This is a genomic window from Candidatus Polarisedimenticolaceae bacterium, from assembly GCA_036376135.1.
In the GTDB taxonomy this organism is placed as follows: Bacteria; Acidobacteriota; Polarisedimenticolia; order Polarisedimenticolales; family DASRJG01; genus DASVAW01.
This window is the reverse complement of sequence record DASVAW010000059.1, coordinates 1-55,868: the sequence shown is the minus strand read 5'-3', so window position 1 is coordinate 55,868 and position 55,868 is coordinate 1. Positions and strand designations below refer to the sequence as shown.

Below are 55,868 nucleotides of genomic sequence, written 5' to 3'. Positions count from 1 at the left end.
GTCCAGCCCGTATCCGGCCGTGAGGCTGTCGCCGAGAAACACGACGAGCGGCCCCTCGAGCGGAGTCTCCCGGCCCGAGGGCAGCGCGGCAGCCGGCGGCGGGGCGTCGGAGCACGCGACCAGCGCGCCCACGAGCGCGGCGGTGGCGGCCCCCCGGAGCGTGCGGTACACCAGACCCATGCATCCTCCCAGAATCGCGCTACGTGGTCTCACCCGGAGGCTCCCCTCGGGCGAGCGCACGCTCACCATCGTGGACCGGGTCGACCTGGAAATCGAGGCCGGGGAGTCGGTCGCCATCCTCGGTCCGTCGGGGAGCGGGAAGTCGACCCTCCTCGCGCTGATGGCGGGGCTCGATCGGCCGACCGAGGGGGAGGTGCGTGTCGACGGCGAGGCGATCCAAGCCCTCTCCGAAGATGCGCTCGCCCTCCTGCGGCGCCGCAAGATCGGCTTCGTGTTCCAATCGTTCCAGTTGCTCGGCAACCTGACCGCGAAGGAAAACGTCATGCTTCCCCTCGAGCTGCTCGACGCCCGGGACACCGAGACGAGGGCGGACGCCCTGCTCGCGGCGGTCGGCCTCGCGGAGCGCGGCCACCACTACGCCACCCAGTTGTCGGGTGGAGAGCAGCAGCGGGTGGCGATCGCAAGGGCGTTCGCGACGCGTCCGCCGATCCTGCTCGCCGACGAGCCGACGGGGAATCTCGATTCCGCCAACGGGGACCGCGTGCTCGCGCTGCTCGACGAGCTCCGGCGCGAGTCGGGGACGACGCTCGTCCTCGTCACCCACGACCCCTCCGTCGCGGCGCGTGCGGACCGGCTCGTGCACCTGCGCGACGGCCGCGTGGATCGCGTCGAGCGCCGCTCCGCCGCTCGCGCATGAACCTCCGCGCGTACCTCCGCCACGTGCGCCGCGAGTCCCGAGGTTCACGCGGACGGCTCGTCTTCTTCACGACCTGCCTTGCGGTCGGCGTCGCCGCCGTGGTCGCCGTCGCCGGCCTCGGCACGAGCCTCGACCGCACCATCCGATCGGAGGCGCGGCAGCTGCTGGCCGCCGACCTCGCGGTGAAGGGCTCCCGGCCGATCCCCGAGGAGGCGACGGCGATCGTCCGCGCGACGCCCGGGACGCGTCTGGCGGTCGTGAAGGAGCTCGCGACGGTGGTCGCGCTCCCGCGGGACGTCGCGGCCACCGGAAGCCGGAGCCAACTGGTCGAGCTCAAGGCGGTGGAGGCCGGATACCCGTTCTACGGGAAGCTCGCGCTCGAGCCCGATCGCCCGCTGGAGACGCTCCTCGACGCCGGAGGGATCGTGATCGCTCCCGAGGTCGCCGCGCGATTCTCGATCGGCGGCGGGGGCCGACTGCGCGTCGGCGAGGCCGATTTCGTCGTGCGAGGAATCGTGCGTTCGGAGCCCGACCGCGTCGGGGGCGGGTTCGCCCTCGGTCCGCGGGTCTTCCTTTCGGTCGCCGGGCTGGAGCGGGCGCGCCTGGAGCAGCTCGGCAGCCGCATCGAGCACCGCCTGCTGGTCAAGCTTCCCGACGGCGCCCTCGCGACGGATGCGGACGCCCTCGCGGCGAGGATCAAGGCGGCGCTCCCCGAGCGCGGGTGGCACCAGGTCGAGACCTTCGCGCAGGCGCAGCCGGCGCTCCGCAACGGGTTGAAGCGCGCCGAGAGGTTCCTCGGGCTCGTCGCGCTCCTCTCGCTCATCGTCGGCGGGATCGGCGTGGCGCAGACCGTGCGCGCGTGGATCGCGGGGAGGATGGAGGCGATCGCGATCCTGCGCTGCCTGGGGATGCGGCCTCGCGAGGTCCTGGCGCTCTACGCGGGGCAGACGACGCTGCTGGCGCTGCTCGGGAGCGCCGTCGGCGCCTCCGCAGGGATCCTGATCCTCGCGATCGTCCCGGCGTTCGTCGGCGACGTGCTTCCGTCGGGCGCGATCCGTCCCTGGCAGCCGTGGGCGATCGCGCGCGGCCTCGGCCTGGGCCTGGGGGTGGCGCTCCTGTTCAGCCTTCCGCCCCTGGTCGGGCTCGGGCGCGTCGCACCGCTGCGCGTCTTCCGTCGCGATGCGGAACCGCTTCCCGTGAGCCGCTGGGCCTCGGGCCTCGCCGGCGTCGCGGTCGCGGTGGGGATCTTCGCGATCGCGGCGGCGCAGTCGCGATCCTGGCGCCTGGGGGCCCTGTTCGCGCTCGGGATGGGGATCGCCACGGCGTCGCTCGCGGGAGCGGCGTGGGTGGCGACGCGAGGGCTGGGAACCGCGCCGCGCCGGTTCGCCCGCGTCTGGCTCCGTCACGGACTCTCCGCGCTGGCCCGGCCCGGCGCGGGAACGCTGGGCGGGATCGTCGCCTTGGGGATCGGCGTATTGGTCGTCCTCGGGATGTGGCTCGTGCAGACGCGTCTGGGCGAGGAGCTCCGGGCGGATCTCCCGGAGAACGCGCCGACGGCTTTCTTCGTCGACATCCAGACCGACCAGCTGCGCGACGTCGAGACGATCCTCGCGAAGGCGGGTGCCACGGGCGTGGCGAGCGTGCCGATCGTCACCGCGCGACTCGCGTCGATCGACGGCGTGCGCGTGGAGGAGCTCGCGCGCGGCGCGCGCGACGAGGGGCGCGGTCGCTGGGTGCTCACGCGGGAGCAGCGGCTGACCTACGGCCGGGAGCTTCCGAAGGACAACGTCGTCGTCGAAGGGGCGCTGTGGAGCGACCCGCGGCCGGAGATCAGCATCGAGCGCGACTTCGCGCGCGATCTCGGCGTGGGAGTCGGCGGCTCGATCGTGCTCGACGTCCAGGGAGTCCCGGTCGAGCTCCTGGTGTCCAGCCTGCGCACGGTCGACTGGAGGACGTTCGGGATCAACTTCTTCCTCGTCGTCGAGCCCGGCGTCCTCGACCGGGCTCCGCAGGCCCGCGTGGCCGTCGCGCGCATTCCCGCGGGGATGGAGGGCGGGGTGCGCGATGCGCTCGCCGAGACCCATCCCAACGTCACCATGCTCCCGATCCGGGACATCCTCGAGAAGGTGGTGGCGGTGCTCGACCGCGTGGGGCTCGCGGTCCGGATCCTCGGCGGCTTCACCGTCGTCGCGGGGATCGTCATCCTCGGCGGCGCGGTGAGCGCGGGGTCCTCGCGCCGCGGGCGGGAGGTCGCCTTGCTCAAGACCCTCGGGATGACGCGACGGGACGTCGTCGCCGTGTTCGCCGTGGAGTACGCGCTGGTCGGGCTCGTCGCCGGAATCATCGGGGCCGCGGGGGCCGGCGGCCTCGCCTGGGGAGTTCTCGAGCGGGGCATGGAGATGCGCGCCGGGCTCTCCGCCGCGCCGTTCCTCGTCGCGGTCGCCGCCGCGGCGGCGCTGGCGGTTCTGGCGGGGATCGCGGCGAGCGCCGGGGCGCTGCGGCGCCGTCCGGTCGAAGTGTTGCGCGCGGAGGCCTCCTGACCGTTACTCCCGCTCGACCGGCGGGAGCGCGCGCGCCGCATCCAGCCAGGCCCGGACCGCCGGATGCTCGAGGACGGCGTGAAGGTACGCCCCGGCGCGCGGCGTCGCGTGGGTGGAGACCTCGAACGCGACGAGGCGCCAGGCCGCCGTCGCGTACATGACGTCGACGGCGCCGAATTCCCCGAACAGGTAAGGGCCGGGTTGCCGGTTCGCGGTCAGCGCGCCCTCGAGCAGGCCGAGCATCTCCGCCGCGTCCCGGAGCGCGGCGGAGGTGGGCTCCGGACGTTTCGGCAGGAAACACAGGTTGAAGGACATCGACTCGCGCAGCGCGGCGAAGCCGGAGTGCATCGTCGCCGCGAGCCAACGCGCGTGGGCGCGCGCCGCCCGGTCCGCGGGCCACATCGGCGGGTGGTCCGGGGGCGGGAACACCTCGTCGAGGTACTCGATGATGGCGAGGGAGTCCGGGACGACGACCGCCCCGTGATGGAGGACCGGAACCCGGCCGGTAGGGGAGACCCGACGCCGCTCGACGCGGTCGGGATCGTGCACGAGCGAGATCGTGCGCTCCTCGAACGGGACGCCCTTGTGCTTGAGCGCGACCCAGCCGCGCATGGACCACGAGGAGATGTTCTTCTCGCCGATGTAGATCACGAGGGGCTCGGACATGGGACACCTCCGCGAAGGTCCCTAGGTTAACCTCTCCCGATGATCGACACGCACTGTCACCTCACCCACGCGAGATTCCGCGACGACGTCGACGCGGTGATCGCCCGCGCCCGCGACGCGGGACTCGAAGGCTGCGTGACCATCGGGACCGGGGTGGACGATGCGGCGCGGGTGGTGGAGCTTTCGCGTCGCCACCCGGGGTTCGTCGTCTGCACGGCGGGGCTCGATCCGTTCTCCTCCCACGCCGCGGGGGACGCATTCGACGACCACCTCGCGCGCCTGGCGGAAGGGCTTCGCTCGGGTGCGTACGTCGCGGTGGGCGAGGTGGGCCTGGACTACCACTACGCCCTCGATCCTCGCCCGATCCAAGCCGAGCGATTCCGTCGGCAGCTCGAGATCGCGCGGGATCTCGACCTGCCGGTCGTGATCCACGTACGCGACGCGCACGAGGACCTCGCCGCCATCCTGAAGGAGCACGCCGGATGCCGGGGGGTGATCCACAGCTTCACGGCCGGAATCCGCGAGGCGGAGCGTTACCTCGAGCTCGGCTGGTCGCTCGCGTTCAACGGAGTCGTGACCTTCCGGAACGCGGAGGAAGTCCGCGAGGCCGCGCGAGCCTGCCCTTCCGAACGCCTGCTCTTCGAGACCGACGCGCCGTACCTCGCCCCCGCACCGCATCGCGGCGAGCGGTGCGAGCCCGCGCACCTCACGGCGACCGTGCACCGGGTGGCGCAGCTCCGGGGCGAGGAGCCGGAGACGCTCGCGCGAACCGCGAGCGCGAACGCGCGCGCGTTGTTCCGCCTGCGCTGAGTCAGGACCTCGAGGCGGTCGCCGGCGGCACCGGATTCGGCTTGGCGCGCCAGGGGAAGCCGCCCGGGACGTTCATCCGCTCGACGGCGGCCAGCGTCGTTCCCTCGAGGGCCGTCAGGAACATCCCGCGCGTGGCCTTCCACGCGTGGTGGAGCGGGCAGGCCGTCTCCTCCGAGCAGGTCTTCTGGCCGAGCACGCAGATCTTCCGATCGGCGAGGTGGTCGAACGGCTCCACGACCTCGAACAGGGAGAGCTTCTCGGGGTCGCGCGCGAGGCGGAAGCCTCCGCCGCGCCCGCGCTGGCTCTCGAGGATTCCCGCTCCGGCCAGCGTCTGCAGCACCTTGGCGAGGAACGGCGGCGGCATGCCGAGCTCTTCCGCGATCTCCCGGCTCAGCATGAACGCCCGTTCCTTCCGCGCCCCCATGTAGGAAAGAGCGCGAATGGCGTATTCGGAGCTCCGCGACAGCATTTCAGACCGCCTCCCCGGGTCGCTTGCCCGGCGGCATCGGTCGGCGCGAGGGCGGAGGCACTCGAAGCGTCGAAAAAGCGCGGCGCCGCCACCCGGCACGGCCGGTTCGCTTCCCTGAACAGGAGCGTACGAGCCGGATTATACATTTGATAAACCGAGTTCTCTATCTTTTTATCTTGATTCAGGCTACATTCGTCGACCACGTCGGCGACCTTCGGCTCCAGGCCGCCCATGCACCGCCCTCCCGGTCGGCAGGCCCGGGAAAGGGATCGAAAGGGACGCCATGCGACGACTGCTCGTGCTTGCCGTCGGGTTGGCCGGAGTCCTCGCTCCGGCGCGAACCGCTGCCGAAACGGCGGCGGGGTCGCAGCTCGACGGCTGCCTCTCGTGCCACGCGGACGCGGCCATGACCGCGACGCTGCCGAGCGGCGAATCGGTTCCGGTCCACGTGGACCGGGAGAAGTTCACCTCCTCGGTGCACGCCTCCCTCGAATGCACCGATTGCCACGCGGGGTACGACGCCTACCCCCATCCGGCGCGGTCGGCGAAGAACGCGGCGGAATTCAAGGCGGGCTTCCTCGACGGCTGCAAGTCCTGCCACCTCGACAAGTACGAGCAGGCCGGGGACGGCGTGCACGAGAAGCTCCGGGCCGGCGGCAACTCCTCCGCGCCGTCGTGCATCGACTGCCACGGCGCGCACGACGTGAAGAAGGCCTCCGAGCCGCGCACGCGGATCTCGGAGACCTGCGCGGGCTGCCACTTCGACGTCAACGGGAAGTGGGCGGAGAGCGTGCACGGCAAGGCCCTGCTGGAGAAGGGGAACCAGGACGCTCCCGTCTGCACCGACTGCCACCGGTCGCACGACATCCCGGATCCGACGCAGCAGGCCTGGCTCGTACGGGTGCACGAGTTGTGCGGCAAGTGCCACTCGGACCCCGAGAAGATGAAGAAGTACGGCCTGTCCGCCAACGTGGTGGAGACCTACCTCTGGGACTTCCACGGAACGACGACGCAGCTCTCCGCGGCGAAGGACTCCACCGAAACGGGCGCGCCGCGTCCGACGGCGCTGTGCATCGACTGCCACGGCGTTCACGACATCGCCAGGGCGGACGACCCCGACTCGCCGGTCCTCCGCGCGAACCTCGCGAAGACCTGTCAGAAATGTCATGAAGGCGCGACCGAGAACTTCCCGGCCGCCTGGTTGTCCCACTACGAGCCGACCCTCGAAAAGGCACCCCTCGTGTGGCTCGTGAAGGTCGGCTACCTCGTCCTGATCCCGTTCATGATCGGGGGACTCTGCCTCCAGATCCTCCTGCACCTCTGGCGCGTGGTGGTGAACCGATGAGCGAGAAGATCGTCCGATTCAACGTCGCGCAGCGCCTCGAGCACTTCGCGATCATGTCGTTGTTCACGATCCTCACCGTCACGGGTTTCCCGCAGAAGTACTGGTCGGCGGGGTGGGCCCAGTCGTTCTCCTCCGCGGTCGGCGGCGTCGAGACGCTCCGGCTCGTCCACCGGGTGAGCGGGATCCTCTTCTCGGTCCTGTGCGTCTACCACCTCCTCTACGTGGGCTTCTTCTCGCTCACCGGTCGCTTCAAGCTCACGATGGTGCCGACGCGCCAGGACTTCGCGGACGCGATCCGGACGCTGCGTTACTACCTCGGACTCGAGTCGCACGGCGCGAAGTTCGACCGTTACGACTATCGTCAGAAGTTCGAATACTGGGGCATGGTCGCGGGCGGCCTGCTCATGGTGTTCACGGGCCTGCTCCTCTACTATCCGGTCTTCTTCACCGCCTTCCTCCCCGGCCAGCTCGTCCCGGCCGCGAAAGTGGCCCACAGCAACGAGGGGCTGATGGCCTTCCTCGTCGTCATCACGTGGCACATCTACAACGCGCATCTCTCGCCGGACGTCTTCCCGTTCGACACGGCCATCTTCACGGGGAAGATCAGCCGCGAGCGCATGCATCACGAGCACCCGCTCGAGCTCGAGAGGATGGAGGCGGGGAATGATCCCGCCCGCCGAAAGGCCTGACGCCGGGCAACACCCGACCGATGCGCTGTCGTGGCGGCACGGTCTCCGTGCGCGCCTGGTTACGGCCGTGCTGGCGGCGGTGCTCGCCCCCACGGCGATCCTGGGCTGGGCCGGTTTCGCCGGCGTCGAGGCGCTCCGACAGCGCGTGATCGCCGAGCGGCTGTCCCTCGCCCGCGCGGTCGCCCACCAGAGCGAGCACCGCCTTCGCGAGACGCTCGAGAACCTCGCGTCGGTCCCCGCCCAGACCCCGTGGGTCGGCGAGACCGACGCGCAGCGCACCTCGATGCGCATCGTTCGGGCCCGCTCGCGGATGGTCACCACGGTCGCGCTCGTCTCCTCGGAGGGCCGGATCCTCGCGGAGGAGCCCGCCGGCGGCGCCTCGGCCTCCCAGGCGGACGCAGCCGTGCGGTTCGCCGCGGACGTCCTCTCCACCGGCCGCAGCGCCGTGCGTGTCCTGACGGTTCCCGACGGGAGCCCGGTGGTCGGTGCCGCCGTCGCGCTGCGCGATTCGAGCGGCCACCGGGTCCAGGCGGCGATCGCCATCTGGGAGGTCCAGTCGGCGTCCTGGGCGGCGACGCTCGCCGAGCTCGGTCCGGGAGGGCGCGCGGTCGTGGACCTCCTCGACGACCGCGGCGTCATCGCCGTCTCCACCGATCCGTCGCGGGCGGGTTCGATCGCGGACTCGGCGGTCGTCGCGACGCTCCGGGCGCGACGGACCGCGGGCTCCGCGGCGTCCTCGGACGAGGACCCGATCTACCACGCGTGGGCGCCGGTGGCCGTGGTGCCGTGGGGGGTGCTCGTCAGCGAGCCCGAGACCACGCTCTTCGCCGACGTTCGACGGGCGCGGCGCCCGTGGGACGCGCTCGCGACGATCGTGCCGCTGCTCGGCCTCGTGCTCGCGCTCGGAGTCGCGTGGAGCGTGCGCGAGCCGATCGCGCGGCTCGGCACGGCGGCGCAGCGGATCGCGGCGGGGGACCTCTCCCATCCGATCCCGCAATTGGGCTCGGACGAGATCGGATCGCTCAGCCGTGCGTTCGAGGCGATGCGGGCCGCGCTCCAGGAGTCGCACGACGCGCTCACGCGGACCAACCGCGACCTCGATCGTCGCGTCGACGAGCGCACCCGGGAGCTCCAGCGGCTGTACGCGGAGCTGCGGCTCAAAGACGAGCAGCGCGGCCTTCTGCTTCGAAAGCTGCTTCGGGCCGAGGAGGAGGAGCGCAAGCGCATCGCCCGGGAGCTCCACGACGACACCTGTCAGGCGATCGCGGCGCTCGGGATGAGCGTCGATCTCGCGGCCGATTCCGAGGACCTGGCCGTCGCGCGCGAGCGCCTCGCCGACGCCAAGGCACTGGTGGTCCGCTCGCTCGACGAGTTGCACCGGGTGATCTACGACCTTCGGCCGAGCGTGCTGGACGACCTGGGGCTGGAGGCGTCGGTGCGGTGGCTTGCGAAGCGTCACCTGGAGCCGTTCGGGATCCGGGCGCACGTCGATTTCGAGGCGACGGCACGCCCTCTTCCCATGGAGGTCGAGCTGGGGGTGTTCCGCGCGCTCCAGGAGGCGCTCAGCAACGTGGCGCGCCACTCCCGGGCGGAGCGGGTCTGGATCCAGGTCGCCTGCCTGGACGACGAGTTGCGGGCCGACATCGAGGATGACGGCGTGGGGTTCGTGCCCGCGGCGACGGCCACGCCGACTCCCGACGGTGCGGGGCTGGGGCTGCTGGGGATGCGCGAGCGGATGCAGGCGCTCGGCGGGGAGGCCCGAGTCGAGTCGACTCCGGGCGAGGGAACGCACGTCGCCCTGCGCGTGCCGCTTCGGAAGGAGGCCGTGCGTGGCTGACCCCATCCGGGTCCTGATCGTGGACGACCATGCGCTCGTCCGCGACGGCGTGCGTGCGCTGCTCGCGGCCGCGGGGGATGTCGAGGTGATCGGCGAGGCCGAGGACGGTCATGCGGCGATCCGGGAGGCCCGTCGCCTCGACCCCGACGTGATCCTCATGGACGTCGCCATGCCCGGACTCGGCGGGCTCGAGGCGACGCTCGCGATCCGCGCCGAGAACGACCGGGCCCGCATCCTCGTCCTCACGCAATACGACGATCGGGAGTACGTCGCGCGTTTCCTCAAAGCGGGAGTCTCCGGCTACGTGCTGAAAAAGGCGGCCGGCTCGGAACTCGTGGCGGCGATTCGCGCCGCGGCGCGGGGGGGGCTCGTGCTCGACCCCGAGATCGCGCGCGGTGCGTTCCAGGATGCCCGCCAGCCCGCTGCGGAGACGCTGCGCGACGACCCGTACGAGCGGCTGACGGACCGCGAGAAGCAGGTGCTCAAACTCGTCGCGGAAGGGAAGTCGAACAAGGAGGTCGCCGACCTCCTCGGGATCAGCGTGAAGACCGCCATGTCGCATCGCGAGCACCTGATGGAGAAACTCGACGTTCACGACCGAACCGCGTTGATCCGGTTCGCGCTCAAACGGGGCATCATCCAGATGTGAGCGCCGTCACGAGGGTGTCCAGGCGCTGTCGCGTTCCGAAAGGTCGTCGGGTTTGACAGTGGCTGAACGCGCCGCTAACGTCTCGCCGTGCGCGACGCGGACGCGACTTCCGAGCCCAGACATCCGATCCAGGTGGTTTCCCGCCGCACGGGGCTCAGCCCGGACGTGATCCGCGTCTGGGAACGTCGCTATCGCGCGGTCAGCCCCCGGCGGTCGACGACCAATCGACGTCTGTACTCCGACGACGATCTCGATCGGCTCCTGCTCCTGCGCAGGGCCACGCTGCTCGGCCGCGCGATCGGGCAGGTCGCCTCCCTCGACACGCCGAGACTGCGTCGCGTGGTCGAAGCGGACGAATCCGCCGTGCAGCAGGCTCCCCGTGCCGCGGAGCCCGTTCCGGGCGACCCCGTCGCCGCGGCGCGGTTCGGCGCCGCCCTGGAGGCCGTTCGCGCACTCGACGGGGAGCGCCTCCGAGCCGTGCTTCACGGCGCCGCGATCGATCTCGCGACGCCGGTCCTCCTGCAGCAGCTCCTCGTGCCCCTCATGAACGCGGTCGGAGACGAGTGGCTGCGTGGCTCGATGCGCATCCACCACGAGCACCTCGCGTCCGCCCTGGTGCGCGCCCTGCTCGACGCGTTGCGGGAAAGTCACGCCCGATCGTTCGCGGGACCGGAGATCGTGGTGACGACGCCTCCCGAGGAACAACACGAGCTCGGCGCCCTGATGGCGTCGGTCGTCGCCGCGGCGGAGGGATGGCGGGTGACCTACCTCGGGCCGAACGTGCCGGTGGAGGACCTCGCTCAGGTGGCGGTCGAACGCGGTGCACGCGCGGTCGCCCTCAGCGTGGTGTTCCGCGATCGCGACGGGGATCTCGCGGCGGAGCTGCTCCGGTTGCGTCGCGCGCTCCCCGACGGGACCGCGCTGCTTCTCGGCGGCGGATCCGCGCGTCGTTTCGAGGATGCCGCCCGTCTCGCGCAAGCGGTGGTCGTCGACGACGTCGCCCTTTTCCGCGCGGAGCTGTCGCGGCTCCGGGGCGCCGACCGTTGACGGGACCGGTTCCGGAGCACCTCGTCCCGTCCCGCGGCCGAGTCTCCGAGCGGGACCTGTGGAGCCGTCCCCAGTCGTGGGACGACTTCCCGCCTCTCGAGCTGGTCCGCGCGACCGACGGTTCGCCCGCGGCGCACCCGACCCAGGCCCGGCTCGTTTGGGATCCGGCGGCCCTGCACTTGCAGGTGCGCTGTCGGGACCGGGACATCTGGTCCACCCATCTTCTCCGCGATGCGCCGCTCTGGGAGGAGGAGGTCGTCGAGTGGTTCGTCGCCGCGGGCGCGGAGACCCCGTCGGCCTACGCCGAACTCGAGTGGAACCCGCTCGGAACGCTGTTCGATGCCTGGGTCGACAATCCCGACGGCGATCGGCGCACGATGCACGTCGATCGCGGGTGGTCGGCCGCGGGGCTTCGCTGGACGGTTCGCGTGGATCGCGCTGCCGCGTTGTGGACCGTCCAGGTGCGTCTGCCGTGGGCTGCCATCGGACTGAACGGCCCGGGGACCCTCCGGACGAACGTCTATCGGATCGAGCGGCCGGTGTCGGGCGCGGCGGAGTTCCAGGCGTGGTCGCCCACACTCGCGAGTCCCGCCGATTTCCACCTCCCGGCCCGTTTCGGAAAGGCGATCCCTTCCGGAACGTAGCGGCCCGGGCAGGGCTCTCCTACGATGATCGATCCATGAAGCCGGAGCTAACCGACGTCCTGGGCGTCGGTGCGGGCGTCGCCGGTCTCGCCTGCGCGCGCGCTCTCTCGCAGGCCGGGGCGAGGACGATCGTGCTCGAGCGCGCGGCGGGGGTCGGCGGCCGCTGCGCCACGCGGCGCGTGAACGGTCAGCCCGTCGATCACGGCGTCCTCTTCCTCCACGGGGCCGACCCGCGCTTCCTCGCCGCCCTCGGGGGAGTCGACGGTGCTCCAGCGGAGGGCTGGCCCACGCGATCGTCGGGGGCGGGTCCGCCGTGCCACCCGGCGGCGTTTCGGGACGGTCAGCGCAGCATCGCGTACGCCGACGGCGTGTCCGTCTTCCCGAAACACCTCGCGCGTGGCCTCGACGTGCGGCTGCGCTCGAACGTGCGATTCGTCGAGCCGACGGGCGACGGCTGGCGCGCCGTCGTCGCGGACGGCTCGACGATCCTCGCCAATCGGCTGTTCCTCACGCTGCCGGTGGAGAGCGTCTTGGCCCTGCTCTCGTCGGCGCCGGCGGCGCGGGAGACACTGGAGCGCGTGGAAGGGCCGCTGTCTCTCCTGGGGACGGTGCCGTGTCTGACCACGATCGCGGGGTATCCGCCCGACGCGCCCGAGCCTTCGTGGCACGTTGCCTACCCGGAGTCGTCGGCCGTGCTTCAGGTCGCGTCCCACGACTCGTCGAAGCGTCGCTCGCCCGCCTCGCGCGTGCTGGTGCTGCAGGCCCGACCCGCGTGGTCCCTGGCTCACCTCGAGGCCGAGCCGGCGTCGTGGGGCGCGGCCATCCTCGAGGAGGCGGCGCGCCTTTACGGGGACTGGGTGCGCCGACCGGCGTGGCTGCAGACGCACGTCTGGCGTCGTGCGCGGATCGCGCCGAGCGAGACGCTCGCCGGACCGCTCGTGGTACCGTGCCGAGGGGCCGGGGCGCTGGGCCTCGCGGGTGAGGCGTTCGACCCCGCCGCCGGTGTGGAAGGGGCCTTCCTTTCCGGGCTCGCCCTCGCGCGGGTCCTTTCCGCGGAGGCATGACGATGTCCGGAGCGGCCGCCACGCTCGAAGCGCTCGTCGAGCGGGATCGCGTCCACGAGTGCGAAGGGTACGGTCCGCAGAAACTGTGTGTTCGCGTGACCGGGGTCGCCGAACTCCCCACCCGGTTCGGCACGTTCCGGATCGTCGCGTTCTGGAACAACCGCGACGGCAAGGAGCACGTCGCGATCGTGCGGGGGGACATCGTCGGCGCGGCGGACGTGCCGACGCGGCTCCACTCCGAGTGCCTGACCGGCGATGCGCTCGGCTCCCTCCGGTGCGACTGCCGGGACCAGCTGGAGGCGGCCTTGGGGAGGCTCGGGGGCGAGGAACGGGGGCTGCTGCTCTACCTGCGTCAGGAGGGGCGCGGGATCGGGTTGATCAACAAGATCCGCGCGTACGCGCTTCAGGATCGCGGCATGGACACCGTCGAGGCGAACCTGGCGCTCGGCTTCCGTGACGACGAGCGGGACTACGCGATCGCGGCGCACATGATCGCCAGCCTCGACGTGCAGTCGGTCGCACTCCTCACGAACAACCCGTCGAAGATCCGGCAGTTGGAGCAGTACGGCATCCGGGTTTCGCGTCGCGTGCCCCACATCCTGCCGCCCAACCCGCACAATCGCTTCTACCTCGAAACCAAAGCGTCCCGGTCCGGGCACTGGATCGACTTCTCGGGAAAGCCCCATCTTCCGGAGCAAAGCGAACCGATTCTCGTGGAGGGAATGCCCGACGAATCGGCGGGTCCCACCGAGTCGGGTTGACCTCCGGGGATCTTGACAATGCTGCCGAATCGGTACATATTCTTGTCGGCAGCTTGCAATACTTGTATTTCTTTTAGGTAGGCGAATGAGAGAAAAGTCGGTATTCACGACGTTCGAAGCCGCGAAGCTCTGTCACGTGTCCCCGCTGTCGATCATCAACTGGGTCAATGCGGGACGTCTCCCGGCTTTCCGGACTCCCGGCGGCCACCGCCGCATCCGTCGTGAAGATCTCGTGCGTTTCATGCGCGAGAACGGCATTCCCATTCCCGAAGAGCTGCGAGACGGTTCGGGACGCGCCCGCGTGCTCGTGGTCGACGATGAGCCCGGCATTCGCGAGGTGATCGCCGAGCATCTCTCGTCCCGGGCGAACGCTTACGAGGTGATGACCGCGGCCGATGGGTTCGAGGCGGGGCGTCTGGTCGCCACCTTCCGGCCCGATGCCGTGATCCTCGACCTCCGGATGCCAGGACTCGACGGGTTCCAGGTCTGTCGGACGATCAAGGCGGACCCGGAAACGGCCTCGACGATCGTGCTCGCGATGACCGGTTACTACACTCCGGAGACCGAGTCGCGCATCCTCGAATGCGGCGCGCAACGTTGCATCGCCAAACCGGTGGAGCCCTCGACGCTTGCCTCGATCCTCGACGGGTTGTTCGAACACGGCACCGGGCGCCGTCGCCGGCGTCCCGCCAGGGCGTGATCCGACCCTAGGGCAGGTCGATGCGCGTGCAGTCCACCGCGTCCGACGCATCCTGATCGGCGCGACGAATCGTGATCGCGGTCGACTGACCGACGGCGGGAAGCGCCAAGTTGCACGTGCCCCCCACCAAGTCGCACGTCAGCGCCTGGGTGAAGTCCACGATGAACAGCGAAAGCCCGCTCTCGGCGACGGTGAACTCTCCCGGGCAGCGGATGGCGAAGCCGCCGGTGGGCAACGACGCCGGGAGCGTTCGCTCGCAGGCATCGCCGATCCCGTTGAGATTCGCGTCCGTCTGGTCGCTGCCGTTCGGGAACCAGAGACAGTTGTCCGAGCTGTCCGCGAGCTTGTCGCCGTCCTGGTCCGGCAGGGTCCGCTCCCCGTTGACGTCGAGGATGTAGCAGTCCTTGGGCTGCGCGAGGACGCCGTCGTCGCCGGCCACGGGCGGATTCGAAAGGAGCTTGCAGTTGTCCGATCCGTTCGGGACGCCGTCGCCGTCGTAGTCGCCGCCGTCCGGAAGGTCCGGACGCTGCGCCGCGATCCCGTCAAGCCGACCGATCTGCACCTGAAGCGTGAGGGTGCGGGGGGTGCCCGCCGTCAGAGTCAAGCCGCTTCCGCCGCTGCAACGGCGGACGTCGCCGTCCGTCACCGGGGAGGCCGCGACGATGCAGGGGGAGGAGGTCACGAACGGGTGCTCGATGGCGGGCTCCGAGATGGCGCCGACCAAGCGGTCCACCTCCCAGCGGACGTACTGGACGCGAGCGTCCGGAGTCGCCTGACTCCCGAGGCCGGTCGCGCGAAGCGTCACGAAGACGCCTCCCGTCGAGGGGAACGGGGATTCGGACGTGGAACAACCCGCCACGGCCAGAACGCCGGCGAGCAGGACGACCGCCCCCCGGAGCCGAGTTCCGCAGCGTGAAGGATCCACGTCAGGGTTGGAACGTGAGAAGCGGCAGCAAGCCGTTGCGGTAGCCGTTGCTGTCGAACGCGGTCAGGTCCGCGGTTCCGCTCGAGTCGTCGCAGGTGAACGAGTTCTCGATGAGTTGGACGAGCGCCGGCGCGTCGACCGAGAGAGCGATCTCGTGCGCACTCGACGAGACGTCGAGGATCCAGCCCGGGAAATCGCTCTCCACGTAGGCGACGGAAGGAACGGTCAACTCGCCGTCGCCTCCGAGGGGGACCCGGGCCAGCTTTTCGATGCACGTCGTCGGAGTCGGCAGTGGCGACGTGGTGTCCCGCAGGACCGGCTCCCCGATCAGAAGCAGCTCGAGCCGATACCTGCCCGCGGGGAGTGCGGCCGCCCGGACCGCCGCCGTGCCGCTGGCCAGATCGGCGACGAGGCTCGACGAGGTGAGCGAGATCCGATACCCGCCCGTCGCCGCCTCGGTGAGCGGGTCGAGAGGTCGAACCACGAGCTGGGACAGCGGGAACGTCACCGACTCGTATCGGCCGGTTCCTGTCGTCGAGGCCTGCACCTTCACCGCGATCGCCCCGCTGCTCGGGGGGATGGGATCCGCCTCGCTGCACGAAATCGACATTCCCATCGCCACGCCGGCGAGAGCCATCGCGGCGCGTTGCCAGGTCGAACCGAGCTTCATGAACGCACGCCTCCTCGGAGCCGGTGAACCACCCCCCGAATCACCCCGAAAGGTACCCGGCCTCGCGGCGAAAGGCGCATCGTAGCCGAGTTACTGCGGCGAAACAACCGCGCCGTTCAGGGGCAATCCGCCGTCGGCGTTCGGGCGGCGCCGGAGCTCGACGTGCCGTACCCGCCCGCGCCGCAGACGTTCTGGGCGCGCAGGAGGTAATACACCCCGTCCCCGGCCGCAGGGTCCGGGCGCGGATCCGTCCACGTCGTCGACGCGACGTCGTCGGACGCACAGGTCCCCGACGTCACCGCGCCGTCCGAGCGAAGGGCGCCGAGGCTGCCGCTGAGCACGTCGTACCGATCGGCGCTCGTCACGCCGGCCCACGACAGCGTCGTCCCCGGGTTCTTGTCCACCGCCGTCGCACCGACGGGCCCCGGAGGTCCGGACAAGGCGGCGTTCAACGGCGCGCAGTCGGTGGCGTCCGACACGCCGTCGTTGTCGTCGTCCGTGTCGCAGACGTTCCCGATCGAGTCGACGTCGAAATCCGCCTGGTCGGCGTTCGCCGCGGAGGCGCAGTTGTCGCAGACGTTCCCGACGCCGTCGAGGTCTCCGTCCTCCTGTCCGGCGTTGGCAAGGAACGCGCAGTTGTCGCAGGCGTCGCCACGGCCGTCGAGGTCGACGTCCACTTGGCCGGCGTTCGACAGCCGCGGACAGTTGTCGAGCCCGTCGGCCACCGCGTCGCCGTCGTCGTCGGGATCGCAGGGGTCGCCCAAACCGTCCAGGTCGAGGTCGACCTGGTCGGGATTCGCCACGACGCGGCAGTTGTCCGCGACGTCGCCGAGCCCGTCGTTGTCGTCGTCGACGTCGCACGCGTCGCCCAGGCGGTCCAGGTCGGTGTCGAGCTGGTCGGGGTTGATCGACGAGGCGCAATTGTCGCAAAGGTCGCCGGCGCCGTCGGAGTCGCCGTCGAGCTGATCGGCGTTGGCGATCGCGGGGCAGTTGTCGCAGAGGCTGCCGCGGGCGTCGAGGTCGGGGTCGGCCTGGTCGGGGTTCAACAGCGAGGGGCAGTTGTCGCAGGCGTCGCCGACGAAGTCGATGTCCACGTCGCCCTGCGCGGCGTTCGTGGCCGCCGGGCAGTTGTCCTGGTTGTCCTTCACTCCGTCGGTGTCGGTGTCGCGGTTCGCCGAGCCGCACGCGGGTGTCGAGAACCGACTCTGACCCGCGCTGTCCTTCCCGCTGGCCGACTCGCCGCAGGTGTTGCGCGCGCTGAGCAGATAGTAGAAGCCCGACCCGGGGGCGGGGTTCGCGTCGTTGTCGTTCGTCTGGGAGGCGGGATTTTCGTTGTCGATGCAGGTCTCGCCGTACACCCACGGGCGCAGCATCGTGCCGCGGTAGAGGTTGTAGGTGTGTCCCTGCTTCGAGCGATCCCATTTCCACCGGCCGTTGTTCCCCTGCTTTTCGTAACGCAGGGTCCGGTCGACGGGGTCGGGCTGCTTGCTGACCCCTTTGCCTCGCGGGGCGCAATCGCTCGGATCGAGCTCGGAGTCGTTGTCGTCGTCCGCGTCCTGCCAGTCGACGTTCCCGTCGCCGTCGAAGTCGGGCGAGAACTCGAACGCACCCATGTCCACGATGTTGGTGCCGTCGTATCCGGCGTCCTGCGGCCGCGGGGCCCCGTCGTAGTCCGCGGCAGGCGTCTGGGCCGCGTCGCCCACGTCGATCACCGCGCTCGCGGCGAGCAGTCGGTAGTCCCGCGAGCCGGCGGTTCGATTCAGGAACGAGGGGAGGACGCTGACGGTCCCGTTCTGCCCGATGTAGTCGGCGTCGACCTTCGAGCCTCCGACGTCGGTGGGCGTGTTGCCGAACAGGTCCTGGAAACGGACGGTGGGGTTCGCTCCGGTGTTCACGAACAGCCCGCCGCCGAGTCCGCCGCCGTTCGCTCCGGCGTTCGCCGCGTTGTAGGCGACGATGTTGTTCACCAGCGTGGGCTGCGGCGTCCCGGTGGTCGGGGGGTCGATGTGGAACCCGCCGCCGGTCCCTCCGAACAACCCGCGGACCGCCGCGATGTTGTCCGCGACGGTGTTGTTCCGGATGGTCGCCAACGTGGTGGCCGTGTAGAAACCGCCTCCGTCGAACGAGATGTTCTCCACCACGACGTTGTTCTCGATCGCGCCGCGGGACGGATCGGTGACCGCGTCGCCGTTGGGATTCGACTCGCCGAGGAGGATCCCCCCGCCGTAGTCCGCGGCGTCGTTCCCCTTCACGAAGTTCCGCTGCACGTTCGCGGAAGTGTTGTTCCATCCGCTGTAGACGGCGATTCCCGCGCCGGCGCCGATCTGGTCGGCCGAGCCGTCGCCCGCGCCGTTGCTCGTGACGGTGTTCTCCCGAATGGTGGGGGAGCTCAGGAACCCGGCGTAGATCCCGCCGCCGATGCCGCGCGAGGGGGCGTTGTTCCTCCCCGACGGAGGGTTGGCGTCGTTCCCCTCGACGAGATTCCGGGTGATGACGGGGCTGGCCACGGCCCCGCTGCTCCCGGAACCCTGCACGTAGATGCCGCCCCCGTAGAAGTAGACGGTGGTCGTTCCGGCCGCCCGGGTCAGGACGTTGCCGATGATCTCGTTGCGCGTGATCGTCGGAGAAGAGGCGAAGACGGTGATGCCGCCGCCGATGAGCGCGTCGCACGTCCCGCTGCAGGTCTGCCGGATCCCCTTGCCGCCGATGACGCGGAAGCCCTCGAGGCGGCCGCTGGCGTCGGTCGGAAAGTACACGGTCGAACACTGCAGGGCGGTGGTGCTCGGGATGCAGGCGGAGGTGAAGCAGGGCTGGCCGTTGCCGTCGATCGTCGTGGCCGAAGGCCCGTCCGTCGAGACGAGATCGACGTTGGGGAACAGGCGCACCGCTTCGTTGTACATGCCCGGCAACACGCGGACGGTGACGCCTCCTGCGTCGTTGCGGTGTTGGCAGATCGCCGTCTGGATCTTGCAGTACGGGTCGCCCTCGGTTCCGGTCCCCGGGCCGGGGCAGTTGCCGTCGTCCACCCAGACGACGGTTTGTGCCCGCGCCGCGAGGACGGACAGGACGCCTGCGATCCCGAGGCCAAGCAGGAAACGTATGCGCCGGGGAAGGCGCACCCCCCTGAATTCCGTCATGAACCACCCACCCCCGAGACCTCGATCGCGTCCAGATCGATGTCTCCGGTTCCTCGAGACCCCGCCAGCCTATACGTCGAGGACCGACGCGACGCAAGCGCGGAAAAGCTCCGGAATCAGTGAGTTTGGACGGATTGGCCTCGCAGCATTTCTGTGGCCTCCGAGCGAAACCGACCCTGGAGGGCCAGCCGGGCGCTCGCGATCCCCCAGATCGTCTCGCCTCGCCGAAACCGACGGTCGGCGATGGCGAGCCGTCGGCGGTCCGCGTCGTCGGCGGGGGGCTCCGGCCGGAGGTAACGGACGGGGTCGCTTCCGGCCGCGCACAGCCACTCGGCGTTGGCGTCGATCGTCTGGAGTTGCATCGCCTTGGGCGCGCGGAACTCGACGCGACCGTTGTCGTCACTGTTGGTGACGGCTCCCCCCAGCAGGGAGTCGACTTCGGCGTCCCCGACCCGGAAGAGCGGGAGCAGGTCGTCCGATCGGTGGATCCCGACGCGCCCGAGGCTCATGCGCACCCGGAGCTCGCTCATTGCGGCATCCAGCGAGGCCGTATCGAAGCGGAGTGGCGTCTCCGAACCCAGGAGGACAAGGTCGACGCCCCCCATCGTGCTGAACAACATCACGCTCGGGAAGCTCGACCGGAATGCGGCGACCACCGAGGCCACGTCCTCCGGTCGCAGGCCGTACAGCTGGATCCACTGGCCGAAGACGCCGCCGGGGCGCAGTCGGCTCCGACCGATCTCGAAGAACTCGCGGGTGAAGAGGTTCGCGGCGACGGTCATCCACGGATTCGAGGGCTGCGACACGATCACGTCGTAAGCGCCGCGATCCCGGCGCAGGAAATGCCGGGCGTCGTCCACGACGACCTCGACGCGACGGTCGTCGAGCACGTCCCCGTTCCAGCGGGCGAACTCCCGGGCGGCCCGCACCATCGCGCGCTCGACTTCGACGACCCGGATGGTCTCCGCGGGGTGCGCGGCGACCGCTCCCACGGAGATGCCGCTCGCGAGGCCCACGACGAGGACGTCCTTCGCGCCGGGACGGAACAACATCGGCAGGTGGCCCATCAGCAGCTGGGTCTCGAGGTCGGCACTGGACGACGCGTCCACCTTGCCGTTCACCGCGAGATAACGCCCGCGGGACGGAAGGTGATCCACGACCATCACCGACGCGGTGCGCCCCTCCTCGACGAAGACGATCCGGCTCGTCGCGCGCAGCTTGGCCAGGTGTTCGGGCCAGCTGGGCGCCCCAGGCCCCGTGTCGACGTTGTAGTAAACGCCGGAGTTCATGAGCAGGGCGTCCCATCCCGGTCGCGCGATCGCGAGCGCTCCGATCACGGCGACGGCGAGCCCGACCGCGACGGCTCGCATCGACGACCGGGCTTGCGCCGTGCCGAGCGCCGCCGTCAACGCGAGGGCGCCCTGGAGCGCGCAGACGCCGAGGAGGACCCCCCACACGCCGAACCGGGGGACGAGGACGAAGCCGGCCGCCAACGCACCGAGGATCGTCCCGGCGGTGTTCGACGCGTAGACGCGGCCGACGCTGCCGGCCACGCCGTCCCCCGCCACGGCACAGCGGTGGAGCACGGCCGGGAACACGCCCCCAAGGGCGAACGTCGACGGGAACATCACGAGCAGCGCCAGCCCCAACTGGAGGGCGAACCAGCCGATCGGGGCCTCCGAGCCCCGGATGAGGTAGGACGCGGCGATGCCCGGGAGGGCCTGGAGTCCCCATGCCGTTGCGAACGAGGCCGCGGCCGAGGCGGCGAGAAGGAGCGCGAGCAAAGCGCCGCCGTCGGCGTCGGGACGACGGCGCAGCCAGGCGGAGACCCCCGCCCCCCCCGAGGCGAGGCCGATGAGAAAGGCGAGCAGCATGAGCGCGAACGCGTAGACGGAACTGCCGAAGACCAGGCCGAGCGCCCGCGTCCAGGCGACCTCGAGAACCATCGCCCCGAATCCCGACGCGGCGAACACCAGGAGCGGAAGCGCCTGCGCGACGTTGGCCGGTCGGGGATCGCGCGGCGGGGTGACGACGGTCGAAGCCTCGCCCGTCCGTCGCGAAGCGACGATCGCAACCGTGCCCAGCAGGACGTTCGCCCCGATGGTGAGCGCGCTCGTGGCGCGAAGCCCGACGGACGGGAGGGCCACGAACGCCGCCAGGAACGTCCCGACCACCGCTCCGAACGTGTTCACCGCGTACAGGCGCCCGACCGAGCCGCCGACGAGGAGCGGGTCGCGCACCGCCCGCCGCGACAAGACGGGGAGCGTCGCGCCCATCAGCAGCGTCGGGGGGAGGAGCAGGGCGGCGATCGCGAGCAGCCGCGCCGCGGAGCGGGAAGGCTCGCCCAACTCCGCCGGAATCGAGACCCGCGGCAGCAGGAATGCGGCCGACAGCGCAGCCGCCGCGACGCCGATCTCGAGGATCCCGTAGACCCGAAGGGGAGACGCCCCCGGGCGACGGTCCATCCAGCGACCGCCCGCCCACGCGCCCGCAGCCAGACCGGCCATGAAGACGCCGAGCACGGCGCTGGTGGCTTCGAGGGTGGAACCGAAGACCAGGACCAGTTGGCGAAGCCAGACGACCTGGTAGATCAGCCCGGTCGCGCCGGACAGGAAGAAGAGGAGATACATCGGCGGATCGTCGCGCGAAAACAAAAACGCCGCCAGGAAACCTCCCGGCGGCGTTTTCGATCGAGTCGATGAAGCCAGGGACTAGACGGGCTCGGAGGGCGACTTGTTGAAGCCCTTCGACTTGCCCTTGCCGGGCTGCGGGTCTTCCTTGGTCGTCCCGTCCGTTCCGGCCGCGTCCGTCTGCGCCGTGGAGCCGGCGCTCATCGACGAACCGAAGGTCGTGATGAAGCTCTCCACCTGGCCCTGGTTGAAGGGCGCATCCGGGCGGCTCGTGCTCACCGGCACTCCCACCGCCGTGGCGATGGTCGCGACCGTCCCCTCGGTCAGGCTCTTGTTGAGGTCCAGCGCCGGAAGGCTCACGCCCGCCTGGCGAAGACCACGCTCTGCGCCCGCCGGATCGACGGCCACGATGTTCTTGGCCTTGGCGATCTCCACCAGGAACTGGCCGACCGTGTAATCGGCGGCCATCGCCGGCATCGCGCTGACAACCACCGCGGCGGCGATACCCAACCCCAACTTGTTCCAAATCTTCATGAACCTGACCTCCCCGCTCCGGGTCTTGATCGTTGACTTAACGTCGTCCCGAACCTGAATGTGTGTCCTATACGGCCAAACGCTGCGTCGTCAAGCGCCTTCCCCAACCGGAGGCGTCGCTTTCGCCTCGTTTTCCCGTCCCCCGCTCCGACCGCCGAGTCTATACGGCTAACGCCACGGACGGTCAAGGGAACTTCGGCTCCACGATGAAGAACTGCGTCACGGTCCGGTGACCGAAGGTTGCATCTCGACCGAGACCTTTCGAATCCGGACGTCCTGCAACGGCTTGAAGTAGGGGCGGGTGGCCTGCTGGGTCGTCGGGACCCGCGAGATCTTCCGGACGATCTCGAGTCCCTCGACAACCTGGCCGACGACGGTCAACTGACCGGTCATCGACGGCTCGGCCTGCAGGAGGATGAAGAACTGCGAGCTGTTCGAGGGGGGTGCGAACCCGGACGGCTTCATCAGGACGGAACCGGCGACGACGGGAATCGACGGGGTTTCCTGAGGATACGCGAACGGCGCACCTCCCGCCCCGGTTCCGGTGGGATCGCCGCCGGCGATCATCAGGTCCGGGCGCGCCTCATGGAAGACCTGTCCGTCGTAGAAGCCGCTGTGGGCGAGGTCCACGAACGCCTTGGAGGCCAGCGGCGCCGACTTCCCCAGGAATTCCACGACGAAGTTCCCTTCGTCGGTCTCGAACCGTGCGCGGTAGACCCGGGTCGGGTCGTAGCGGGGGATGATCGACACCCGGATCTCGTTCGAGTCGACCCCCGACGCCGACCAGCGGAGCTCGTATCTCCCCGGCTTCTTGAGCTCCGGGTACATCTCGGTCAGATCGAACACCGTTCCGTAGAATCCCTTAGCTCCGAGCTTCGCGGGCCGAGAGGGCTCGGAGGCCTTGGGCTTGCCGGTCGGCTTGATCTCCTCGCCCCCGACCGGCCGCACTTTCAAGCCTTCGAGAAGCCGCGACCGCACGGGGTTGTCGACCTCCACGTCTCCCCGATTGGTGATGTTGAGGCGAACCTCGAAGGGGTCCCCGGCATAGAAGAAATTGTCCCGCAGCTCGAGCACGGCCACGACCGGAGCGACGGCGGGCGGGGGCTCCGCCCCCGGCGCCGCGGCGAATGCAGCGGCCGCGAGCAGGGAGGCGGCACCGGTTCGAACTCCTGCGATCATCGAAGTCTCCTCGACCCTTTCTCCGGGCGTAACGGCGGATTATACGGACCGATCCCGAGCGCCACCACCCGACGCGCGAGGGGTACGCGCCCACACGGCGACGAACACCACGCTAGCGCCCGCCGCGAGGAGGGCCCGGGCGCAGGAGCGAGCGGTGACTCCCGTCGTCCAGACGTCGTCGACGAGGAGCACGCACCGCTCCGCCACGAGCTCCGGTCGGCGGCAGAAGAACGCACCCTCGGCGGCCTGACGGCGACCCGCGGCTCCCAGCCGTTTGAGCGAGCGGGGGGACCTCCAACGCCGGCCCAGAACGCGGGGGCCTGCCGTGGACCCGACGCTCCGGGCGACGGTCGAGGCGAACTCGGCGGCGGGATCGAACCCGCGCCTCCACCGGGTCCACGGGTGCGAGGGGACCGCCACGACCAGCGCGTTCGGCCCGGCCGCGTCCCAACCACCGACGGTCACCGCGAGCTGGGCGGCGAGCGGAGCGAGCAACTCGCGACGTCCTTCCATCTTCGCGCGGAGGAGCGCGCGTCGCGCGAACCCCCGGTAGCGAACCGCGGCACGGACGTCCTCGATCACGTCGTCGCGCGGGGCGAAACCTCCCGTGGGCTCCGGCCGGATCGAGCTCCAGCATCGGACGCAGGCTCCGAGGTGCTGCTCCACGCCGAGTGCGCCACCGCACCCGAAGCAGGGTGTCGGAAGCAGGTACCGCGCGACACCGCCCTCGACGGTGCGGCGCCAATCGCGCCAGGGGAGCGACACGAGCGACTCGGGGAGGCGGACGAGCGGGACCGGATCAGACGCGGGCGGTGTACACCGGGGCACGGGACAAGCCGAGGTCTTCGGGCGAGATCTCCTCGCGGAAGTTCACCTCGACGCAGTTCCATTCGCCGCACGACTCGCAGCGGTCGTTCCACTCGGACGCGGCGTGCGCGCAGTGACGGCAACGGTACTCGAGCTGGACCAGGTCCATCTCCTTGATGACCTTCCGGTACTCGCTCGAGGCCTCCCGCCACTGCTTCCGGCGCTCGTGGATCCTCCCCAGCAGGAAGTGCAGCGTCGGCGCGTAGCTCGCGCGGCCCTCGAGGCTCGAGAGGACCACCATCGCGTCGTCGAGCATCTCGAGGCGGAAGTAGAGCTTTCCGAGGTAGAACCGAGCGACCGTGTCCTTTCGCGCCCGGGCCACGCAACGCTTCAGGGCTTCGATCGCCTGAAGTGGACGTTCCGTTCCGAGGTAGTGATCTTCCAGGATGGTGAGAAAGACCGGCGATCCGGTCTCCTCGAAGCCGTGATGCCAGGCTTCCACGGCCTCCGACTCGGCACCCTGCTCGAGAAGCGCCTCACCGAGCCGCACGTGCGCGGGCACGAAGTGTCCCTCGTCCTTGAGGAGCTTGCGGAGCGCGCCGGTCGAGTCTTTCGCTTTCCCCGCGGCGAGCATCGAGGACGCGATCTCGTACCGGATGCCCACCCCGAAGCGGCGATCGGCGGCATCGCGAGCGTCGCCGGGGATCGCGTATTTCTCGACCCGTAGATGCGCCTCGAGGGCCCGCGGCCAGTCGCGCTCCTTCATGTGCAGGCTGCGGAGCTTGCGCCACGCGGACACCGAGTCCTTGCGCAAGGCGAGGATGCGGCCCAGGACGGCCCTCGCCCGATCGAGATCGTCCTTGGCCTCGTAATCCTCGACCAGGGCGTACAGCGGGCGCGGGTCGTCCTCCTTGAGGTGGTGCGCCTTGCGGTGGAGCTCGATCGCTTCGTCGAACCGCTCCTGGGCGCGCAGGACCTCGCCGAGCTTGAGCAGCGTGTTGAAGTGCCGGCTGTCCCACTCGAGCGCGGCACGGAATCGCCGCATCGCCTCGTCGTCCCGCCCCTCGAGGACCGCCGCGAGGCCCTTGGAGTACTCCTCCTCGATGCGTTCGGAGCGACGGTCCTCCTTCCGGCGCTTCCAGCCGTCCATCAGCTTGGACGCCTCGCGCGTGAGCCCGGCCCCCGTCGCGAAGAGCACGCCCGCGACCAGGAAGAGCAGCAGGGTCAGCCCGACCTTGAGGTCGTAGCCGCCGCCGAAGTGGAATTCGCGCTCGAGCAGCTCGCGATTGGCGACGAAGAGCGTGGCCATGACGTGGACGGCGCCCATCGCGAGGAGGATGAGGAGGAGGGTTCGGATCTTCACGAGATCGGGAGATTAACGCCCGCCCGGCGGCGCCGTCAACGGACGCCCCTCACTTGTGGTACGGGATCCCCCGCGTGATGCACAAGGCGCGGTAGACCTGTTCCGCGACGATCACCCGGACGAGCTCGTGGGGGAACGTCAGTCGGGACAGGGACCAGGTCGCCGTCGCGCGCCCGCGCCAGGCGGGGTCGAGCCCGAGCGGTCCACCCACGACGAAGACCGCCCGGGGAGCCGCCCAGCGGCCGAGCCGGACCGCGAGCTCCTCGCTCGTGAGCTCCTGGCCGAGCGCATCCAGGGCCACGACGGCCTCCGCCTCGTCGATCGCGTCGGCGAGGTGCCGGGCCTCCCGCTCGCGGACGTGTGCGTCCGAGAAGCGTCCGCCGGGCCGTTCCTCCGCGACGTGCCGCGAGTCCCACGTCACGCCGAACTTCCGGATGCGCGCGGCGTAATCATCGTGCAGCGCCGCGAGCCGGGCGTCGCGGGGCCGGCCGACGCACAGCAGCCGGAATCTCATCGAGGGGGGCCGCCGCGGCGCAGCCTCTCGTGAAGCGTCTTGCGATGGATGCCGAGGATCCGCGCGGCGGCGCTCTTGTTCCCGCGGACCCGCCGGAGCACCTCGTCGATATAGGCGGCCTCCACGTCGGCGAGCGATCGTCCCGCATGAGCCGCCGCCCGGATCGCGGCGCGCCCCCCCGCGGCGAGCGTCGAAGGCAGGTGCTCCACGTCGATCGCTTCGGTCTCGGCGTTGAGGGCCGCCGCCTCGAGCACGTGACGCAACTCGCGGACGTTGCCGGGCCAGTCGTGCGCGCGAAGGCGCGCCAGGGCGGCGACGCTCAGCCGCCGGACGCCGCCCGACGGCGAGATCTCCCCGAGCAGCTCGCCGACGAGCCCTTCCAGATCGGCGAGGCGCTCCCGCAGCGGGGGCAACTCGAGCCGCACCACGTCGAGGCGATAGAGGAGATCGCCCCGGAGGCGGCCGTCCTCGACGAGGCGTTCGGGGCTCTCCCGCGTCGACGCGACGATGCGCACGTCGACCTCGACGGTCGCCACCCCGCCGATCCGCTCGAACCGGCGTTCCTCGATCGCACGGAGGACCTTGGCCTGGGCTTCGAGCGCGAGCTCCTGGACCTCGTCGAGATAAAGCGTTCCGCCGCCGGCGGACTCGAAGCGTCCGATGCGCACGGCGGTCGCTCCGGTGAACGCCCCCGCCTCGTGTCCGAACAACTCGCTCTCGAGCAACTCGCCCGGGAGGCTCGCCGCATGGACTTCGACGAAAGGCCCGGACTTCCGTGGGCTTCGTGCATGGATCCAGCGCGCCAGGCGGGTCTTGCCCGTTCCCGATTCTCCGGTGATCAGCACGTTGGCCTGGGTGACCGCGGCGCGCGCCGCCGCGTCGAGAACACCCCGGAGGACCGGGTCGTGCGTCGTGAGCGCGGTCACGCCCGGCGCTTGCGGGCGGGGGCTCGGCGTCGCGCGGCCGCCTTGGCGGCGGGCGCGGGTTCCGCTTCCGGAAGGGTCTCGGCTCGCGGGGCGTCGCCCCAGAGGCGCTCCAGCCCGAAAAACCGCCGGCGCTCCTCGAGGAAGACGTGCACCACGAAGTCGTAGTAGTCGAGGAGCACCCACTCGCCCACGCGGCGCCCCTCGACGTGACGGGGCGAGCGTTTGCACTCGCCCTCGAGCCGTTCCTCGACCGCGTCGGCGATCGCGGCGACCTGTCGGTCGCTCGATCCGTGGGTGATGACGAACCAGTCGGTGAAATCGCACAGTCCGCGAAGGTCCAGGACGAGGATGTCCTCGCCCTTCTTGTCGCGGATGGCTTCGACGGTCTCTCGAAGTTCGCGGGTCAGCGCGCGGCCTCCAGACGGTAGAGCTTTCGCTCGCGAATATACCGGGCTACCGCGGGGGGAACAAGGTCGTCCAGCGGTTCGCCCGCGGCGCAACGGCGTCGGATCTCGCTGGCCGAGACGTCCCGCGGCGGGATTCCGAGATGGAACACGCGCCCCCCCCGACCCACGTCGGCCGAACCGTCCCAGGCGCGAACGCGCGTGGCGCCGAGCCCGGCGATCCTCGCGGCCGCTTCCTCGATGGTCCGTCCCGGCCGGTCGACCGCGACGAGGTCGAACTCCGCGAGCAGCCGGTCGGGCTCGCGCCACGACGCGAGGTCCGCCAGGGCGTCCATGCCGACGACGAACACCGGATCCCAGCCGTGCGCGCGACGCAGCGCGCGCAGCGTGTCGATCGTGTAGTGCCGTCCTCCTCGATCGACCTCCCACGTGCAAAGCTCGAGTCCGTGGCGATCGGCCACGGCGAGGCGGAGCATCGCCAGTCGGTCGTCGTCGCTCGCCACGAGACCCTCCGGCTTGTGGGGCGGTACGGCGCACGGGAGCAGCGCGACGCGGGGGAGCCCGAGGGCCGACCGCACGCACGTCGCGGCGTGCAGATGGCCTTCGTGCACCGGGTCGAAGGTTCCCCCGAGAAGGCCCACGGCGAGACTCACCCCGCGAGATCCTCCGATTCCGCCGACGCTCGAGGGAGCCGCTCGAGCGCATCCGCGGCGGCGTGGAGCAGGGCGGGAAGTCCCTCGCCGCTCACCGCGGAGACGACGAGGCACTCGAACCCCCTCGACCTCGCCCAGGCGTCGATCCGCCCGAGCGCGCTGCGGTCCTGAAGGGCATCGCTTTTCGTGACGACGACGATGCGCGGCTTCTCCGCGAGGGTCCCGGAGTACGCGGCCAGCTCCCGATCGATGATCTCGGCGTCGCGAACGGGATCGCGGTCGGGGGCCGCCGGGTCGACGAGGTGGAGCAGCAGCCGGCAGCGTTCGATGTGGCGCAGGAAGCGGTCTCCGAGTCCGGCCCCCCCGTGCGCGCCCTCGATCAGCCCCGGGATGTCGGCGACGACGAATCCGGGTCGGTCCCCGAGGTCGACGACCCCGAGGTGGGGCTCGAGCGTCGTGAACGGGTAATCCGCGATCTTCGGACGTGCGGCGGAGATGCGCGAGATCAGGGTCGACTTCCCGGCGTTGGGGAATCCGACGAGCCCCACGTCCGCGAGCAGGCGTAACTCGAGCCGCAGAACGCCCTGTTCGCCCGGCTCGCCGGGCTCGTGCCTGGTCGGTGCCTGGTTGGTGGAGGTGGCGAATCTCGAGTTGCCCCGGCCGCCCCGGCCGCCGCGGGCGGCTACCCATCTCGCGCCGGGCTCCGCGAGCCAGGCGAGCCGGCGGGTCCGGTCCTCCGACCAGACGAGGGTTCCCGGGGGCACGTGGACCTCGAGGTCCGCCCCGGACCGACCCGAGCGATTGGCGCCTTCGCCGTGCCGCCCGCGCTCGGCCTTGAAGATGGTCTTGTAGCGGAAGGGGAGGAGGGTCGACACCTCCGGGTCCGCGACCAGCACGACGGAGCCGCCGGCCCCGCCGTCGCCTCCGTCCGGCCCCCCCTTCGGGACGTACTTCTCGCGGCGGAACGAACAGCAGCCGTTCCCGCCGTCCCCTCCATGGACCTGGACGGTGGCTTCGTCGACGAACATCGGGCCGGTACCGGCCCCGGCCTTATTCGGCGGGGACGATGTTGACGAAACGTCCCATCTTCCCGCGGTCGCGGAACTTGACCTTTCCGGCGACCATCGCGAAGAGGGTGTCGTCCTTGCCGCGGCCCACGTTGAGGCCAGGCTTGATCGGGGTGCCGCGCTGCCGGACGATGATCGCGCCTCCGAGGACCGCCTCCCCGTCGAACGCCTTCACGCCCAGTCGCTGCGAGTTCGAATCGCGGCCGTTGCGGGAACTGCCGCCTGCTTTCTTGTGAGCCATCGGCGTCCTCCGCTCAGCCCTGAATGGCGTCGATCTTCACCGCCATGTAGTCCTGGCGGTGGCCGCGGCGCTTGCGGCTCGAATTCTGGCGACGCCGGTATTGATAGGTGAGCACCTTCTTGGCGCGGTCGAGCTCGAGGACCGTACCGCGGACCGTGGCCCCCTCGACCGACGGGCTCCCGACGCGAACGGCGGAACCGTCGCCCACCATGAGAACGCGGTCGAAAACGACCTTCGCGCCGAGCTCGGCGCCGGTCCGTTCGACCTGGACGACCTCGCCCACCTCGACACGGTGCTGCTTGCCACCGGTTTCGATCACAGCGTACATCGGAGCACTCCCGTACCGTCGAAATTCGGCATGTTAGAAGGGGGTCCGGAGGCTGTCAAGGCAGGTCAGCGGCTCTTCAGGTTGACCAGGACCTGCTTGACCACGGCCTTCAGCGTGTCGAAAACGCCGATCCCTTTGAAGGCTACGGCCTCGAACACCGGTTCGTCCCCCCTGCGGAGAGCCTTGGCCATGGCGTCCACCGGCACCGCCGTCGGGAGGTCGCGCTTGTTCAGCTGGAGGACGTAGGGGATCGATCCGACGTCGTAGCCGTGCTCGCGGAGGTTGTAGGCGAGGTTCCGGATCGACTCGACGTTGGCGTCCATCCGGGCCTCCTGCGAGTCCGCCACGAACACGACGCCGTCGACGCCCTTGAGGATCAGCTTGCGTGACGCGTCGTAGAAGACCTGGCCCGGAACCGTGTAGAGGTGGAACCGGGTCCGGAACCCGCGGATCGAGCCCAGCTCGATCGGCAGGAAGTCGAAGAAGAGGGTGCGATCCGTCTCCGTGGCGAGCGAGATCAGCTTGCCTTTCGCCTGGGGGTTGGTCTTGTCGTAGATGAACTGGATGTTCGTCGTCTTCCCGCACAGGCCGGGACCGTAGTACACGATCTTGCAGTTGATCTCTCGGGCCGCGTAGTTGATGAACGTCATCGTGACACCGGTCCGGCCACGGCCGAACGGTCAGTTGAACAGCGCGTCGATGTCCTCGTCGGTGATCTCGGTGAACGGGGAGTGCGACCCGCCTCCGGGGCGCTGCGACATCGACCGCGCCACGACCTCCTCGAGCACGGCGCCGATCTCGCCCGTGGCCTTCTTGACGCGCAGCCTGACCAGCCCCAGGGACGACCGCTCGTCGAACAGGACGACCAGGATGGCGCGGCCCCCAACGACGTTGATGTGGAGGTTGTCGTGCTCCCCCTCGTGGAACAGGATCGAGAACTCCCGTTCGCCGAGGAGCTTGGCCAAGCCGTCCGTCGCGGCGACGTTCCCCGCCGTGAGCGAGGCGAGCGAGGTGGGGTCGAGACCCGCGACGTCGCCGGCGCTGGCGATCTGCTGGCCGTTCTTGTCGATCAGGAACACGACTTTGGCATTCGCCTCCACTCGAAGCTTCTCGAGTACGGAGGTGAATCGCGCGTGGTCGGACTCGAGCAGGACGAGATCGGTTACGGGCAAGCCCACACCAGCCCCCGGGGTCGTCGGACGACGGCGCTAATCTAGGGACCGGGGGCGGGGTTGGCAAGAGCCCAGCGACCCCGAACCGCCTCAGTACTCCCTCCGGCCCTCCAGCGCGCGCCGCAACGTCAGGTCGTCGGTGAACTCCAGCGAAGCGCCCGCCGGCAACCCCTGCGCGAGACGGCTGACCCCGACGCCGAGCGGCTTGAGCAGACGCGCCAGGTAGACCGCGGTGGCCTCCCCCTCGACGCTCGGGCTCGTCGCGAGGATGACCTCACGGACGCCCTCCGAGCCGACTCGATCGAGCAACTCGCGAACGTGGAGGTCGTCCGGACCGACGTCGCGCAAGGGGGAGAGCGCGCCGCCGAGCACGTGATAACGGCCGCGGAAACCCGCGGCCCTCTCGAAGACGGCGACGTCGGTGGCGTGCTCGACGACACACAACGACGTGCCGTCGCGACGGGGGTCGGCGCAAACCGGGCAGAGCTCGGCGTCCCCGACGTTGAAGCAGCGCGCGCAGAAGCGGATGCGTTCGCGCAGCTCGGCGATCGCCTCGGCGAGCGCCCGGGCGTCGGAGGCCGGTGCGTCGAGCAGGTGGAACGCGAGCCGCTGCGCGGTCTTCCGTCCGATTCCGGGCAGCTTCGCCAGCTCGACGATGACCCGTTCGAGCGGGGCGGCGAACGTGCTCATGGCCGGCCTAACCCATGCCGGGGAGCTTGAAACCGCCGGCGAGCCCCTCGGTCATGCGCTGGATCTCCGCGTCCACCTTCCGGCTGGCCTCGTTGACCGCCGCGAGCACGAGATCCTGGACGAGACCGGGATCGTCGGGGGTGATCGCGTCGGGGGAGAGCCGGAGCGAGGTCAGGTACTTCTTGCCGTTCATCCGGGCGACGACGACGCCTCCGCCCGACGACGCTTCGACCTCGAGCGCGTCGATGTCCTGCTGCAGCCGGGCCTGCGCCTTCTGCAGGTCCTTCATCATCTTCGCGATGTTCATGCGTTCTCCTCGCCCGCGCCCGGGAGGTCCTCGCCGAGCGAAGGCTCGGCGCGAGGGAGCTCGAGGGGGCGGACGTCGACGATCTGGGCACCGAATTCCCGGAGCAGGCGCTGGATCGACGGATCGCGCCGGGCGCCGTCGAACAGCTGCTGGCGGGTGGGGGCGGGGTCCGACGAAGTCTCGTCCGGGCTGACCGTCGGACTCGCCGCCGGACCCGCCGTGGCACTCGCGGAGGCCGGAACGGCCGCCGCAACATCCCCGCTCTCGAAGCGCAGCCCGAGGCTCGAGCCGAACACCTCCACGGCGAGTTGCCGGACGAAGGCGACCGTGTCGTCGCGCTCGAACATCCGGCGGACCGCCTCCGCGCCGGGGGAGAAGGCGACCACGACGTCGTCGCCCTCGAGCCGGAGCGTCGCCGCCTCCTCCAACATCGCCTCGAGCATCGGACGCCGCGCGCGCAGCGCCTCGACGAGATCTTCCACACGCCTGGGGCCGCCGGGCTTGCTCGGCGGCGGGGCCGCGGGCCCGGCCGGGGGTTTCGGCGGAGGCTTGGGATCGGGCGGAGCGGGAGCCGGGCGGGGGACGAAGGGCGTCCCGGGGGTCGGGGACGGGGTCGGCCTTCCCCCAGACGGGGCGGCGCCGCCGGGAGGGTCGTCGCCGCGCAGCTCGGCCAGCAGATCCTCGACGCTCCGCAGGTCCCCCAGGGTCGCCAGGCGCAGCAGGCAGGCCTCGAACACGAACCGGGGCTGCGAAGCTCCCCGCAACGCAGGCTCGAGGTCCAGCAGGATCTGCAAGGCCCGGACGCGGTCGTCGGTCGACCAGCCGCCGGCGGCGTCGGCGATCGCCCGACTCTCGTCGGCGGGGCGTGCAAGAAGCTCCCCCCCGTCGGGGGTGACCGACAACACCGCGAGATCGCGCGCCACCGAGACGAACTCGGCCCAGAACTGGAGGAGGTCGTGACCGGCCCGGATCACCTCGTCGAAGGTCCGGAGCGCCCCCGCGGCGTCGCGGGCGACGAGCGCGGACACGAGCCCGGCGAGCACCTCGGTCTTGACCGAGCCGAGAAGCGAGAAGGCGTCCTCATCCGCGATCTCGCTGCCGCAGAACGCGAGCACGCGCTCGAGCACCGAGAGCGCGTCGCGGACGGAACCTTCGCCCGCCCGGGCGACGCGGTCGAGCGTCTTCTCCGAAACGACGATCTTCTCTGCGTCGCACACCTTCCGGAGGTGCGCGGCGACCTCGCGCGGCGGGACACGGCGGAACTCGAAAGTCTGGCAGCGCGAGAGGATCGTCGGCAGGACCTTGTGCAGCTCGGTCGTGGCGAGCACGAACACGACTCGCGGCGGCGGCTCCTCGAGGGTCTTCAGGAGCGCGTTGAACGCGCTCTTGGAGAGCATGTGCACCTCGTCGACGATGAGGACCTTGTATCGGTCCCGCGCCGGGGCGTAGACCACGACCTCCTGCAGCTCACGGATGTCGTCGACGCCGGTTCGGGACGCCGCGTCGATCTCGAGAACGTCGAGCGCGCGCCCCTCCGCGATCTCGAGGCAGGGGACGCACGTGCCGCACGGGTTCGCGGTCGGGCCCTTCTCGCAGTTCAGACTCTTCGCGAGAATCCGTGCGACGGTGGTCTTTCCGGTGCCGCGCACGCCGGCGAAGAGGTAGGCGTGAGCGATCCGGCCTGCGCCGAAGGCGTTGCGCAGCGTCCGCGCGACGTGGTCCTGGCCGATGAGCTCGTCCAGCCCCCGAGGCCGCCACTTTCGCGCGAGAACCTGATACACGGCGTCGCCCCCGGAAATGGGAAGGGGCCCAAGTGGACCTGCGGCACCTGCAGCGGTCCGCTTACCGTTGCTCCCTTCCGGGCCTGGCGGGGTTCGCGGCGTTGCAGTGCACAGGGCTCGGGCCCCGCAATCTCGATCGCATCATCGTCCCGCTGGCGGAGAGAGAGGGATTCGAACCCTCGGTACGGTTTCCCGTACACACGCTTTCCAAGCGTGCACCTTCAGCCACTCGGTCATCTCTCCGAAAGGCGGAACCCCGTCGTCCACGCGGCATCAACCGGAGTGCTGGTGGCGGAGAGGGTGGGATTCGAACCCACGTGCCTGGTCACCCAGACAAAGCGCTTTCGAGGCGCCCCCGTTACGGCCACTTCGGTACCTCTCCGCATCCGACTCCGGAACGAATTGCTTCCCCGCGACGCGACGCTCCCTGAAGAACTCCAGCAGCAAGTCGGCCGCCTTCTCCGCGAGCACCCCGCCGACGGCTTCGAACCGGTGATTGAAGTCGGCCCCGAGCTCCTCGAGCGCGGCCAGCCGGCCCACCGCGCCGACCTTCAGATCCGACGCACCGAACACCAGTCTCGCCACCCTTGCGTGCATGGCAGAACCGAGGCACATGAGGCACGGTTCGACGGTGCAGTAAAGCGTCGCTCCGACGAGCCGGTAGTTCCCGACGGAGCGGGCGGCGTCGCGCAGCGCGAGCACCTCCGCGTGCGCCGTCGGGTCCGTCAAGGCCAGCGATGCGTTGTGGCCGCGTCCGACGATCCGGCCGTCGAGGACGACGACCGCCCCGACGGGGACCTCACCGGCGGCTCGGGCCAGCACGGCTTCGTCCAAGGCGACGTGCATGAACCGTTCGTGCTCGTGCATGCGCCCCTCGACGAAACAACCGCGATCGGATCCACCCGGGAAGCCCGGAAGGTGGTCGGACCGGAGGGATTCGAACCCCCGACCTACTGGTTCGTAGCCAGTCGCTCTATCCAACTGAGCTACGGTCCGGCCTGTGGACCCGGAACGCGGTTTCCCGTGTGACCCGGCTGAAAAAAAGACGCCGAATCCTAGCCTTGCCGGCCGGGGGTTGTCAAACCCGGGACCCCCGTTCCCCCTCCGCGCCGCCGTGTAGTTGCATCCGAAGAGCCGGGACTTATATTCGGGGGCGGGCACGAAAGCGCCGACTACGGCGAAAGTCGAAGGATTTCGACGCGATAGGAGCGGGTCATGGCCGTGCAGAGCGATAGCGGACGCCGTTTCTTCACCACCTCGGAAGTCGCCCGGTACTGCGCCGTGACGAACGACGGCGTGCTCAAGTGGATCAAGTCGGGGAAACTCCAGGCGTTCTCGACTCCGGGCGGTCACTACCGCGTGAGCTCCGAGGACTTCCGGGAGTTCCTCGAGAAGTACGACATCCCGATCGACGAGAACTTCTTCTCCGGGCAGCAGCGACCCCGAACCGTGCTCGTCGTCGACGACGAACAGGACATCCGCGAGATCGTCCGACGGGTGCTTCGAGAGATGGAGCCGAGCCTCCGGATCGAGGAGGCCTCCGACGGCTACGAGGCGGGGATCAAGATCGGATCGCTCCAGCCCGACCTGGTCGTCTTGGACGTGATGATGCCTCGCGTGGACGGGATCTCCCTGTGCCGCTCCATTCGTGAGAATCCGGAGACGCGGGGGATCAAGGTGCTCGCCATCACGGCGTTCCCGGAGCATGACGCCTTCCGGAAGATGTACGACGCCGGTGCGGACTTGTGCCTGATGAAGCCGCTGCAGTTCGACCACTTCCGGCTGGAAGTGCTGCGGCTGCTCAACGAGGCGCAGCGCGGCCAGGCGGTCGCGGGCTGATTCCCCCGCAGAGACGTTCGATAAGCCGAAGCGTCTCCTCGAGCCGGCCCGGGACGAGGGCGTAGCAGCGGGCATCCCGGATCCTGGCCGCCAGGTCCACCGCCAGCTCCGCTTCGCGCCCGTCGTAGACGGCACCGAGTCGGCTTCCGGGCCCTCGATTGACCATTTCCTGGGCAAGCTCGATGGCCGCCTGGAACCGGCCGATGGACGCCACGCGAGGCTCGCGGTCAAAATCGGGGGATGTGTCCGCGACCTTGGCCCAACCTCGCAGGCCCTTCGGCCTCGTCTCGATCCAGGCTCCGACCGCCGCGGGATCGTTCGCCTCGATCCTCCATTGCCTTCCGTCGGGCGACCGTCGGAGGGTTCGCACCCCGGTGACGTTCGTCAGCGCGGACGGAAGGCGACGACGGCCTTCCGTGAACGCGAGCTCGACCGTACGGAGGCGGCGAACGCGATGCAAGTCCGCGTCGGGGCGCAGGAGCAGGACAATCCCGACCCCTCGGCAAGGGACCGCCGGCCCGAGCCAACGATCCGGGTCGATCGTCCATTCGTCGCGCCCGCGCAGCCGCGCGGCGCGGCGCGCCCGCTTCCTTGCGCTCGCGTCGAGGAGCTTGCGGGAGCCCGTCCGGAGATGGACGCCGCGACGCACCGGCTCCACTCTCCCGGTTCGACGGTCGACCAAGACCAGGTCGTCGGCGAGGAACTGGAATCCTCGCAGCGCCAGATGGATCGCCAACGTGGTCTTTCCGAACCCCGACGGTCCGGAGATGAGGACCGCCGTGCCGTTCCGCCCGACGCCGGCGGCGTGCAGTGCGAACGCGTCGTCGAGCCGGGAGAAGACATCCTCGAGCAGCCGCTGGTGAAAGAAGAGCGGATCCGTCGGGCGCGGCAGATCCATGGTTCGGTCAGGGCCGGTCAGCATGGAACCCGTCCCGCGACGCTCGAGCGTGTACTTCAGAAGTCCCCGAGGAGCCGGGGCACGTTTGCCCCAATGGGCGATCAGCAGCCGCCTCAGGCGGGGTGGGATGCCCGAGAGGCGAACCTCGAACCCCGCAATCGACGCCGTCGCCGGAGCGAAAGTGGGGCGACGAGATGGAGGAGCGTTGGTGGTCATTCTGGAAGCTCGCGCCTCCGGCCTAGAATTTCTCTAGGTGGTCGGGATTCGCGTTCTTGGGTGTCGAATCCATTTCGAACTCGTTCACGTGTGTTCGGACTTTATCCCTTGACACGCCTCTCGCCTAGCTGTATCCGTCCTTTCGGCTCGTCGGGAAGACCTTAGCGTAGAGGATCAGCGAACGTATGCAACTCGCGAAAGCGTGTGTCCCGTCGGGTAACTATATCGATCGGCTAGGCCATCGAATTGTTGCATTAGCTCTGGCGATCGTCGTGATACTCCCTGCGGCCTCGTCCGGGAGGGTTCTGGCGGCCGATCCGGAGAACAAGACCGACCCGGGTGCTCCCGATTACGTCCTCGGAGTGGAGGATCGCCTCTCCATCTCGGTCTGGCGTGAACTCGACATGGTCCAAACCGTGGTCGTCAGGCCGGACGGCAAGATCACCTTTCCACTGGTCGGTGACCTTCAGGCCGCCGGCAGGACCGCCAGGCAGCTCGACGAAGAACTGACGCAGAAGCTGGCCGTTTTCATACGCGAGCCCGTGGTGACGGTCATCGTTGCCGAGATCAACGCCTTCAAGGTGTTCGTCCTCGGCGAAGTCGTGACCCAGGGCGCGTTGACGCTTCGCCGGCCGACGCGCCTACTCGAGGCGATCGCGCAGCAGGGCGGGTTGACCCCGTACGCGGACAAGTCGAAGCTCGTGATCCTCCGCCAGGAGGATGGCCGCGAGGCTCGAATCGTGATCGACTACCGGAAGGTGCTGAGCGGCGACCGGCCCGACCAGAACATCTTCCTCAAGCCCGGAGACACCATCATTGCGAACTGACCGGTTCCTCGCCCAGGTCTGCATGGTCGCCGCCGCCTCGTGCGCGTCGGCGCCGTACGGCCTCGCGGCCGACGTCGAGTTCAACCCGACGGTGGACTTCAATGTGTTCTACGACGGGAACACCCGGGGGGTGGGCGAGGACGCGCCGCCGCCGCAAGAACCGCCTCCGGATCCTCCGACGGACCCGACGTCGACGGACGATCCTTCGGCGATCGTCGGCGGCATCGGCGTGACGCTGCCGTGGACCGTAAGGACGCCGTCGACCACGTTCGCCGTCTCCTACCGCCCGCGACGGGAGATCTACGGCGACGAGGAACGACCGGATTTCACGTCGCACGCGCTCGAAACGTCGGTCGGCCGTACCGTCAGTCCACGCGCCTCGTATTCGGTCGCGGCGCGTTACGATCGGACCGACCGGCAGGAGCTCGACCCGCGCCGCCCGCCGGACGAACTGGTCGACCCGCGGACCTACACGCTGCGTCGGACCTTCGAGTCGGGCGGCTTGAGCGGGTCGGGGAGCTTCTCCGCGGGGCGTAGCTCCAGTCTCGACTGGAGGGTCGGGGTCCGTTGGGAGCGAGGCGAGGACCTCCCCGAATCTCCGTATCAAGACTCGGAAGCCTACAATGCAGGGTTCGGCTGGGCGCACGACTATTCCCCGCAGGGGAGCGCCGGGATCGGCCTCCTGGTGCAGCACTTCACCTACGAGGCTTCCGAGACGTTCCCCGACGTCGACGTCGTCTCGCTCGGCCACACGGGAACGCGCCGCTTCAGCCGGGACGGGAGCCTGATCTACGCGGTCGGCGCTCTTCGCAGCGACAACGGCGGCGTGACCAACACCGCGGGGAGCGTCAACGTCACCGCGAACTGGGTGCTCGGGCCCCGGTCGTCCATCACCGCGGGCGTTCGGCAAGGAGCTTCGGCGGGGGACGGCACATCCGGCGCCACTCTGGACCGCGGCGGTTACGCGTCGTGGTCCTACACGGCCCCCCGCGGATTCAGCGCGAGCGTGGCGGCGACCTATTGGGACCGCCGGAACCTCAACGATCCGTCCGCGGCCTCGGCGCTGCCGGCCGCGTTCACCTTCTCGGATGCCCTCTCGTGGCGGGTCGGGCGGTTCTTCCGCATCGGCGTGTTCCACACGTTCCACAGCCAGAGCTCGGACGAGGCGGCGCTCGAGACCAACTACCACTCCGCCGGGCTCCACGGGAGCTGGATCGTGCGTGGGGAGAGGAGGGCCGGCGCTTGAGCGGGCTTCCGATCAAGACCTTGCTCGACGCCGCGTGGCGGCGGAAGTGGTGGATCCTGGTTCCGCCGATCGTCGGGCTGCTCGTGTCGACCGTGCTGCTCCAGCGGGCGCCCAAGGTCTACCGCGCCGCGACGACCGTGCTCGTCGTACCCCAGCGGGTCCCGGAGACGTTCGTGCGTACGACGGTCACCGCGGGCCTGGTCGAGCGTCTCTCGAGCATCCAGGTGCAGATTCTCGGCCCGAGTTACCTCGATCGTGTGCTGAAGGACCTCCGGATCGTCGGGGCGAATGCCACCGACGAGGAGGTCGAGCGGGCTCGGGCGCATTTGCGCGCAAACGTCCAGGTCACCCCCGACACGCGTCGCGGAACCTATTTCCAGATCGCGGTCAAGAACTCGGATCCGAAGATCGCGGCCGCCGCGGCCAACATGCTCGCGGACCTGTTCATCGCCCAGAACAGCCTCCTTCGGACGGAGCAGGCGTCCACGACCCGCGCGCAAACCGAGAAGTGGCTGGCCGAGAAGAAGAAACAGCTCGACGACATCGACGCTCGCCTCGCCACGTACCGGCGCGAGCATTACGGGGAGCTCCCCGACCAGCAGGCCACGAACCTCCAACTGATCGCCGTGGCGCAGCAGCGCCTGACCCAGATCGATGACGGGATCCGGAACCGAGAGGCGCGGATCGCCATGCTCCAGTCCCAGCTGCAGACGATGGAGTCGATCAACGCGGCCGCGGGGCTCCCCACCACCGGCGTCGATCCGAACCTGCAGCGCCTGGCACTGCTGGAGCAAGAGCTCACGCAACTCAAGCTCCGCTACGCGGACGTTCACCCGGATGTCCGTGCGAAAGCGGCCCAGCTCGAGGAGTTCAAGAAGACGCTCGCATCGTCGGGAGGGGCGGCGGCCGACGCCGAAGGCGGCGCGGGCGGCAACCTCGCTTCCGCGCCGATTCGCGCGGAGCTTCGTCAACTGAACACGGAGATCACGCGCCTGCACGGCGAGCGCGAGCAGGTCAACGCGCGCATCGATCAGATCACCGGGCGGGTCCGCAACACTCCGCTGCGCGAACAGGAGTTGTCGCAGCTGACGCGCGATTACAACAACCTGCAGCAGGAGTACCAGACCCTGCTGCGCAACCGGGACGAGGCCACGCGTGCGGAGCAGCTCGAGGCGGCCAACCAGTCGGAGCACTTCCGCGTGCAGGACCGCGCCGGCGTGCCCAGCGTTCCCTTCAGCCCCCAGCCGCTGCAGCTGATCCTGATGGGGCTTCTCGGCGGACTGGCCGTCGGCGTCGGGATCGCGTTCGGGCTGGAGCAGTTCGACCAGTCCATGCGTACCGAGGAGGCGTTCCGGAGCGCGTTCCCCGACGTGCCGCTGCTCGGGACCGTTCCCAACCTCCTGGCCGAGACCAAACCCACGCCGGGCCGGCGTACGAAGCTCCGGAAGAGCGCCGCCGTCCTGATCGCGATCGGCGTTGCGGGACTCGCCGCCGCCGGTTGGCTCTGAGGGGGCGACCGTGAAGCCGAACAACCCCGTCACCGAAGGCGTGCCGCTGGCCTCGATCATCCCGAGGAAACTGACGGAGGCCCCGGAGCTCGTCATGGCCCATCGGCCGAAGGAAGCGGTCGCAGAGCGCTACCGTCGTCTCCGGTCGAAGCTCGAGATCAGCCGGGAAGAGGCGGGGACCGCGGCGAAGGTCATCCTCGTGACGAGTTCGGTGCCCGACGAGGGCAAGACCACGACGGCGATCAACCTCGCGCTCGCGTTCGCCGAGGAACGCCAGCGCTCGACGTTGCTCGTCGACCTCGACCTTCGCCGTCCATCGGTCGGCCGGTACCTGACGCCGCCGCCGAGCCTGGGGCTGAGCGAGATGCTCGGCGACGGCGTGGGGCTCGACCACGCGATCATCCCGCTCAAGCCGGGCCGCCTGCACGTGTTGCCGGCCGGCCGGCCGGCCTCGAACCCGACCGAGCTGCTGCGTTCGGCGGCGCTCGGCGCGACGATCGAGGAGCTGAGGCGCCGGTTCGACTGGGTCATCATCGACACGCCCCCGTGCGTCCCGTTCTCCGACGCCACCGTCCTGCAGCCGCTCGTCGACGGCACGCTGCTCGTCGTGCGGGCGGGGGCCACCGCCAGGGCGACGGTCGAGCGTGCGCTGGAGTCCCTCGAGGCGGGCCCCTTGCTCGGCGTCGTGCTGAACGACGTCGTGGCGACGCCGGTCGATCGTTACTACTACCGCTACGACGACTACGACCCGTATCGCTACGCGGACGACGCGTCACGAGGCACCACGAAGTGAGAAGCACCCTGCGCGTCACCGTGGTCGGCGGTGGGAACGGCATTTCGGCCGTTCTCCGCGGCCTCGCCCGCGAGTCGCGCGAGGGGCGCGCCCTCGAGATCTCCGCCGTCGTCGCGACCGCGGACGACGGGGGATCGTCCGGGCGCATCCGGCGGGAGCGCGGGGGATTGCCGGTCGGAGACTTCCGGAACTGCCTTCTGGCGCTGGCGCCGGACCCCTCCCCGCTTGCGAAGCTCTTCGCCCACCGCTATCTCGGGACCGGAGAGCTCGCCGGACATGCGGTAGGAAACCTGATGCTCGCGGCGCTTGCGGAGCAGGAGGGCTGCCACCTGCGGGGCCTGGAGGTGGCGGGGCGGCTGCTCGGCTGCGCGGGGCGGGTTCTCCCGGCGACGACGGTCCCCCTCGCGCTGCATGCCGAGTTGGAGGACGGCAGCCTCCTGAACGGCGAGTCGAGCATCGGTCGTTCCGAGCGGTCCGTGCGGCGGGTCTGGCTCGAGCCGTCCGACGCCTCGGCGCCGGAGGAATCGGTGTCCGCCATCCGCGAGGCCGACCTGCTGGTGATCGGCCCCGGCAGCCTCTATACGAGCCTGCTCTCCGTGCTCTGTGTCGGCGACCTCGCCCGCGCGCTGCGTGAAACGGCGGCGATCCGCGTCCTGGTCTCCAACCTGATGACCCAGCCCGGCGAGACCTCGGGGATGCGGCTCAACGCCCACCTCGACGCCATCGACGCCCATCTCGGCGCCGGGATGGTCGACGCGGTGCTGGCCCACGGCCCTGCCGTCGAGCCGTGGCGGCTGGCGCCGTACGCCGCCGAGGGTTCCGAGCCCGTGCTCGAGCCTCTCCGATCCGGCCGGCGCGAGCGCCTGGTGGTCGCCGAACTCGCGACGGGCTCAGGGAAGATCCGTCACGACGCCGCCCGGACCGCGGCCGCCGTGTTGGCGCTCGCTCCGAGTCCGAAGACATCCCGAGCCGCGAAGCCGTCCGTCGTCGCGTCCACGATTCGTCAAGAGGTGACGTCCCGATGACCCCCGCTCCCCGCCTCCGGACCGTAGCGCCGGTGATCGCGAAGATGGCCGCCGATGCGGGCATCTTCGCGTTCGCGTACGTCCTGGCGTATCTGGCGCGGCTGGACGGATTTCCCGAGCCGTACCGCCGCACGTTGTTGCTTACGCTCCCGGCCGTGGTGGCGACGAAGCTCCTCGTCCACGCCTACTTCGGTTCGTACCGGACGATCTGGCGATACGCGAGCCTGCGGGACCTCCAGTTCCTCGGACACTCGGCGCTCGTGTCCTGCGCCGCGATCATCACGGTGGGGTTCTTCCTCCCCGACTCGATGCAGCTGCCGCGCTCCGTGCCGTTCATCGACCTCGCGATCGCCGTCCTGCTCGCGGGGGCCGCGCGGCTGTCCGTGCGCATCTTCCACGAGGCTTCCTACGCGGGCGGCCGGGCGACGGTCGCGGCCCAGTTCCTCGGCACGCGCCCGCGGCGCAAATCGCGCCGCGTGCTGGTCGTCGGGGCCGGGGACGGCGGCGAGATGATCGTCCGCGAGATGTTCCGCAACCAGCGCATGGACTACAACCCGGTCGCCTTCGTCGACGACAACCCCCTGAAGCAGGGGCAGCGGATCCACGGGGTGCCGGTGCTCGGCCGCACGCTCGACATCCCTCGGCTGGTCGCCGCGCACGACGTGAAGGAGATCCTGATCGCGATTCCCTCGGCCCGCGGCCGCGACGTGCGGACGATCGTCGAGGTCTGCCGGAACACGCCCGCGACGTTCAAGATCCTCCCCGACCTCAGCCGCATCCAGGACGGCAAGGTCGAGCTCGGCGACCTCCGCAGCGTGGAAGTCGAGGACCTGCTCGGGCGCGACGTCGCCACGCTCGACCACTCGATGATCGCCGCCTACGTCCGCGGCAAGCGGGTGCTCGTCACCGGCGCCGGGGGGTCGATCGGCTCCGAGCTCTGCCGTCAGATCCTGAAGTTCGGGCCCGCCGAGATCCAGCTGTTCGGCCGCGGCGAGAACAGCATCTACGAGATCCACAACGAGCTCAGTCGCCAGGCCGGATTTACCCGCCTCGTCCAGGTGATCGGCGACGTCATCAACAAGAAGAAGCTCGAGGGGATCTTCGCGATGTACCGGCCGCAGCTCGTCTTCCACGCCGGGGCGGACAAACACGTCCCGCTGATGGAGATGAACCCCGACGAGGCGGTGTTCAACAACGTCGTGGGGACCAAGAACGTGCTGGAGGTCTCCGACGCCTATCGCGTCGAGCGCGTCGTGTGCATCTCGACGGACAAGGCGGTGAATCCGACGAGCGTCATGGGTTGCTGCAAGCGGGTCGCGGAGCTTCTGATCCGTTCCAACATGTACCAGCACACCGTCGCCTGCGCCGTCCGATTCGGCAACGTGCTCGGCAGCCGTGGGTCGGTGATCCCCCATTTCAAGCGACAGATCGCCCAGGGCGGGCCGATCACCGTGACGCACCGGGACATTCGCCGGTACTTCATGACGATCCCCGAGGCGGCCGGTCTCGTCATCCAGGCCGGCGCCATGGGGCGCGGCGGCGAGATCTTCGTACTCGACATGGGCGAACCGGTGCGCATCTGGGATCTCGCCGAGAACATGATCCGGCTGGCCGGCCTCGAGCCCGGGCGCGACGTCGAGGTCCGGGAGGTCGGCCTCCGCCCCGGCGAGAAGCTCGACGAGGAACTGAACTACCACACCGAACCCCTCGAACCGACGACGCACCCCAAGATCACGTGCGTCCGCGGGGACGGCACCGACCCGCTCAAGCTCCTCTCGGAGATCAAGATCCTGACCGACAAGGCCCTGCGCATGGACTTCGCGGGGATCCGCGCGGGCCTGCGCCGCATCGTTCCGGAGTACGCACCGAACGAGGAGCCGGAACCGATGCCGGTGCCGATGATCTCGTTCCGGGGAGAGTCGTCGTGAGCCGCCGTCTAGCCGCGAGGACCGCTCCCGCCGTCGAGCAGACGCGCGCCGAAGACCAAGGCGACGCGTGCCGCGGAACCGGCGCGGCGGAGAGTCGCGAGCGTGGAACCGAGCGGATCGGCCTTGAAGCTCGGGGCGTCGCCCTCGTCGAAGACGTCCTCCGCGGTGGGGAACACGTACTGTGCCGCGGCGCGGATTCCCGCGCGGGCGTTCGGGGAGCACCACCACCGAACCCACTGCCGCTCGCCGGCTCGGCGTGGAGCCGTGGAAAGCAGCGCGTCCGGGAGGCGGGCCGCCGAAAGGCAACGAACCGTGAGCCGATTCGGTCGGACGCGGTCCAACAGATCGGACGGAAGGGTTGCACCCGCGAGATCGCCGGCGAGGGCGGCGAGCAACCACGTCGGCGTTCGGAGGCCCTGCAGCCGGGCTCGTTCGGCAAGCTCGGCCTCGTCGAAGGCGCCGCAACGGGCGAGCTTCGCCGCGTCCACGACGCGCCGCAGCTCGAGGAAACCGTCCTTGGCGGCCTGGCAGGCGGCGTGAAGGACCTGATCGCCGTCCGACGGGACGCGCAGGCGGGTACCTTCGGCGTCGATGGTGCGGCTCCGTTGGCGGAAACCGGCCAGGTCGAATCGGAATGCGCTGGTCGGCCGCGTCAGATCCCAATGCAGCTCGACGCGGACCCCCGCGGCGGAAACGAGCACCCGATGGAAATGATGCCGGTCGTATTGGGCGGCGCTGGCTCGCGCGTGGCGGGACGTCGTGTATCCGGCGGCCTCCACGACGCGCGCGGCGTCCGTGAGGCGCTCTTTCGGAACCAAGATGTCGAGGTCGCCGAAGTACCGGTCGCCCGGATCCGAATAGGCGGTATGGGCCAGGGCGGCGCCCTTCAGGACGATGGGCTCGCACCCTGCGGCCTCGAGGCCGATCACCAGTCGGGCGAGCTCGAGACGGAGCAGCGCGCTCCGAAGGCGGAGGCGGCGGGCGGACTCGATCAACGCCTCCCGGTGCGGATCGAGGGCCCCGCCCGCGTCTCTCAGCCCGCGCTCGGCGAGAGGCTGGAGCCGGTGGGCGGCCAGCAGCCTCGAAGCGTCATCCCAATCGACCCCGTGCGCGTGTCGGATCTCGGCGCCGTTCACGACGGCCCGCAACAGGCGGCGCAGGGGCTCAACGGTATCTTCGTGAGTGACCACGGTAGCGTTGATTATCGCACGCCGATCGCGTGCCTCGGTGGGGTCGGGAGGTAGGGCCGTGGGAGTCACCAAGGAATTGCGCGAAGCGCCCGTCGAACGAGAGGAGTTCCTGACGACCGAGGAGGTGCGGCACCTCCTGAAGATCGGTCGGACGAAGCTCTGGGAACTCACCAAGAACAACGTCATCCCCGCGTACCGCATCGGCGTCGGTACGCGGTCGTCGCTGCGTTACAAGCGCTCGGACCTCATGCGTTGGCTCGACGCGAACCGAGTCTGAGCGTCCCCTCGCGTTCTCATCGGAGACCATGTGAGTCAACAGATCGAAGAGACCATCCGCAGATTCGTGGCCGAGCAGTTCTTTGTGCCCGGAGGCCCGCCGGCGGTCGGTCTCGAGCAGTCCTTTCTGGAGAGCCGACTGATGGACTCCACCGGAGTGCTCGAGTTCGTCGCGTTTCTCGAGCAGACCTTCGCGATCCAAGTCGAGGACGACGAGCTCACCCCCGAGAACCTGGACTCGGTGCGCTTGACGGCCGAATACGTCCGCCGGAAGCGCAGCGCCGTCGCCACCGGAGCTAACGAGGCGTGACCCGCTCCAGGATCCTGAAGAGGAGCCGCTCTTGAGTGCCCGCGTTGATGCCGAGCCGTCGGATCGCGTAGGCGTCGGACTGCCTCGTCACGAGCCCGTCGAGCGAGGTCGCCGCGGTCGCGTAGCCCGCGTGCCGCACCAGTTCGCGGATCGTCGGGTTCTCGTGCCTGCCGCTCCCCGGGTTGGGATAGGAGAAGTGACGGACGGGTCGGCCCAGGATGGACTCCAACTCGTCCTTGGAGTCGCGGATCTCGCGCTCGGCCTCGTCTACGGGGACGGCTGTGAGCAGGGGGTGGCTCACGGTGTGCGCTCCGACGGTAATCCCCGCGGCGTCGAGTTCCCGCAATTGAGCTGCGTTCATCATGACCGGCTCGGGTTCGCCGTGGGGCGCCCCAAGCCACGTCGCGATCCGGGAGAGCGCCGATTCCCGTTCGATTCGGGGCAATCCGCGCAGCCACCGGGTGATCGGCCGGGCCGCGGCGGCGCGTTCCTCGGGGGTCTCCGCCGGGACCGGGATCGGCGCGGGGCAGCGACCACGCGCGCCGTTCGAGTCATGCAACATCCTTCGCAGGCGCATGGTCCAGATGGGAGGCCCGGGGTGCACCGCGCCGGACACGACGTAGATCGTCGCGGTGGCGCCGAACTCCGAAAGGACGGGGAGCGCCCCGATCAAGTTGTCGAGGTACCCGTCGTCGAACGTGAGGACGACGCCGGGGCGCGTTCCCGGTGCGCGTCCCTCGCGGGCCCGCCGGACCGCCTCGTCGAGGTCGATCACCGCGTAACGCGACGTCAGGAAGCCGACGTGTTCGCGGAACCGCTGCGCCGTCAGACTGATTCCGGGCGAAACGTACGACGCGACCCGTTCCGGCTCGCCGATCGCGTGGTAGCGGAGCACGAGCGAGGCCCGGCGATCGGCCTGCAGGCGCACCGCTGCCGCGCCGTATCGCAGGAACAGCCGTGTCGCGGCGATGGCCCGTCGAGCCGCGGACGCCATGAATCCTCACCCCCTTCCGTCGAATCCTACCATCGCGCATTTCTCGCCCGGCCCGTGCGGCGCGCTGACGAGGCCGTTCCACGATGAACCCCAAGGCCACGATCCACCCGAACGTGAGGCTCGGCGCCGACGTGAAGATCGGCGACTACGTGATCCTCGGTGAGCCTCCTGCCGGTCGCACGCCGGGCGAACTCGAGACGGTGATCGGCGACGGCGCGGTCATTCGCTCCCACACCGTCATCTACGCGGGGAATCGGATCGGAGCGGGTTTCCAGACCGGCCATCACGTGCTGATCCGCGAGGAGAACGCGATCGGACGCGACGTCAGCATCGGAACGGGCTCGGTCGTCGAGCACCACGTCGTCATCGAGGACGGCGTCCGGATCCACTCGCAGGCCTTCATTCCGGAGATGTCGATCCTGCGTCGCGGTTGCTGGATCGGTCCCCGGGTGTGCGTCACCAACGCGAGATACCCGCGGTCGAGGAACGTGAAGCACGAGCTTCTCGGTGCGGACGTCGGTGCGGAGGCGAAGGTCGGGGCGAACGCGACGCTTCTTCCGGGCGTGCGCATCGGCGAACGGGCGCTCGTCGGGGCCGGTTCGGTCGTGGTCCGTCACGTGCCCGACGACGCCGTCGTGGTGGGGAACCCCGCCCGGCAGATCAACACCGTGGACCGGCTTCCCTACGGCGAGCCGGGTCGCTAGGGCGGGCGAGGAGCCATCGTCGTGGCGTGGTCGTCGTTTGCCGAGGTCGCGGGAGTGCGGGAGATCCCGCTCTTCTTCGGAGCGCCGGGGCGCCGCAAGTTCGCGATCGTGCACGAGCCACCGGGCGACACCCTTCCGGCGCCTCCACTCGTCCTCTGCCACCCCCACTTCGAGGAGAAACTCTGGGCTCACCGGGTCCTCGTGGACCTGGCGCGTCGCGTCGCCGCCGCGGGCCACGTCGTCGTGCGGTTCGATCTCTCGGGGCACGGCGACAGCGAGGGGGAGTTCGAGGAGTTCGGTTTCGAAGATCTGGAGCGCGACGTCGTCGAGGCGACCGAATGGACCGAGGGACGCACGGGACGAAAGCCGGTCCTCGCCGGGCTGCGCCTCGGCGGGACACTCGCGGGGAGGGCCGCCGCCCGGCTGGGGCTCCCGGCCGTACTCTGGGAGCCCGTCGTGGACGTCGCGTCGTGGCTTCGCGAGTGCCTGCGCATCAACCTGACCTTCCAGGTGCGACTCCACGGAAGGGTCCAGCGGAATCGCGATGCGTTGGTGCAGGGGCTGCTGCGGGACGAAGCGGTCGTGATCGAAGGGTACGGGCTGACCGGTCGATTCTGGCGAGAGGCGACCGCGTCGGGAGGCCTGGGCGATGGCGCCTTTCCCGGGAGTTGTCCGGAGGCGCTGGTCGTGGAGCTTCGAAAGGGCTCTGCCGACGCCGCCACGCCCGTGAAGGCCCTCGCCGATCGGGGGGGGCCGCGCACGCGCATCGCGTATCGGAGGTTTGACGAGGAGCCGTTCTGGAACGACGTGCGGCGCTACCGGACCGCGTCCCCGGATGCGGCGGAGGCGACGGTTCGGTGGCTCGACGAGTTGGGACGCCTCCGATGATCGCGCCGGATCCCGCGCCCCTCGCGGAAACGCCCGTTGTTCTCGATATCGCGGGGGATCCGAGCTTCGCGATGCTCCACGCCCCGGACGGTCCACGGCGCCGCAGGGTCGGCATTCTCCTGCTGAATCCCGGTCTCAAGAGCCGCGTCGCCCCGAACCGGCTGAACGTGCGCCTCGCGCGTCGCCTGGCGGGAAACGGGTACTGGGTCCTGCGGGTGGACCCACCCGGAATCGGGGACAGCGTCGGGGAACTTCCGGAGCAGCCGCTCGTCGATCTCTGGCAGACCGTGCAGAAAGGGTGCTTCGTCGACTGCGTGCGAACGGCCGCGGCCGAGTTCCGACGAACCTGCCGACTGGACGAGGTCGTCGGCATGGGGAACTGCGGCGGGGCGATCAGCGTGCTGCTCGAGGCGGGGGAGGACGCGGATGTCCGCCGCCTCGTCCTCATCGACGTTCCCGTCACCTTGCGAGACGCGAGTGAGGGGGGCGGCCCGCGGATCACTGGAAAGGCGCATTCCAGGAGGATCCTCCGCGCGTATCTGCGGCGGGCCAAGGACTGGCGCGCGTGGCTCAACCTCCTGAGTCTCCGCACGGATTTCTCGACGCTCAAGCGGGCCGCGGCGGCGAACCTCGCTGTCGCACCGGCGGGCGACGGGACCGCAGGGGGCGCGGCGCCGGGCGCGGCTGCGGCGGGCGAGGTCTTGAACCCGATGTTCGTGGAAGCCCTCGGGGCGTTCCACCGACGGGGCGGCCGGGCCCTCTTCGTGACCGCCGCGAACGACGCGAGCACGTTCGCGTTCGACGAGCACTTCGGTCGGCACCATCTCGCGCCGGGAGGCGAGTACGCCTCACGCCACGCGCGAGTCAGCATTCCGGACTCCAATCACATCTACGGCATGCCGCCGTGGAGGGAGATGCTGATACGCGTGGTGGAGGAGTGGCTGGCCACGGACGACGGATCGCGCGACTAGATTCCGGAGGAACCCATGCCCGCGACGACGAAGAAGGTCCCGTTTCTCGACCTCAAGGCCCAGTACCTCGCGATCCGCCCCGAGATCGACGCCGCGGTGGCGCGGGTGATCGGGAATACCTCGTTCATCCTCGGCCCCGAGGTGGAGGCCTTCGAGCGTGAGTTCGCGGCGTACAGCGGCTTCCGGCACGTGGTCGGCGTCGCGAACGGGACGGACGCCCTCGTCCTGATCATGCGTGCGATGGGTCTTGCGCCCGGCTTCGAAGCGGTCGCTCCCGCGCACACCTTCATGGCGACGACCGAGGCGGTCACCCAGGCGGGCGGGCGACCGACGCTCTGCGACGTCGACGCCACCACGTTCTGCATGACGGCGGAGACGCTCGAGCGGGCATGGACGCCCGCGACGCGCGTGGTTCTTCCGGTTCCGATCTACGGCAATCCCGCCGGTCTCGACGGCGTCCTCGACGCCGCCCGGCGTCGCGGCGTCGCCACGATCGTGGACTGTGCGCAGGGGCACGGTGTGCGCGTGAACGGCCGCCGCCTCGGGGAGCTCGCGGACGTCGCGTCCTATTCGTTCTTCCCCGGCAAGAACCTGGGGGCCTACGGGGATGCAGGGGCCGTCGCGACGAACGACGACGCCCTCGCCGCGAAGGTCCGAATGTGGCGGAACCACGGACGGGAGGGGAAGTTCGACCACCAATTCGAAGGGGTGAACAGCCGCCTCGACGCGCTGCAGGCCGCGATCCTGAGGGCGAAACTGCCGCACCTGACCGACTGGTCCGCGGGGAGGCGTCGCGTCGCCCGGCTGTACCGGGAGGCCCTGTCCGGAATCCCAGGACTGCGGCTCCCGGAGGAGACGGAAGGCGCGGAACACGTGTACCACGTCTACGTGGTTCGGGTCGCCGACCGTGAGGGCGTTCGCGCGGCGCTCGAGGAGCGCGGTGTGGCCACCGGGGTGCACTACCCGCTGCCCGTCCATCTGCTCCCCGCGTACGCGTACCTCGGCCTGAGGCGGGGGTCGTTCCCGACGGCGGAGGCGATCTGCGACACGATCCTCTCCCTCCCGATGTTCCCGGAAATGACCGCCGAGGACGTGCACTACGTGGCGGACGCGCTGCGTGGGGTGCTCGAGGGGCGCGCGGCTTGAGTTCCTCCGGCCGCAACTCGGCGCGTCGATGAGCCGGAAGCGCATCCGCCTGGCGCTCTTCATCGGCTCGCTCGGCGGCGGGGGCGCGCAGCGGCACGTCTCTCTCCTGGCTCCTCGGTTGGACCGTTCGCGATTCGACGTCCTCGTCCTCTGCCGCGAACGTCGTGGCGAATACCTCCGGGAGCTCGAGGATGCAGGGATCGAGGTCGTCGAGATCGCTTCTCGGGGGCCGCTCTACGGCCCGTCCTCCCTTCGAGCGGTCGTCCGCCTCGCGCGGCTCGTGCGCGAACGGCGCATTGACGTCCTTCATAGCCTGCTTTTCGAGTGCAATGTCCAGGCGATCCTGGCGACGCGCCTGAGCCGGGGAACGCTCGTGGTCGCGGGGCTCCGGAACATGGACGACAAGTACTCGAGTCTGAGGATGAGTCTCTACGTCGCGGTATTGCGACTTGCCGACCGGATCGTGGCGGTGAGCGATCCGGTCAAGGAACGATTCGCCGAGCGGGGCGTTCCGTCGGAGCGAATCGAGGTCGTCGAGAACGGCATCGAGCTCGAGTCGCCGCGCGGCGGTGCTTCGCTCGAAACGGCGGAGCAGGCGCTGGGGGGGCGCCTGCCCGGCCGCCCGATCGTGGTGACGCTCGCGAGCCTCCATCCCCGGAAGGGCCTCGACCATCTCTTGCGCGCGGCGAAGCAGGTCGTGACGGCGTTCCCGGGCACGCATTTCCTGATCTGCGGAGAGGGACCGGAGCGCGCGAGGTTGGAGTCCCTGAGAGCCGAGCTCGGGTTGCAGTCGGTCGTCCTCCTGCCCGGTGCGGTGCGCGCCGTGCGCGAGGTGCTTGCTTCGTCCGACCTCTTCGTGCTGTCGTCATTGGAGGAGGGGATGTCCAACGCACTGTTGGAGGCTCACGCGGAGGGAATCCCCGCCGTCGTCACGGACGTGGGCGCCAATTCCAGGGTCGTGGAACACGGCGTCACGGGTCTCGTCGTGCCGCCGGCTTCCCCGGAAGCGCTCGCGAACGCGATTCGCTCGATCCTGGCCGCACCGGACACTCGGCGCCGCATGGGTGCCGCTGCCCGTGAACGGATCGGGGCGCACTTCACGCTCGACGCGATGGTGCACCGCATGGAGGCTGCCTACGAGTCGGTCGCGCGGTAGGCGGGGAAGAAGTCGGTCACCGACGTCCTCGCGTCCTCCCGCTGCTCCGTCGTGGCGGCCTGGTAGGCCGATTCGTCGAAGACGAGCCGTTGTGTCCGAAAGCCGATGGTCGAGCGGGAGAACGTCCGCTTGAATCGTTCGATCCCGTCTCCCGCGTGGTATCCACCACCCAGAACCAGACGGGTTGCGCCGCGCCCGGAAAGCAGCTTGATTGCCTCGGTCACCACACCGTTCGTCGGCCGGCACGCAGCGAATTCGGAGAGCGCCCCTCCCAGATAGGAGAACGCGTAGCGGCTGTCGCAGAGGTAGAGGTGGCTGGCGACCGGCCGGCCCGAGAGCCGAGCCGTCACGATGAGCGTGCTGGTCCCCGCGAGTCGCGTCAGGCCGCGAAAGAACTCGAGGTCCAGGCGGTACCGATCCTCGGCGTGACGACGCGTCATCGTGGCCGCGTAGACGCCCGCCAGTCCCTCCACGGCCTCATCGCTGGTCGACGCCGTGAACTCGAGCCCCGAAGCCAGCGCCCGCTTGTAGTTCTTGCGAGCCGAATGGGCGAACTCGGCCCACAAGGCGTCGAATCCTCGGGTCAGATCGAGCCACACGATGTCGCGATCGGATTGGATGTTCGGGCAGTGCTCGAGGAGCGCTTGCACTCCTCCGAACGGGTTCAGGCGGAGAAACGCCGTGAGGATGCCACGGTCCGCCGCGAACCGGCCCAGGGCGTCGTAGAAGCGGCCCAGCACGTCGGCGTCGAAGGAGCCTACCGGCCCGCCGTAGTCCGGCCCCACCGCATCGTGTCGAAATCTCCCCCCGACGCGATCGACGACTCGAGGGGGCAGGTCCCTCACGAGCCACGGCAGCAACGCGCTCTTCGTCCCTTCGCGGTACGTCAGGAGCTCGGCACGGGAGTCGTCCTGCCGGGCCAGGTGGGAGAGCACGTCCGGGTGGTAGAAGGGGTGGGCATCCGGGAGATCGGAGATGGCATCCCACCAGGCCCCGTGATCCTCGGGCGGGATCGCGACGATGGCGCCGTCGGTCACGGTCCGGCCCCTCCGACCGGGGGCTCGCCCTCGGGCGCGTTGAACTCGTCGTCGAGCCCGGCGCCCGGCTCGTACAGCCCCTCCGAACGCAGCATCGCGGCCGGCGTCCGTAGCAGCACGAGCAGGTCCACGGCGAGGTTGCGGTGATCGACGTACCAGACGTCCAGCTCGATGCGTTGCTTCCAGCTGAGGGCGTTGCGTCCGTGGACCTGAGCCCAGCCGGTGAGGCCCGGTCGAACCTCCAGCCGTCGCCGCTCCGAAGGCGTGTACCGAGCGGCTTGGAAGGGGAGCGCCGGCCGGGGTCCGACCACGTTCATGTCGCCCTTCAGCACGTTCAGGAACTGCGGAAGCTCGTCGAGGCTCCAACGTCGGAGCACGCGACCCACTCGCGTGATCCGATCGTCGTTCGGCGCGACGTTCACCCCCAACCCCTTGCGCTCCGCGTCCGTGACCATCGTGCGGAACTTGAGCAGCCGGAAGTTCCGGCCTCCCTGTCCCGCCCGATCCTGTCGGAAGAAGACCGGCCCCGCGTCCTCCAGCTTGATGCAGATTGCGATGAGCGCGGCGAGCGGCGACGCGACGATGACCGCGACGATCGCGATCCCAACACTGAGAACACGGGTCATGCGCGATTCACCGTTCGCTCCAGCAGGCGAACGTACTGCTCGAGAAGGTCGTCCCGCATCAGGTGCCGCCCGACATAGGACCGACCGGACTCACCGATTCGGCGCCGGAGTTCCGGATCGTCGCGAAGTTGGAGCACGGAGCGGCAGAGTCCATCCAGATCACCCGGCGGCACGACGAGCCCTCCGCCCGACGTGCGGAGCAGGTCTTCCTGGTCACCCGCCACGGCTGCGACGACCGGTTTACCGTTGCCCAGGTAGTCGAAGATCTTGTTCTGCAGGCAGATCCTGAAGAAGTCTCCCGGCGGCAGCGTCATGACGCACGCGTCCGCCGCCGAGAGCATCGAGTGGACCTCGTTCTTCGACACCATGGGTTCGAATTGGACGTTCGTGAGCCCCTCACGACGGCACCGTTCCACGTATTCCTGTTTCCGGTTCCCGTCCCCCACGAGCACGAAGCGGATGTCCCCGTGGTCGCGGAGTCGCGAGGCCGCGTCGAGGACCATGGGAAGGTCGTTGTTGGCAACCCCGAAGGAGCCGGTATACATGACGGCGAACTTCCCCTGAAGCCCCAGGCGCTCCCGGATGTCACCGGCCGGCGAAGGAGGCGAAGGAGGCGGCTGGAATCCTTGCGGCACCACGTCGATGCGCGACTCCGGTACTCCTCGGGCGACGAGCAGGCGTTTCATCTCCGGCCCGATCACGATGATGTGGTGGGCGCTGCGGTAGACGAAACGCTCCAGGCGCCTGCCGAGCCCGATCATCAAGGGGTTGGTGAGCATGCCCATCTCGACGGCGACGTCCGGCCAGATATCCCGCACCTCGAGGATGAACGGAACTCGGCGCAGCTTCGCGACGAACCACGCGAGCGGCGCGACGAACATCGGCTGGATGGAGACCATGATCGCGTCGACGTCGCGCTCGCGAAGGGTTGCGCGCATGGCGTACCACACGAAGCTCAGATACGAACGCAGGCGTGCGACGGTCCCGCTCCGGAATCCCGGTGTCGCGTACGTCAGGGTGACGTCGACGTCACCCCAGCGCGTCTCGATGAACTTCGCCCGAGCGAGCTCCGCGTCGAGCGTGGCCGTCAGGTAGTGGACGCCGCATGTCACGACGTGGGCCCGGTGTCCCTCCTTCACGAGCCGCTGGAGGAAATCGAAGATACGGTTCTGGCCGGGCTGATCGGGTCGGGCGATGAACTGGCTGATGAACAGGATCTTCATGAACCGCCAACCCTCCGCAACACGGGCAGGCGCGCAAGGAACGTCCGAGCCTTGGGTCGCACCCCGTGGGTGGATCTTATCGCGTCCCGCCTCAAACGTCCCGACCGCGGGAACGGGCCAATTCCCGGAACGCATCGTGGAACCGGAGCGCGTTCGCGCTCCGCGAGGCGAGCTGGCGAACCAGGACCGGGTTCTTCTCGCGTGCCCACGTTGCGAGCGAAGCGTCGTCCACGGCCCGACGCAGGGCGGCCGCAATGGATGCAGGCGTGACCGGCTCGCGGACGGTGAGTCCGTTCGCCCCGTCACGGACCCACTCCGTGTTCGCCGCGAGATCGTTGACCACGGGCAGCAGCCCCGTCGCCATGGCCTCGAGCAACGAAGCGCTCAAGCCCTCGCTCTTCGGGAAGCTCGCGTAGACGTGGGAATGCCGAAGCCGCTCGGCGAGCTCCACGACCGTCAGGCGTCCGGTGAACGTCACCACGCCGTCCATGCCGAGGCTGGCCGATCGATCGCGCAGTTCCGGAGCCGCCGGACCGTCCCCCACGAACACGAGCCTCGCCTCGAGGCCCTGCGAGCGCGCCAGCGCGAACGCATCGAGAAGGACGCCCGGACGGTAGAACGGATCCAGCGCCCGTGTGGAAACGATGGTGGGGGGGTGCTCGGGCGGTCGATCGGGCACACGGAACAGCTCGGTGTCGATTCCCCTGGGGAGGGTCATGATCCTCGAGTCGGTCGCTCCCAGTGCCCGCGCCGCGCGCGCGAGATGGGGTGCCCAGCACAACACGAGGTCGGCGCGGGACAGGGCGAGCCGCGCGAGAAGCGGGATCGCGAGACGGCGCAGCGCCGAGTCCTGGGCCTCGCGCAGCACATCGCCCCCCGCAGTCGCGACGACGCGCGGGCCGGGCGCGAATGCGGTCAAGACCCCGTACGAACTCGCGTAGTACCCGAGCGTGATGTCGGGGGCGAGCATCCGGTGAAGCCTTCGGAACGCGGGGACGGCGGCGAGGAACGCCGTCCGGCTCAGCCCTCGCGACGCAGCTCCCAAGGAGTGCACGGTGGCGGCCGGGAGGGGCCCGGGGTGCAGCGTCGCGACGTGAACCTCGTCGCCGCAGTTCGCAAGTCCTTCGACCAGAGACGCCGTGTTCGTCGACCTCGCGGAGGCGGCCATCAGGATCTTCATGGCAGCCGCGAGAACCTGCCGATTACAGATCCGGCATTCGGCGGCCTGTGGCGTTCATGGATCCGCGGCTCCATCCGGGGCCCATCCTCGCCCTGCGGGGTCCACCGCCGGCGGGGCCGGTGGCAGTCGTCGAGCCGGAAACCTATCGTTTGGGATCCGCGGAGTGCGAAGCGCTCGCCTCCGACTGGAGATTCGGTCCTCGTGACGAGCACAAACCACGACCTCTCTGGGTTCGACGTTCTTACGCCAGCGGACGGGCGTTGGTCCGGCCTTCTGGCGGAACTGGATCACGACTTCTATCACACCGCGGCGTACGTCGGGTTGGAGGCCCGCCGCCAGGGCGGTGACCCCGTGGCGATCGTGGGATACGCCGACGGCGTGCAGGTGTTCCTGCCCCTGATCCTCAGGCGATTCCCGCTCGACGCGGGATCGTCGCGTGTGATCCTCGACGCGACGTCGCC

General features: G+C 69.7%; 56 protein-coding genes, 3 tRNA genes and 1 other RNA gene (1 of these 60 running past the window's edge). 26 read left to right on the top strand and 34 right to left on the bottom strand.

The window, feature by feature from the left end; translation table 11 throughout:
• Positions 1-180, bottom strand: the beginning of a protein-coding gene (locus VF139_05870; GenBank protein ID HEX6850915.1) for an arylesterase. Its footprint begins 492 nt before the window's first position; the window shows 180 of its 672 coding nt (coding positions 1-180); it begins with the start codon at positions 178-180; the stop codon falls past the left edge of the window.
• Between VF139_05870 and VF139_05865 the strand changes: the two genes are divergently transcribed.
• Together VF139_05865 and VF139_05860 are read left to right on the top strand one after the other, a co-directional pair.
• Positions 179-877 carry an ABC transporter ATP-binding protein gene (locus VF139_05865; GenBank protein HEX6850914.1) on the top strand — a complete coding sequence of 233 codons (699 nt, stop codon included), beginning with the start codon at positions 179-181 and terminating at the stop codon, positions 875-877. The genes VF139_05870 and VF139_05865 overlap by 2 nt on opposite strands.
• A complete protein-coding gene (locus VF139_05860) occupies positions 874-3,417 on the top strand; it encodes an FtsX-like permease family protein (GenBank protein HEX6850913.1) in 2,544 nt (847 codons plus the stop codon). Before VF139_05865 ends, VF139_05860 begins: the two co-directional genes overlap by 4 nt.
• A gap of 3 nt (positions 3,418-3,420) precedes the next feature.
• Here VF139_05860 and VF139_05855 read toward each other — a convergent pair whose 3' ends face one another.
• A complete protein-coding gene (locus tag VF139_05855; GenBank protein HEX6850912.1) occupies positions 3,421-4,083 on the bottom strand; it encodes a glutathione S-transferase in 663 nt (220 codons plus the stop codon).
• Positions 4,084-4,122: 39 nt separating this feature from the next.
• On the opposite strand from VF139_05855, the gene VF139_05850 reads away from it, so the two are divergent.
• On the top strand, positions 4,123-4,893 hold the full coding sequence (locus VF139_05850) for a TatD family hydrolase (protein HEX6850911.1): 771 nt from the start codon (positions 4,123-4,125) through the stop codon (positions 4,891-4,893).
• A gap of 1 nt (position 4,894) precedes the next feature.
• Here VF139_05850 and VF139_05845 read toward each other — a convergent pair whose 3' ends face one another.
• Positions 4,895-5,362, bottom strand: coding sequence for an Rrf2 family transcriptional regulator (locus tag VF139_05845; protein HEX6850910.1), 468 nt, complete (start codon positions 5,360-5,362; stop codon positions 4,895-4,897).
• Positions 5,363-5,645: 283 nt separating this feature from the next.
• Here VF139_05845 and VF139_05840 point away from each other — a divergent pair, with 283 nt between their 5' ends.
• The 9 genes from VF139_05840 to VF139_05800 all read left to right on the top strand — a co-directional run bounded on the left by VF139_05840 (position 5,646) and on the right by VF139_05800 (position 14,098).
• Positions 5,646-6,707 (top strand): cytochrome c3 family protein, encoded by a 1,062-nt coding sequence (locus VF139_05840; GenBank protein HEX6850909.1) that lies wholly within the window; start codon positions 5,646-5,648, stop codon positions 6,705-6,707.
• Complete coding sequence (locus VF139_05835; protein HEX6850908.1) at positions 6,704-7,396, top strand: cytochrome b/b6 domain-containing protein; 693 nt, start codon at positions 6,704-6,706, stop codon at positions 7,394-7,396. The genes VF139_05840 and VF139_05835 overlap by 4 nt, the downstream gene beginning before the upstream one ends.
• Positions 7,371-9,233 (top strand): HAMP domain-containing protein, encoded by a 1,863-nt coding sequence (locus VF139_05830; protein ID HEX6850907.1) that lies wholly within the window; start codon positions 7,371-7,373, stop codon positions 9,231-9,233. The genes VF139_05835 and VF139_05830 overlap by 26 nt, the downstream gene beginning before the upstream one ends.
• Entirely contained in the window at positions 9,226-9,882 is a 657-nt protein-coding gene (locus VF139_05825; GenBank protein ID HEX6850906.1) for a response regulator transcription factor, read from the top strand. The genes VF139_05830 and VF139_05825 overlap by 8 nt, the downstream gene beginning before the upstream one ends.
• Positions 9,883-9,969: 87 nt before the next feature.
• Complete coding sequence (locus VF139_05820) at positions 9,970-10,929, top strand: cobalamin B12-binding domain-containing protein (protein ID HEX6850905.1); 960 nt, start codon at positions 9,970-9,972, stop codon at positions 10,927-10,929.
• A complete protein-coding gene (locus VF139_05815) occupies positions 10,926-11,573 on the top strand; it encodes a carbohydrate-binding family 9-like protein (protein ID HEX6850904.1) in 648 nt (215 codons plus the stop codon). The genes VF139_05820 and VF139_05815 overlap by 4 nt, the downstream gene beginning before the upstream one ends.
• A 35-nt stretch (positions 11,574-11,608) precedes the next feature.
• On the top strand, positions 11,609-12,637 hold the full coding sequence (locus VF139_05810) for an FAD-dependent oxidoreductase (protein HEX6850903.1): 1,029 nt from the start codon (positions 11,609-11,611) through the stop codon (positions 12,635-12,637).
• Positions 12,638-12,639: 2 nt separating this feature from the next.
• Positions 12,640-13,398, top strand: a complete 759-nt coding sequence (gene ribA / locus VF139_05805; GenBank protein HEX6850902.1) for a GTP cyclohydrolase II — start codon at positions 12,640-12,642, stop codon at positions 13,396-13,398.
• A gap of 85 nt (positions 13,399-13,483) precedes the next feature.
• Complete coding sequence (locus VF139_05800; protein ID HEX6850901.1) at positions 13,484-14,098, top strand: response regulator; 615 nt, start codon at positions 13,484-13,486, stop codon at positions 14,096-14,098.
• A gap of 7 nt (positions 14,099-14,105) precedes the next feature.
• Here VF139_05800 and VF139_05795 read toward each other — a convergent pair whose 3' ends face one another.
• From VF139_05795 to VF139_05680, 24 genes are all read right to left on the bottom strand, one after another.
• Positions 14,106-14,903, bottom strand: a complete 798-nt coding sequence (locus VF139_05795) for a thrombospondin type 3 repeat-containing protein (protein ID HEX6850900.1) — start codon at positions 14,901-14,903, stop codon at positions 14,106-14,108.
• Positions 14,904-15,024: 121 nt separating this feature from the next.
• Entirely contained in the window at positions 15,025-15,693 is a 669-nt protein-coding gene (locus VF139_05790; protein ID HEX6850899.1) for a hypothetical protein, read from the bottom strand.
• 116 nt (positions 15,694-15,809) lie between these two features.
• A complete protein-coding gene (locus VF139_05785; protein HEX6850898.1) occupies positions 15,810-18,830 on the bottom strand; it encodes a thrombospondin type 3 repeat-containing protein in 3,021 nt (1,006 codons plus the stop codon).
• 116 nt (positions 18,831-18,946) lie between these two features.
• Complete coding sequence (locus tag VF139_05780; protein HEX6850897.1) at positions 18,947-21,460, bottom strand: fused MFS/spermidine synthase; 2,514 nt, start codon at positions 21,458-21,460, stop codon at positions 18,947-18,949.
• Positions 21,461-21,541: 81 nt separating this feature from the next.
• Complete coding sequence (locus tag VF139_05775) at positions 21,542-21,994, bottom strand: hypothetical protein (protein HEX6850896.1); 453 nt, start codon at positions 21,992-21,994, stop codon at positions 21,542-21,544.
• Between the two features lie 219 nt (positions 21,995-22,213).
• Positions 22,214-23,173, bottom strand: coding sequence for a peptidylprolyl isomerase (locus tag VF139_05770; GenBank protein ID HEX6850895.1), 960 nt, complete (start codon positions 23,171-23,173; stop codon positions 22,214-22,216).
• Between the two features lie 39 nt (positions 23,174-23,212).
• Positions 23,213-23,938: a hypothetical protein gene (locus tag VF139_05765; GenBank protein ID HEX6850894.1), complete on the bottom strand. Its 726-nt coding sequence runs from the start codon at positions 23,936-23,938 to the stop codon at positions 23,213-23,215.
• Positions 23,939-23,972: 34 nt separating this feature from the next.
• A complete protein-coding gene (locus VF139_05760) occupies positions 23,973-25,343 on the bottom strand; it encodes a tetratricopeptide repeat protein (GenBank protein ID HEX6850893.1) in 1,371 nt (456 codons plus the stop codon).
• Positions 25,344-25,392: 49 nt separating this feature from the next.
• Positions 25,393-25,857, bottom strand: coding sequence for a 23S rRNA (pseudouridine(1915)-N(3))-methyltransferase RlmH (locus VF139_05755; protein ID HEX6850892.1), 465 nt, complete (start codon positions 25,855-25,857; stop codon positions 25,393-25,395).
• Positions 25,854-26,783 (bottom strand): sigma-54 dependent transcriptional regulator, encoded by a 930-nt coding sequence (locus tag VF139_05750; protein HEX6850891.1) that lies wholly within the window; start codon positions 26,781-26,783, stop codon positions 25,854-25,856. Before VF139_05750 ends, VF139_05755 begins: the two co-directional genes overlap by 4 nt.
• Positions 26,780-27,283 carry a ribosome silencing factor gene (gene rsfS / locus VF139_05745; GenBank protein HEX6850890.1) on the bottom strand — a complete coding sequence of 168 codons (504 nt, stop codon included), beginning with the start codon at positions 27,281-27,283 and terminating at the stop codon, positions 26,780-26,782. The genes VF139_05750 and rsfS overlap by 4 nt, the downstream gene beginning before the upstream one ends.
• Positions 27,187-27,840 carry a nicotinate-nucleotide adenylyltransferase gene (nadD, locus tag VF139_05740; protein ID HEX6850889.1) on the bottom strand — a complete coding sequence of 218 codons (654 nt, stop codon included), beginning with the start codon at positions 27,838-27,840 and terminating at the stop codon, positions 27,187-27,189. The genes rsfS and nadD overlap by 97 nt, the downstream gene beginning before the upstream one ends.
• Positions 27,837-28,868, bottom strand: a complete 1,032-nt coding sequence (gene obgE / locus VF139_05735) for a GTPase ObgE (protein HEX6850888.1) — start codon at positions 28,866-28,868, stop codon at positions 27,837-27,839. The genes nadD and obgE overlap by 4 nt, the downstream gene beginning before the upstream one ends.
• Before the next feature lie 22 nt (positions 28,869-28,890).
• Positions 28,891-29,148, bottom strand: coding sequence for a 50S ribosomal protein L27 (gene rpmA, locus VF139_05730; GenBank protein ID HEX6850887.1), 258 nt, complete (start codon positions 29,146-29,148; stop codon positions 28,891-28,893).
• Between the two features lie 13 nt (positions 29,149-29,161).
• Positions 29,162-29,476, bottom strand: coding sequence for a 50S ribosomal protein L21 (gene rplU / locus VF139_05725; protein HEX6850886.1), 315 nt, complete (start codon positions 29,474-29,476; stop codon positions 29,162-29,164).
• 65 nt (positions 29,477-29,541) lie between these two features.
• Entirely contained in the window at positions 29,542-30,126 is a 585-nt protein-coding gene (locus VF139_05720; GenBank protein ID HEX6850885.1) for a gliding-motility protein MglA, read from the bottom strand.
• Positions 30,127-30,156: 30 nt separating this feature from the next.
• Positions 30,157-30,648: a roadblock/LC7 domain-containing protein gene (locus VF139_05715; protein HEX6850884.1), complete on the bottom strand. Its 492-nt coding sequence runs from the start codon at positions 30,646-30,648 to the stop codon at positions 30,157-30,159.
• 90 nt (positions 30,649-30,738) lie between these two features.
• The gene (gene recR / locus VF139_05710) at positions 30,739-31,338 is read right to left on the bottom strand and encodes a recombination mediator RecR (GenBank protein HEX6850883.1); all 600 of its coding nucleotides are present in this window, start codon (positions 31,336-31,338) and stop codon (positions 30,739-30,741) included.
• Positions 31,339-31,345: 7 nt separating this feature from the next.
• Positions 31,346-31,645 (bottom strand): YbaB/EbfC family nucleoid-associated protein, encoded by a 300-nt coding sequence (locus VF139_05705; protein HEX6850882.1) that lies wholly within the window; start codon positions 31,643-31,645, stop codon positions 31,346-31,348.
• Positions 31,642-33,426: a DNA polymerase III subunit gamma/tau gene (gene dnaX, locus VF139_05700; protein HEX6850881.1), complete on the bottom strand. Its 1,785-nt coding sequence runs from the start codon at positions 33,424-33,426 to the stop codon at positions 31,642-31,644. Before dnaX ends, VF139_05705 begins: the two co-directional genes overlap by 4 nt.
• 23 nt (positions 33,427-33,449) lie before the next feature.
• Positions 33,450-33,549, bottom strand: an RNA gene (gene ffs, locus VF139_05695) — signal recognition particle sRNA small type.
• A 30-nt stretch (positions 33,550-33,579) separates the two neighbouring features.
• Positions 33,580-33,669: transfer RNA gene (locus tag VF139_05690), tRNA-Ser, on the bottom strand.
• A gap of 46 nt (positions 33,670-33,715) precedes the next feature.
• Positions 33,716-33,808: transfer RNA gene (locus VF139_05685), tRNA-Ser, on the bottom strand.
• Between the two features lie 537 nt (positions 33,809-34,345).
• Positions 34,346-34,422 (bottom strand) — tRNA-Arg (locus VF139_05680).
• Positions 34,423-34,647: 225 nt separating this feature from the next.
• On the opposite strand from VF139_05680, the gene VF139_05675 reads away from it, so the two are divergent.
• Positions 34,648-35,265: a response regulator gene (locus tag VF139_05675; GenBank protein HEX6850880.1), complete on the top strand. Its 618-nt coding sequence runs from the start codon at positions 34,648-34,650 to the stop codon at positions 35,263-35,265.
• Here VF139_05675 and VF139_05670 read toward each other — a convergent pair.
• The gene (locus VF139_05670) at positions 35,228-36,163 is read right to left on the bottom strand and encodes a hypothetical protein (GenBank protein HEX6850879.1); all 936 of its coding nucleotides are present in this window, start codon (positions 36,161-36,163) and stop codon (positions 35,228-35,230) included. The genes VF139_05675 and VF139_05670 overlap by 38 nt on opposite strands.
• A 401-nt stretch (positions 36,164-36,564) precedes the next feature.
• Here VF139_05670 and VF139_05665 point away from each other — a divergent pair, with 401 nt between their 5' ends.
• The 6 genes from VF139_05665 to VF139_05640 are packed head-to-tail and all read left to right on the top strand — an operon-like array spanning position 36,565 to position 43,706.
• Positions 36,565-37,206 carry a polysaccharide biosynthesis/export family protein gene (locus VF139_05665; GenBank protein ID HEX6850878.1) on the top strand — a complete coding sequence of 214 codons (642 nt, stop codon included), beginning with the start codon at positions 36,565-36,567 and terminating at the stop codon, positions 37,204-37,206.
• Complete coding sequence (locus VF139_05660; protein HEX6850877.1) at positions 37,196-38,452, top strand: hypothetical protein; 1,257 nt, start codon at positions 37,196-37,198, stop codon at positions 38,450-38,452. Before VF139_05665 ends, VF139_05660 begins: the two co-directional genes overlap by 11 nt.
• Complete coding sequence (locus VF139_05655; GenBank protein HEX6850876.1) at positions 38,449-39,960, top strand: GNVR domain-containing protein; 1,512 nt, start codon at positions 38,449-38,451, stop codon at positions 39,958-39,960. Before VF139_05660 ends, VF139_05655 begins: the two co-directional genes overlap by 4 nt.
• A 10-nt stretch (positions 39,961-39,970) precedes the next feature.
• Positions 39,971-40,753, top strand: coding sequence for a CpsD/CapB family tyrosine-protein kinase (locus VF139_05650; protein ID HEX6850875.1), 783 nt, complete (start codon positions 39,971-39,973; stop codon positions 40,751-40,753).
• Positions 40,750-41,778, top strand: coding sequence for a uridine diphosphate-N-acetylglucosamine-binding protein YvcK (yvcK, locus tag VF139_05645; protein HEX6850874.1), 1,029 nt, complete (start codon positions 40,750-40,752; stop codon positions 41,776-41,778). Before VF139_05650 ends, yvcK begins: the two co-directional genes overlap by 4 nt.
• A 32-nt stretch (positions 41,779-41,810) precedes the next feature.
• On the top strand, positions 41,811-43,706 hold the full coding sequence (locus VF139_05640) for a nucleoside-diphosphate sugar epimerase/dehydratase (protein HEX6850873.1): 1,896 nt from the start codon (positions 41,811-41,813) through the stop codon (positions 43,704-43,706).
• An 8-nt stretch (positions 43,707-43,714) separates the two neighbouring features.
• Here VF139_05640 and VF139_05635 read toward each other — a convergent pair whose 3' ends face one another.
• A complete protein-coding gene (locus VF139_05635) occupies positions 43,715-44,896 on the bottom strand; it encodes a nucleotidyltransferase family protein (GenBank protein ID HEX6850872.1) in 1,182 nt (393 codons plus the stop codon).
• Positions 44,897-44,954: 58 nt separating this feature from the next.
• Between VF139_05635 and VF139_05630 the strand changes: the two genes are divergently transcribed.
• Both VF139_05630 and VF139_05625 read left to right on the top strand, forming a co-directional pair.
• Positions 44,955-45,173 carry a helix-turn-helix domain-containing protein gene (locus VF139_05630; protein ID HEX6850871.1) on the top strand — a complete coding sequence of 73 codons (219 nt, stop codon included), beginning with the start codon at positions 44,955-44,957 and terminating at the stop codon, positions 45,171-45,173.
• 30 nt (positions 45,174-45,203) lie between these two features.
• Positions 45,204-45,482, top strand: coding sequence for an acyl carrier protein (locus tag VF139_05625; protein ID HEX6850870.1), 279 nt, complete (start codon positions 45,204-45,206; stop codon positions 45,480-45,482).
• Here the strand turns inward: VF139_05625 and VF139_05620 are convergent.
• Positions 45,469-46,476 (bottom strand): polysaccharide deacetylase family protein, encoded by a 1,008-nt coding sequence (locus VF139_05620; protein ID HEX6850869.1) that lies wholly within the window; start codon positions 46,474-46,476, stop codon positions 45,469-45,471. The genes VF139_05625 and VF139_05620 overlap by 14 nt on opposite strands.
• An 83-nt stretch (positions 46,477-46,559) precedes the next feature.
• Here VF139_05620 and VF139_05615 point away from each other — a divergent pair, with 83 nt between their 5' ends.
• The 5 genes from VF139_05615 (at position 46,560) to VF139_05595 (ending at position 51,341) form a co-directional block, all read left to right on the top strand.
• Positions 46,560-47,180, top strand: a complete 621-nt coding sequence (locus VF139_05615; GenBank protein HEX6850868.1) for a DapH/DapD/GlmU-related protein — start codon at positions 46,560-46,562, stop codon at positions 47,178-47,180.
• Between the two features lie 21 nt (positions 47,181-47,201).
• Positions 47,202-48,068 carry a CocE/NonD family hydrolase gene (locus VF139_05610; GenBank protein HEX6850867.1) on the top strand — a complete coding sequence of 289 codons (867 nt, stop codon included), beginning with the start codon at positions 47,202-47,204 and terminating at the stop codon, positions 48,066-48,068.
• Positions 48,069-48,139: 71 nt separating this feature from the next.
• Entirely contained in the window at positions 48,140-49,039 is a 900-nt protein-coding gene (locus VF139_05605; GenBank protein HEX6850866.1) for a hypothetical protein, read from the top strand.
• A gap of 15 nt (positions 49,040-49,054) precedes the next feature.
• On the top strand, positions 49,055-50,185 hold the full coding sequence (locus VF139_05600) for a DegT/DnrJ/EryC1/StrS family aminotransferase (GenBank protein ID HEX6850865.1): 1,131 nt from the start codon (positions 49,055-49,057) through the stop codon (positions 50,183-50,185).
• Between the two features lie 28 nt (positions 50,186-50,213).
• Positions 50,214-51,341 carry a glycosyltransferase gene (locus VF139_05595; protein HEX6850864.1) on the top strand — a complete coding sequence of 376 codons (1,128 nt, stop codon included), beginning with the start codon at positions 50,214-50,216 and terminating at the stop codon, positions 51,339-51,341.
• Here VF139_05595 and VF139_05590 read toward each other — a convergent pair.
• The 4 genes from VF139_05590 to VF139_05575 form a co-directional block, all read right to left on the bottom strand.
• A complete protein-coding gene (locus tag VF139_05590; protein HEX6850863.1) occupies positions 51,320-52,378 on the bottom strand; it encodes a GNAT family N-acetyltransferase in 1,059 nt (352 codons plus the stop codon). The two genes, VF139_05595 and VF139_05590, sit on opposite strands and share 22 nt — an antisense overlap.
• Positions 52,375-53,004 carry a sugar transferase gene (locus VF139_05585; protein ID HEX6850862.1) on the bottom strand — a complete coding sequence of 210 codons (630 nt, stop codon included), beginning with the start codon at positions 53,002-53,004 and terminating at the stop codon, positions 52,375-52,377. Before VF139_05585 ends, VF139_05590 begins: the two co-directional genes overlap by 4 nt.
• The gene (locus VF139_05580) at positions 53,001-54,227 is read right to left on the bottom strand and encodes a glycosyltransferase family 4 protein (protein HEX6850861.1); all 1,227 of its coding nucleotides are present in this window, start codon (positions 54,225-54,227) and stop codon (positions 53,001-53,003) included. The genes VF139_05585 and VF139_05580 overlap by 4 nt, the downstream gene beginning before the upstream one ends.
• A 91-nt stretch (positions 54,228-54,318) precedes the next feature.
• Positions 54,319-55,407, bottom strand: coding sequence for a glycosyltransferase family 4 protein (locus tag VF139_05575; protein ID HEX6850860.1), 1,089 nt, complete (start codon positions 55,405-55,407; stop codon positions 54,319-54,321).
• Positions 55,408-55,868: the final 461 nt, after the last annotated feature.

Excerpts from the sequence above, each read along its gene's own strand:
- VF139_05865 (HEX6850914.1), top strand. The coding sequence starts at position 179 with ATGCATCCTCCCAGAATCGCGCTACGTGGTCTCACCCGGAGGCTCCCC.
- VF139_05860 (HEX6850913.1), top strand. The coding sequence starts at position 874 with ATGAACCTCCGCGCGTACCTCCGCCACGTGCGCCGCGAGTCCCGAGGT.
- VF139_05855 (HEX6850912.1), bottom strand. The coding sequence starts at position 4,083 with ATGTCCGAGCCCCTCGTGATCTACATCGGCGAGAAGAACATCTCCTCG.
- VF139_05850 (HEX6850911.1), top strand. The coding sequence starts at position 4,123 with ATGATCGACACGCACTGTCACCTCACCCACGCGAGATTCCGCGACGAC.
- VF139_05845 (HEX6850910.1), bottom strand. The coding sequence starts at position 5,362 with ATGCTGTCGCGGAGCTCCGAATACGCCATTCGCGCTCTTTCCTACATG.
- VF139_05840 (HEX6850909.1), top strand. The coding sequence starts at position 5,646 with ATGCGACGACTGCTCGTGCTTGCCGTCGGGTTGGCCGGAGTCCTCGCT.
- VF139_05835 (HEX6850908.1), top strand. The coding sequence starts at position 6,704 with ATGAGCGAGAAGATCGTCCGATTCAACGTCGCGCAGCGCCTCGAGCAC.
- VF139_05830 (HEX6850907.1), top strand. The coding sequence starts at position 7,371 with ATGATCCCGCCCGCCGAAAGGCCTGACGCCGGGCAACACCCGACCGAT.
- VF139_05810 (HEX6850903.1), top strand. The coding sequence starts at position 11,609 with ATGAAGCCGGAGCTAACCGACGTCCTGGGCGTCGGTGCGGGCGTCGCC.
- ribA (HEX6850902.1), top strand. The coding sequence starts at position 12,640 with ATGTCCGGAGCGGCCGCCACGCTCGAAGCGCTCGTCGAGCGGGATCGC.
- VF139_05800 (HEX6850901.1), top strand. The coding sequence starts at position 13,484 with ATGAGAGAAAAGTCGGTATTCACGACGTTCGAAGCCGCGAAGCTCTGT.
- VF139_05790 (HEX6850899.1), bottom strand. The coding sequence starts at position 15,693 with ATGAAGCTCGGTTCGACCTGGCAACGCGCCGCGATGGCTCTCGCCGGC.
- VF139_05785 (HEX6850898.1), bottom strand. The coding sequence starts at position 18,830 with ATGACGGAATTCAGGGGGGTGCGCCTTCCCCGGCGCATACGTTTCCTG.
- VF139_05780 (HEX6850897.1), bottom strand. The coding sequence starts at position 21,460 with ATGTATCTCCTCTTCTTCCTGTCCGGCGCGACCGGGCTGATCTACCAG.
- VF139_05775 (HEX6850896.1), bottom strand. The coding sequence starts at position 21,994 with ATGAAGATTTGGAACAAGTTGGGGTTGGGTATCGCCGCCGCGGTGGTT.
- VF139_05770 (HEX6850895.1), bottom strand. The coding sequence starts at position 23,173 with ATGATCGCAGGAGTTCGAACCGGTGCCGCCTCCCTGCTCGCGGCCGCT.
- VF139_05755 (HEX6850892.1), bottom strand. The coding sequence starts at position 25,857 with ATGAGATTCCGGCTGCTGTGCGTCGGCCGGCCCCGCGACGCCCGGCTC.
- obgE (HEX6850888.1), bottom strand. The coding sequence starts at position 28,868 with ATGTTCGTCGACGAAGCCACCGTCCAGGTCCATGGAGGGGACGGCGGG.
- rpmA (HEX6850887.1), bottom strand. The coding sequence starts at position 29,148 with ATGGCTCACAAGAAAGCAGGCGGCAGTTCCCGCAACGGCCGCGATTCG.
- rplU (HEX6850886.1), bottom strand. The coding sequence starts at position 29,476 with ATGTACGCTGTGATCGAAACCGGTGGCAAGCAGCACCGTGTCGAGGTG.
- VF139_05720 (HEX6850885.1), bottom strand. The coding sequence starts at position 30,126 with ATGACGTTCATCAACTACGCGGCCCGAGAGATCAACTGCAAGATCGTG.
- recR (HEX6850883.1), bottom strand. The coding sequence starts at position 31,338 with ATGAGCACGTTCGCCGCCCCGCTCGAACGGGTCATCGTCGAGCTGGCG.
- VF139_05705 (HEX6850882.1), bottom strand. The coding sequence starts at position 31,645 with ATGAACATCGCGAAGATGATGAAGGACCTGCAGAAGGCGCAGGCCCGG.
- VF139_05670 (HEX6850879.1), bottom strand. The coding sequence starts at position 36,163 with ATGGATCTGCCGCGCCCGACGGATCCGCTCTTCTTTCACCAGCGGCTG.
- VF139_05665 (HEX6850878.1), top strand. The coding sequence starts at position 36,565 with ATGCAACTCGCGAAAGCGTGTGTCCCGTCGGGTAACTATATCGATCGG.
- VF139_05620 (HEX6850869.1), bottom strand. The coding sequence starts at position 46,476 with ATGGCGTCCGCGGCTCGACGGGCCATCGCCGCGACACGGCTGTTCCTG.
- VF139_05615 (HEX6850868.1), top strand. The coding sequence starts at position 46,560 with ATGAACCCCAAGGCCACGATCCACCCGAACGTGAGGCTCGGCGCCGAC.
- VF139_05605 (HEX6850866.1), top strand. The coding sequence starts at position 48,140 with ATGCTCCACGCCCCGGACGGTCCACGGCGCCGCAGGGTCGGCATTCTC.
- VF139_05600 (HEX6850865.1), top strand. The coding sequence starts at position 49,055 with ATGCCCGCGACGACGAAGAAGGTCCCGTTTCTCGACCTCAAGGCCCAG.
- VF139_05595 (HEX6850864.1), top strand. The coding sequence starts at position 50,214 with ATGAGCCGGAAGCGCATCCGCCTGGCGCTCTTCATCGGCTCGCTCGGC.
- VF139_05585 (HEX6850862.1), bottom strand. The coding sequence starts at position 53,004 with ATGACCCGTGTTCTCAGTGTTGGGATCGCGATCGTCGCGGTCATCGTC.
- VF139_05580 (HEX6850861.1), bottom strand. The coding sequence starts at position 54,227 with ATGAAGATCCTGTTCATCAGCCAGTTCATCGCCCGACCCGATCAGCCC.
- VF139_05575 (HEX6850860.1), bottom strand. The coding sequence starts at position 55,407 with ATGAAGATCCTGATGGCCGCCTCCGCGAGGTCGACGAACACGGCGTCT.